Annotated in this window: 57 protein-coding genes (2 of these 57 cut by a window edge); 25 read left to right on the forward strand and 32 right to left on the reverse strand. The window is 67.2% G+C overall.

Annotation, left to right across the window (positions count from 1 at the left end; genetic code table 11):
* Both AC1DK4_RS09750 and AC1DK4_RS09755 read right to left on the reverse strand, forming a co-directional pair.
* Positions 1–19 carry the 5' portion of a cytochrome-c peroxidase gene (locus tag AC1DK4_RS09750; RefSeq protein WP_441649802.1) on the reverse strand. Its footprint begins 1,406 nt before the window's first position, so 19 of the gene's 1,425 nt are visible here — the first part of the coding sequence; its start codon is at positions 17–19; its stop codon lies beyond the left edge, outside the window.
* A gap of 62 nt (positions 20–81) precedes the next feature.
* Positions 82–1,623, reverse strand: a complete 1,542-nt coding sequence (locus tag AC1DK4_RS09755; protein WP_441613921.1) for a metallophosphoesterase — start codon at positions 1,621–1,623, stop codon at positions 82–84.
* A gap of 392 nt (positions 1,624–2,015) precedes the next feature.
* Here AC1DK4_RS09755 and AC1DK4_RS09760 point away from each other — a divergent pair, with 392 nt between their 5' ends.
* Positions 2,016–2,948: a fimbrial protein gene (locus AC1DK4_RS09760; RefSeq protein ID WP_441613922.1), complete on the forward strand. Its 933-nt coding sequence runs from the start codon at positions 2,016–2,018 to the stop codon at positions 2,946–2,948.
* Positions 2,949–2,984: 36 nt separating this feature from the next.
* On the opposite strand, the gene fliR is transcribed toward AC1DK4_RS09760, so the two are convergent.
* From fliR to AC1DK4_RS09800, 8 genes are all read right to left on the reverse strand, one after another.
* A complete protein-coding gene (gene fliR / locus AC1DK4_RS09765) occupies positions 2,985–3,770 on the reverse strand; it encodes a flagellar biosynthetic protein FliR (RefSeq protein ID WP_441613923.1) in 786 nt (261 codons plus the stop codon).
* A 37-nt stretch (positions 3,771–3,807) separates the two neighbouring features.
* Entirely contained in the window at positions 3,808–4,077 is a 270-nt protein-coding gene (fliQ, locus tag AC1DK4_RS09770) for a flagellar biosynthesis protein FliQ (RefSeq protein WP_477131498.1), read from the reverse strand.
* A 45-nt stretch (positions 4,078–4,122) separates the two neighbouring features.
* A complete protein-coding gene (gene fliP, locus AC1DK4_RS09775; protein WP_477131499.1) occupies positions 4,123–4,962 on the reverse strand; it encodes a flagellar type III secretion system pore protein FliP in 840 nt (279 codons plus the stop codon).
* A complete protein-coding gene (gene fliO / locus AC1DK4_RS09780) occupies positions 4,959–5,537 on the reverse strand; it encodes a flagellar biosynthetic protein FliO (RefSeq protein WP_441649803.1) in 579 nt (192 codons plus the stop codon). The genes fliP and fliO overlap by 4 nt, the downstream gene beginning before the upstream one ends.
* Positions 5,534–5,986: a flagellar motor switch protein FliN gene (fliN, locus tag AC1DK4_RS09785; RefSeq protein WP_441613926.1), complete on the reverse strand. Its 453-nt coding sequence runs from the start codon at positions 5,984–5,986 to the stop codon at positions 5,534–5,536. Before fliN ends, fliO begins: the two co-directional genes overlap by 4 nt.
* On the reverse strand, positions 5,979–6,983 hold the full coding sequence (gene fliM / locus AC1DK4_RS09790) for a flagellar motor switch protein FliM (protein WP_441613927.1): 1,005 nt from the start codon (positions 6,981–6,983) through the stop codon (positions 5,979–5,981). The genes fliN and fliM overlap by 8 nt, the downstream gene beginning before the upstream one ends.
* 149 nt (positions 6,984–7,132) lie before the next feature.
* A complete protein-coding gene (gene fliL / locus AC1DK4_RS09795) occupies positions 7,133–7,618 on the reverse strand; it encodes a flagellar basal body-associated protein FliL (RefSeq protein ID WP_441643205.1) in 486 nt (161 codons plus the stop codon).
* A 315-nt stretch (positions 7,619–7,933) separates the two neighbouring features.
* The gene (locus AC1DK4_RS09800) at positions 7,934–8,959 is read right to left on the reverse strand and encodes a GlxA family transcriptional regulator (protein WP_441649804.1); all 1,026 of its coding nucleotides are present in this window, start codon (positions 8,957–8,959) and stop codon (positions 7,934–7,936) included.
* Between the two features lie 256 nt (positions 8,960–9,215).
* On the opposite strand from AC1DK4_RS09800, the gene AC1DK4_RS09805 reads away from it, so the two are divergent.
* The 3 genes from AC1DK4_RS09805 (at position 9,216) to AC1DK4_RS09815 (ending at position 13,327) form a co-directional block, all read left to right on the forward strand.
* Positions 9,216–9,902, forward strand: a complete 687-nt coding sequence (locus tag AC1DK4_RS09805; protein WP_441649805.1) for a M24 family metallopeptidase — start codon at positions 9,216–9,218, stop codon at positions 9,900–9,902.
* A 240-nt stretch (positions 9,903–10,142) separates the two neighbouring features.
* Entirely contained in the window at positions 10,143–12,728 is a 2,586-nt protein-coding gene (gene acnB, locus AC1DK4_RS09810; protein WP_441613931.1) for a bifunctional aconitate hydratase 2/2-methylisocitrate dehydratase, read from the forward strand.
* 146 nt (positions 12,729–12,874) lie between these two features.
* The gene (locus AC1DK4_RS09815; protein WP_441649806.1) at positions 12,875–13,327 is read left to right on the forward strand and encodes a thioesterase family protein; all 453 of its coding nucleotides are present in this window, start codon (positions 12,875–12,877) and stop codon (positions 13,325–13,327) included.
* A gap of 36 nt (positions 13,328–13,363) precedes the next feature.
* On the opposite strand, the gene alkB is transcribed toward AC1DK4_RS09815, so the two are convergent.
* The 7 genes from alkB to fliF form a co-directional block, all read right to left on the reverse strand.
* Complete coding sequence (gene alkB, locus AC1DK4_RS09820) at positions 13,364–14,020, reverse strand: DNA oxidative demethylase AlkB (RefSeq protein WP_441649807.1); 657 nt, start codon at positions 14,018–14,020, stop codon at positions 13,364–13,366.
* Positions 14,021–14,174: 154 nt separating this feature from the next.
* Positions 14,175–15,695, reverse strand: coding sequence for a flagellar hook-length control protein FliK (locus tag AC1DK4_RS09825; RefSeq protein WP_477131500.1), 1,521 nt, complete (start codon positions 15,693–15,695; stop codon positions 14,175–14,177).
* Between the two features lie 20 nt (positions 15,696–15,715).
* Entirely contained in the window at positions 15,716–16,171 is a 456-nt protein-coding gene (gene fliJ, locus AC1DK4_RS09830) for a flagellar export protein FliJ (protein WP_441613935.1), read from the reverse strand.
* A complete protein-coding gene (gene fliI, locus AC1DK4_RS09835) occupies positions 16,164–17,627 on the reverse strand; it encodes a flagellar protein export ATPase FliI (RefSeq protein ID WP_441643206.1) in 1,464 nt (487 codons plus the stop codon). The genes fliJ and fliI overlap by 8 nt, the downstream gene beginning before the upstream one ends.
* Entirely contained in the window at positions 17,620–18,474 is an 855-nt protein-coding gene (gene fliH / locus AC1DK4_RS09840) for a flagellar assembly protein FliH (protein WP_441613937.1), read from the reverse strand. The genes fliI and fliH overlap by 8 nt, the downstream gene beginning before the upstream one ends.
* Positions 18,461–19,453, reverse strand: a complete 993-nt coding sequence (gene fliG / locus AC1DK4_RS09845; RefSeq protein WP_441613938.1) for a flagellar motor switch protein FliG — start codon at positions 19,451–19,453, stop codon at positions 18,461–18,463. Before fliG ends, fliH begins: the two co-directional genes overlap by 14 nt.
* On the reverse strand, positions 19,443–21,149 hold the full coding sequence (gene fliF, locus AC1DK4_RS09850) for a flagellar basal-body MS-ring/collar protein FliF (protein ID WP_441613939.1): 1,707 nt from the start codon (positions 21,147–21,149) through the stop codon (positions 19,443–19,445). Before fliF ends, fliG begins: the two co-directional genes overlap by 11 nt.
* Before the next feature lie 243 nt (positions 21,150–21,392).
* On the opposite strand from fliF, the gene fliE reads away from it, so the two are divergent.
* The 14 genes from fliE (at position 21,393) to AC1DK4_RS09920 (ending at position 34,937) form a co-directional block, all read left to right on the forward strand.
* The gene (gene fliE / locus AC1DK4_RS09855; RefSeq protein WP_477131501.1) at positions 21,393–21,692 is read left to right on the forward strand and encodes a flagellar hook-basal body complex protein FliE; all 300 of its coding nucleotides are present in this window, start codon (positions 21,393–21,395) and stop codon (positions 21,690–21,692) included.
* 157 nt (positions 21,693–21,849) lie between these two features.
* The gene (locus AC1DK4_RS09860; protein WP_441613941.1) at positions 21,850–24,096 is read left to right on the forward strand and encodes an O-linked N-acetylglucosamine transferase, SPINDLY family protein; all 2,247 of its coding nucleotides are present in this window, start codon (positions 21,850–21,852) and stop codon (positions 24,094–24,096) included.
* A complete protein-coding gene (gene rfbF, locus AC1DK4_RS09865) occupies positions 24,093–24,863 on the forward strand; it encodes a glucose-1-phosphate cytidylyltransferase (protein WP_441613942.1) in 771 nt (256 codons plus the stop codon). Before AC1DK4_RS09860 ends, rfbF begins: the two co-directional genes overlap by 4 nt.
* Positions 24,854–25,936 (forward strand): CDP-glucose 4,6-dehydratase, encoded by a 1,083-nt coding sequence (rfbG, locus tag AC1DK4_RS09870; RefSeq protein ID WP_441613943.1) that lies wholly within the window; start codon positions 24,854–24,856, stop codon positions 25,934–25,936. Before rfbF ends, rfbG begins: the two co-directional genes overlap by 10 nt.
* A complete protein-coding gene (locus tag AC1DK4_RS09875) occupies positions 25,933–26,484 on the forward strand; it encodes a dTDP-4-dehydrorhamnose 3,5-epimerase family protein (protein WP_441613944.1) in 552 nt (183 codons plus the stop codon). The genes rfbG and AC1DK4_RS09875 overlap by 4 nt, the downstream gene beginning before the upstream one ends.
* The gene (locus tag AC1DK4_RS09880; RefSeq protein WP_441613945.1) at positions 26,481–27,716 is read left to right on the forward strand and encodes a methyltransferase domain-containing protein; all 1,236 of its coding nucleotides are present in this window, start codon (positions 26,481–26,483) and stop codon (positions 27,714–27,716) included. The genes AC1DK4_RS09875 and AC1DK4_RS09880 overlap by 4 nt, the downstream gene beginning before the upstream one ends.
* Before the next feature lie 23 nt (positions 27,717–27,739).
* Positions 27,740–28,498 carry a WbqC family protein gene (locus AC1DK4_RS09885; RefSeq protein ID WP_441613946.1) on the forward strand — a complete coding sequence of 253 codons (759 nt, stop codon included), beginning with the start codon at positions 27,740–27,742 and terminating at the stop codon, positions 28,496–28,498.
* A 19-nt stretch (positions 28,499–28,517) separates the two neighbouring features.
* Positions 28,518–29,237, forward strand: a complete 720-nt coding sequence (locus AC1DK4_RS09890; protein WP_441613947.1) for a class I SAM-dependent methyltransferase — start codon at positions 28,518–28,520, stop codon at positions 29,235–29,237.
* Entirely contained in the window at positions 29,234–30,217 is a 984-nt protein-coding gene (locus AC1DK4_RS09895; RefSeq protein ID WP_441613948.1) for an ATP-grasp domain-containing protein, read from the forward strand. Before AC1DK4_RS09890 ends, AC1DK4_RS09895 begins: the two co-directional genes overlap by 4 nt.
* On the forward strand, positions 30,198–30,899 hold the full coding sequence (locus AC1DK4_RS09900; RefSeq protein WP_477131502.1) for a metallophosphoesterase family protein: 702 nt from the start codon (positions 30,198–30,200) through the stop codon (positions 30,897–30,899). The genes AC1DK4_RS09895 and AC1DK4_RS09900 overlap by 20 nt, the downstream gene beginning before the upstream one ends.
* Before the next feature lies 1 nt (position 30,900).
* Positions 30,901–31,713: a cephalosporin hydroxylase family protein gene (locus AC1DK4_RS09905; RefSeq protein ID WP_477131503.1), complete on the forward strand. Its 813-nt coding sequence runs from the start codon at positions 30,901–30,903 to the stop codon at positions 31,711–31,713.
* Positions 31,714–31,752: 39 nt separating this feature from the next.
* Entirely contained in the window at positions 31,753–32,595 is an 843-nt protein-coding gene (locus tag AC1DK4_RS09910; protein ID WP_441613951.1) for a phytanoyl-CoA dioxygenase family protein, read from the forward strand.
* An 83-nt stretch (positions 32,596–32,678) separates the two neighbouring features.
* Complete coding sequence (locus AC1DK4_RS09915; protein ID WP_441613952.1) at positions 32,679–33,758, forward strand: class I SAM-dependent methyltransferase; 1,080 nt, start codon at positions 32,679–32,681, stop codon at positions 33,756–33,758.
* A 48-nt stretch (positions 33,759–33,806) separates the two neighbouring features.
* Entirely contained in the window at positions 33,807–34,937 is a 1,131-nt protein-coding gene (locus AC1DK4_RS09920) for a DegT/DnrJ/EryC1/StrS family aminotransferase (RefSeq protein WP_441613953.1), read from the forward strand.
* A 45-nt stretch (positions 34,938–34,982) separates the two neighbouring features.
* Here AC1DK4_RS09920 and AC1DK4_RS09925 read toward each other — a convergent pair whose 3' ends face one another.
* The 8 genes from AC1DK4_RS09925 to AC1DK4_RS09960 form a co-directional block, all read right to left on the reverse strand.
* Positions 34,983–35,273, reverse strand: a complete 291-nt coding sequence (locus AC1DK4_RS09925) for an EscU/YscU/HrcU family type III secretion system export apparatus switch protein (protein ID WP_441613954.1) — start codon at positions 35,271–35,273, stop codon at positions 34,983–34,985.
* Entirely contained in the window at positions 35,270–36,598 is a 1,329-nt protein-coding gene (gene fliK / locus AC1DK4_RS09930; RefSeq protein ID WP_441613955.1) for a flagellar hook-length control protein FliK, read from the reverse strand. The genes AC1DK4_RS09925 and fliK overlap by 4 nt, the downstream gene beginning before the upstream one ends.
* 43 nt (positions 36,599–36,641) lie before the next feature.
* Positions 36,642–36,974, reverse strand: a complete 333-nt coding sequence (locus AC1DK4_RS09935; protein ID WP_441613956.1) for a flagellar protein FliT — start codon at positions 36,972–36,974, stop codon at positions 36,642–36,644.
* A 1-nt stretch (position 36,975) separates the two neighbouring features.
* Positions 36,976–37,410 carry a flagellar export chaperone FliS gene (gene fliS, locus AC1DK4_RS09940; protein ID WP_441613957.1) on the reverse strand — a complete coding sequence of 145 codons (435 nt, stop codon included), beginning with the start codon at positions 37,408–37,410 and terminating at the stop codon, positions 36,976–36,978.
* Positions 37,411–37,432: 22 nt separating this feature from the next.
* Positions 37,433–38,932, reverse strand: coding sequence for a flagellar filament capping protein FliD (gene fliD / locus AC1DK4_RS09945; protein WP_441613958.1), 1,500 nt, complete (start codon positions 38,930–38,932; stop codon positions 37,433–37,435).
* 62 nt (positions 38,933–38,994) lie between these two features.
* Positions 38,995–39,369 carry a flagellar protein FlaG gene (locus AC1DK4_RS09950; protein ID WP_441613959.1) on the reverse strand — a complete coding sequence of 125 codons (375 nt, stop codon included), beginning with the start codon at positions 39,367–39,369 and terminating at the stop codon, positions 38,995–38,997.
* A 117-nt stretch (positions 39,370–39,486) separates the two neighbouring features.
* Positions 39,487–41,211 (reverse strand): flagellin N-terminal helical domain-containing protein, encoded by a 1,725-nt coding sequence (locus AC1DK4_RS09955; RefSeq protein ID WP_441643209.1) that lies wholly within the window; start codon positions 41,209–41,211, stop codon positions 39,487–39,489.
* Positions 41,212–41,446: 235 nt separating this feature from the next.
* Positions 41,447–41,770, reverse strand: coding sequence for an RNA chaperone Hfq (locus AC1DK4_RS09960; RefSeq protein WP_441613961.1), 324 nt, complete (start codon positions 41,768–41,770; stop codon positions 41,447–41,449).
* A gap of 953 nt (positions 41,771–42,723) precedes the next feature.
* Between AC1DK4_RS09960 and AC1DK4_RS09965 the strand changes: the two genes are divergently transcribed.
* Positions 42,724–44,805 carry a methyl-accepting chemotaxis protein gene (locus tag AC1DK4_RS09965; protein ID WP_441613962.1) on the forward strand — a complete coding sequence of 694 codons (2,082 nt, stop codon included), beginning with the start codon at positions 42,724–42,726 and terminating at the stop codon, positions 44,803–44,805.
* A 368-nt stretch (positions 44,806–45,173) separates the two neighbouring features.
* Positions 45,174–46,658, forward strand: coding sequence for an MDR family MFS transporter (locus AC1DK4_RS09970; protein WP_441613963.1), 1,485 nt, complete (start codon positions 45,174–45,176; stop codon positions 46,656–46,658).
* Positions 46,659–46,682: 24 nt separating this feature from the next.
* Here AC1DK4_RS09970 and AC1DK4_RS09975 read toward each other — a convergent pair whose 3' ends face one another.
* Both AC1DK4_RS09975 and AC1DK4_RS09980 read right to left on the reverse strand, forming a co-directional pair.
* Positions 46,683–47,021: a DUF190 domain-containing protein gene (locus tag AC1DK4_RS09975; RefSeq protein WP_441613964.1), complete on the reverse strand. Its 339-nt coding sequence runs from the start codon at positions 47,019–47,021 to the stop codon at positions 46,683–46,685.
* Positions 47,022–47,327: 306 nt separating this feature from the next.
* On the reverse strand, positions 47,328–47,846 hold the full coding sequence (locus AC1DK4_RS09980; protein WP_441613965.1) for a MarR family winged helix-turn-helix transcriptional regulator: 519 nt from the start codon (positions 47,844–47,846) through the stop codon (positions 47,328–47,330).
* A 136-nt stretch (positions 47,847–47,982) separates the two neighbouring features.
* Between AC1DK4_RS09980 and badH the strand changes: the two genes are divergently transcribed.
* From badH to aliA, 4 genes are all read left to right on the forward strand, one after another.
* Positions 47,983–48,750, forward strand: coding sequence for a 2-hydroxycyclohexanecarboxyl-CoA dehydrogenase (gene badH, locus AC1DK4_RS09985; protein ID WP_441613966.1), 768 nt, complete (start codon positions 47,983–47,985; stop codon positions 48,748–48,750).
* 37 nt (positions 48,751–48,787) lie between these two features.
* Positions 48,788–49,570, forward strand: coding sequence for a 2-ketocyclohexanecarboxyl-CoA hydrolase (gene badI / locus AC1DK4_RS09990; RefSeq protein WP_441613967.1), 783 nt, complete (start codon positions 48,788–48,790; stop codon positions 49,568–49,570).
* A gap of 89 nt (positions 49,571–49,659) precedes the next feature.
* Positions 49,660–50,811, forward strand: a complete 1,152-nt coding sequence (gene aliB, locus AC1DK4_RS09995; protein WP_441613968.1) for a cyclohexanecarboxyl-CoA dehydrogenase — start codon at positions 49,660–49,662, stop codon at positions 50,809–50,811.
* A 48-nt stretch (positions 50,812–50,859) separates the two neighbouring features.
* Positions 50,860–52,479, forward strand: a complete 1,620-nt coding sequence (aliA, locus tag AC1DK4_RS10000) for a cyclohexanecarboxylate-CoA ligase (RefSeq protein WP_441613969.1) — start codon at positions 50,860–50,862, stop codon at positions 52,477–52,479.
* A 35-nt stretch (positions 52,480–52,514) separates the two neighbouring features.
* Here aliA and AC1DK4_RS10005 read toward each other — a convergent pair whose 3' ends face one another.
* The 5 genes from AC1DK4_RS10005 to AC1DK4_RS10025 all read right to left on the reverse strand — a co-directional run bounded on the left by AC1DK4_RS10005 (position 52,515) and on the right by AC1DK4_RS10025 (position 55,639).
* Positions 52,515–52,823, reverse strand: a complete 309-nt coding sequence (locus AC1DK4_RS10005) for a hypothetical protein (protein WP_441613970.1) — start codon at positions 52,821–52,823, stop codon at positions 52,515–52,517.
* A gap of 128 nt (positions 52,824–52,951) precedes the next feature.
* Positions 52,952–53,923 (reverse strand): LysR family transcriptional regulator, encoded by a 972-nt coding sequence (locus AC1DK4_RS10010; RefSeq protein ID WP_441613971.1) that lies wholly within the window; start codon positions 53,921–53,923, stop codon positions 52,952–52,954.
* A 43-nt stretch (positions 53,924–53,966) separates the two neighbouring features.
* Positions 53,967–54,392 (reverse strand): cupin domain-containing protein, encoded by a 426-nt coding sequence (locus tag AC1DK4_RS10015; protein ID WP_441613972.1) that lies wholly within the window; start codon positions 54,390–54,392, stop codon positions 53,967–53,969.
* A gap of 4 nt (positions 54,393–54,396) precedes the next feature.
* A complete protein-coding gene (locus tag AC1DK4_RS10020; protein ID WP_441613973.1) occupies positions 54,397–54,876 on the reverse strand; it encodes a carboxymuconolactone decarboxylase family protein in 480 nt (159 codons plus the stop codon).
* A 301-nt stretch (positions 54,877–55,177) separates the two neighbouring features.
* The gene (locus AC1DK4_RS10025) at positions 55,178–55,639 is read right to left on the reverse strand and encodes a carboxymuconolactone decarboxylase family protein (RefSeq protein ID WP_441613974.1); all 462 of its coding nucleotides are present in this window, start codon (positions 55,637–55,639) and stop codon (positions 55,178–55,180) included.
* 195 nt (positions 55,640–55,834) lie between these two features.
* Here AC1DK4_RS10025 and AC1DK4_RS10030 point away from each other — a divergent pair, with 195 nt between their 5' ends.
* Positions 55,835–55,863, forward strand: the 5' end (the start) of a protein-coding gene (locus tag AC1DK4_RS10030; protein WP_441613975.1) for a sigma factor-like helix-turn-helix DNA-binding protein. Its footprint extends 844 nt past the window's final position; only the first 29 of its 873 coding nucleotides appear in the window; it begins with the start codon at positions 55,835–55,837; its stop codon lies beyond the right edge, outside the window.

Raw genomic sequence — 55,863 nt, forward strand, 5'->3', positions numbered from 1 at the left:
GCGCCGCCGCCGGCGCCATGCGGAGGCTTGCCGCGCGCCACCCTGCGAGCCAGGCTGCGCAGGCAGCGGGGAACGCTGCCATCACGGCGTCAGGAAGCCCGTCTTGTCGCAGGCCAGCGTGGTGCCGGTCTGCGCGCAGGAGGCCATCAGCTTGCCGGCCACGCTGTAGGCCTTGAAGGTCCAGCCGGTGGCGGGCGCCGGGCTGCGCTCCATCATCAGGAAGCCGAAGGTGCTGTGATGGGTGATCTTGTCGATGACGGTGCCCGGCGCGGGCACGGCGCCCGGCGTCAGCGGGTCGGGCAGCGCCACGTCCAGGTTGTCGCCGCCGTTGCCGGATACGATGGTGGCCGGGTGGCTGGAGGCGAAGCTGATGGCCTGGAAGTCATGCACGTGGCCGTGCAGCGCGACCTGGATGCCCGGCGGGTAGTAGGCCTGGGCGTTCAGGTTGCTCATCACCGACTGCAGCGCCAGGTTGCCCGGCGCGGGCGCGCTGCCGGCCACCGGGGCGAAGCCCAGCACCGGATGATGGTTGGTGAACATGGTATTGACCATGCCCGGCTTGCCGGCCAGCCAGCCCACCGTCTGGAACTGCTTCTGGTAGGCAATGAACTGCGGGTCGTTGGTGGGCAGCGCGGCCTTGCCGGCCTTGGCCGAGTCGAACACGATGACCTGGGAGCCGGTGCCGAGCGCCACCGTGTAGGGCTCGGAATAGTTGGCGTTGCCGTCGTTGGCCGGATCGTTGCACGAGCGGGCGTCGGCGTACGGGCGCGGGTCGAGGAAGCGGAACCAGCCCTGGCCGGCGCGCGCGCACTCTTCATGATTGCCGCGCACCATCACCCACGGCGCCTTGGCCATCAGGGCGGCGGCGGGCTTGAACAGGTCGGCCTGCCAGGTGTCCCAGCCATAGCCCCACGGCGTGCCCTGGCAGCCGGCGATATCCGGCGGACATGCGTTTTCGCGGTAGTGGTAGTCGCCGATATGCAGCACCAGGTCCGGGTTCATGGCGGCAGCGGTGGCGGCGAGCGTGGCGAACGGCCAGGCGGCGGCGTCGCTGCAGGGCTGGTAGGCGTTGTCGGCTTTCTTCAGGCGGCAGCCGGTATCGGCCAGCACCAGCACGCGCTGGGGATTGGCCTTGGGCAGCGGCAGGGTCTGGCCGGCGACGCTGGCGGCAGCGGCGTTGGCCGGCAGGGTCGTTTCGCACACCGAGACGGGGAAATCCGAGGGCTTGGAATCGGCGGCGGCGCTGGCGGTGGTGCGCAGCGCCATGGTGCCGCTGCCTGCGCGCAGCGCCATGCGTTGCTGCACGCCGTCGACTGTCAGCAGCGGGCACAGGGTATTGGAGGGCAGCGCGCTGCCGGCGGCGGCGGCCGGCGCCACGTAGCCGGTGATCACGCGGGCGATGGCCTGGTTGCTGTCGCCGATCTCGACCCAGGCAGCCTGGATATTGGCGCTGGCGCTGGCGGCGTCGCCTGCCGGCGTGACCGGTGCGGCGGGGGTGGCCGGCGCGGGGGCTGCATCGTTGCCGTCGCTGCCGCAACCGTGCAGCACCGCGGCGGTGGCCAGCACGGCCAGGATGGCGCCCATGCCGAGGCGCACATGGTGATTTCTCTTGCAAGTGCCCATTGTTATCTCCCTGTTGGTGGCGAGCCGGACTATAGGGAGGGGATATTGCGCAGCGATGACGCTTCTATGTCAGCGGGGTGGGTCGGGGGCACGATCCGGGCCATCGGCGCGCCGACCTGGTCGGAGTACAGGCGGCATACCGGGGGGGCGAGCCGATCGGGATAGGGCCATCAAGCGGCGTATCCGGCCAGGATGCCGCCGCCCTGCGGGTCCTGAATCACATACCGGATCATGAGTGCGATGCCYCAATGAATTTGGTACTTGTCCCATATATTGCATCTGATTATTTCCCGATACTGGCGGCATTCATCGCTCGTGGAGAGGCACGAGCCAATTAACAGGGGATCCCGACAATGCAATTCGATAGGCGAGGGCACAGGCGGAGCGGCCCATTGGCGTACACGATCGTGGTTGCCTTTGCCGCCATGTTGCTGTCACCGGCGCACGCCCTGGCAGCACACACCGAGATGACGGCATTCGGATCGGACATGGCCCTTCCGGCCAGCTCGGGCGAGGGGACGGTGCTGGCACGTACCAGTTTCTCGCCGCAGCAGCTTTGCGGTGCGCCCACCTGTCCTTCTCCCGTGGCATCGATATGGGTCTGGGATGGTCAGAATATCCAGCCGGGCCCGGTTACCCGCACAGGTGTAGCGGGCGTTGGCGTCCGTTTCGTGGTCAACGGGTCTCCTCTGCTCAGCGGCATGCAATCCCCGCCGACGATTTCCCAGCCCGTGGAAGTGCAACTGGTACGCACCTCGGGCGCGATGGGTGCTGGCAGTCTTGCGGGAGGTGCCTCGACGTTCCTGAACCTCTGCGCTAGTGTCAACCCGGGCTTCGGTGATTCCTGCTATGACGCCTCGGGCGCCAACTATGCCAAGATCAGGCTCGGGGGCACCATCAAGCCCATCGCCCTCACTTGCCAGACGCCCAACCAGAGCGTCAGCCTGCCGCCGGCGCAGAGGGGAGGGCTGACGGGCGTCGGCAGTTCGACCGGCGAGATCGGTTTCACCGTGCGGCTGAATAACTGCCCGCCCGGCTACAACCGGATCGGCTATACGCTTGATCCGGTCGGCGGCATGGTCGCCAATGCCCCCGGCGCGCTGCCCGCGCGCCCGGGTTCCACCGCGAGCGGGATCAACATCAGGCTGACGGACGATGCCGGCACGCCGGTGACATTCGGGGCGTCGACGCCGGTGGGCGCTTACGACAAGACTACCGGGGGATCGTATTCGATCCCGATGAGGGCGGCCTATCTCCAGACCGGCGCTTCGGTCACGGTGGGCCGCATCATTGGTGCCGCCACCGTGCTGGTCAACTATCAATAGCTACGGCACCCCGGGAGCGCTGAACGAGGGCAAGCCTCACTGCCCCAGCTGCCCCAGCAGCGTGCCAACGGTGGCGAGGCTGTCCTCGACCAGCCGCGCCATATACGTACTCATCTGCGGCATCACCAGCGTCATCATCAGGAAGCCGCCGGCCAGCGTGACCGGGAAGCCGACCGCGAACACCGACAACTGCGGCGACGCGCGGTTGAGGATGCCCATCGCCAGGTTGAGCGTGAGCAGCGCGGCGATCAGCGGCAGCGCCAGCAGCAGCCCCGAGGAAAACACACTGGCGCCGGCCGCCGCCACCGCGGACCAGCCGGCTCCGGAGAGCGGCTGCGGCGAGATCGGCAGTGCGGCAAAGCTGTCGGCCACGGTGGCCAGCAGCATCAGGTGGCCGTCCATGGCCAGGAACATCAGCATGGCGACCACGTTGAGGAAGCGGGCCAGCACCATGGTCTGCCCACCGGAAGAGCGGTCGTAGAAGGACGCGAACGACAGGCCCATCTGCAGGCCGATGGTTTCGCCGGCGAACTGCACGGTGGCGAACGCGAGCCGCATGGTGAAGCCCACCGCCAGGCCGATCCCTACCTCATTGAGGATGATCAGGAAGCCTTCGAAGGAATACACCGGCGCCAGCGGCAGCTTGTCGATGGTGGGCGAGATCACCATTGCGATCAAGGCCGCCAGGCCAACCTTGGCACGACGCGGAATGGTGGATTCGCTGAACAGCGGCGCGGTGCCGATCAGTGCCAGCAGGCGGAACAGCGGCCACAGGAAGGCCGCGATCCAGGCATAAAGCTGGGCGGAGGTGACGGACAGCACGGCTGGCGGGCGCGAGGCGGGCGAGCGCGACGGCGCTTCAGTGCACCAGGGCGGGAATGCCCTGGAAGACTTCGCGCATGTAGTCGACGAAGGTATTGATCATCCACGGGCCGGCCAGCACCATGGTGGCGAACAGGGCCAGCAGCTTGGGGATGAAGGACAGCGTCATTTCGTTGATCTGCGTGGCGGCCTGGAACAGGCTCACCACCAGGCCAGCCACCAGTGCCACCAGCAGCAGCGGCGCCGACAGCATCAGGGTCATCTTCATCGCCTGGGTGGCGATGCTCRTTACGGTTTCCGGAGTCATGGCGAAGGCCTAGGTTGGGATGCGCGGGGGATGCGCGGCCCTTGGTCAGTTCAGGAAGCTCTGCGCCAGCGAGCCCAGCAGCAGTTGCCAGCCGTCCACCAGCACGAACAGCATCAGCTTRAASGGCAGCGAGATGGTGGCCGGCGGCACCATCATCATGCCCAKCGCCATCAGCACGCTGGCGACCACMAGGTCGATGATCAGGAAGGGGATAAAGACGGTAAAGCCGATCTGGAATGCGGTCTTGAGCTCGCTGGTGACGAAGGCCGGCACCAGGATGCGCATCTGCACGTCTTCCGGGCCCTGCATCTCGGGGGCCTTGGCCATCTGCGCGAACAGCGCCAGGTCCTTCTCGCGGGTCTGCTTGAGCATGAAGGTCTTGAGCGGCGCGGAGGCCTTCTCGGCGGCGGCCTCCAGGCTGATCTTGTTCTCGGACAGCGGCTTGTAGGCGTCGGTGTAGATGCGGTCGAACACCGGCGACATGACAAAGAAGGTCAGGAACAGCGACAGCCCCACCAGCACCTGGTTGGGCGGCGAGCTGGCCGTGCCCAGCGCGTTGCGCAGCAGGCCCAGCACGATCACGATGCGGGTGAAGCCCGTCATCATCAGCATGGCCGCCGGCAGGAATGACAGCGAGGTCAGCAGCACCAGCGTCTGCACCGACAGCGACCAGGTCTGGCTGCCGCCGGGGCCGGCCTTGCTGGTCAGCCCGGGCAGGGCCTGGGCTTGCGCGATGGCGGGCAGCAGCACCAGCGCCAGGCAGGCGCAGGCCAGCACGGCCGCGAAGGCGAGCCGCGACGGCTGGCCGGCGCAGGCGCGCAAGGCAAGAAGCTGGCGCTGCAGGTGGCGCTGGAGGGCGCGCGAGGCGCCGGGCAGGAAATTCATGACTTCAGGTTGTGTTGCATGGCGCGCAGCAGCTTCTGTCCGAAGCTGCCGGTGCCCGCCGGATTGACCGGGTTTGCCGGAGGCTGCATGCCGCCGCCCGGATTCTGGTCCGGCTTGTGCGCGGCTTGCGCTGGCAAGGTATGGAGCGTACGGATCTCGCCGGCGCTGACGCCGAGCACCAGGCAGGTATCGCCCACCTCCACCATCACCAGGCGCTGGCGCGGGCCGAGCATGGTGCTGCCGACGACCTTCATCGCGCCGGCCTGGCCATGGCGGACCAGCCCGGCGCGGCGCGCCAGCCAGGCCAGCAGGAGGATCAGGGCGACGATGGCGAACAGGCCGAGGCCGGCCTGGGCCAGGCTTGCCGCCCCGCCGGGGCCGACGTGGCCGGGGGCGGTGCTGGTGGCACCGATGGCACCGGTGGCACCGGTGGCATTACCGGCAACCTTGGCGAGCGTGCCGGCGAGAGGACTGCCGGCGGCCACGCTGGCTTGCGCCGCTGCCGGCGCGGCTTGCGCCAGCGCCAGGCCGGCGACGAGCCCGGCGGTGGCCATCCGGCGCAGGCTGGGGTTCATCTGTTGAGCTTCCGGATACGTTCGGACGGCGTGATGATGTCGGTCAGGCGGATGCCGAATTTGTCGTTCACCACCACCACTTCGCCCTGGGCGATCAGGTAGCCGTTGACCAGCACGTCCATCGGCTCGCCGGCCAGGCCGTCGAGTTCCACCACCGAGCCCTGCGCGAGCTGCAGCAGGGTCTTGATGGGCACCTTGGTGCGGCCAAGTTCCACCGTGAGCTGCACCGGGATATCGAGGATCATCTCGATATCATTGTGAAAACCGCTCGGCGTATCCTTCTCCAGCGGCTGGAAGACCTTGGATGCGGCCGGGGTGGCGGTGGCGGCTGCGACCGCCGGGGCCGGCGCGGCAGCGGCGGCGATATCCTCGGCGCTGGTCTGCTCCGCCAGGGCACTGGCCCAGTCGTCCATCGGGTCGGCCGGCTTGTCCTCTTTGCCGTCAGTCATGGTCGGTATCCTTGGAATCGCTTTCTTGGTGATTGATCATGCGTTCTACCCGCAGCGCGTACTGGCCGTTCATGGTGCCGAAGCCGCACTGCATCACGGGCACGCCATCGACCTTGCCGAAGACCTGCTCGGGCAGCTCGATGGGAAGTACATCGCCGGCGCGCAGCGACAGCACTTCGGCCACGGTGCTCTCCAGGTGGGCGAATTCCGCCACCAGGTCGACCTCGGCCGAGCGGATCTGCTGCGACAGCTGGGAGACCCAGCGCTTGTCCACTTCGACCTCGTCCTGCAGCGGGTTCATCAGCAGGTCGCGCACCGGCTCGATCATCGAGTACGGGAAGCAGACATGAAGCTGGCCGCCGACGGCGCCCAGTTCGATATGGAAGGCCGTGGTCACCACCACCTCGTTGAGCATGGCGATGTTGGCGAACTTGGTGTGCATCTCCGAGCGGACGTATTCCAGCTCGATCGGGTGCACGGCATTCCAGGCGTTGCTGTAGCTGTTGAGCGCAAGGTCCAGCAGGCGCCGGATGATGCGCTGCTCGGTCTGGGTGAAATCGCGCCCTTCCACGCGGGTGTGGAAGCGGCCGTCGCCGCCGAACAGGTTGTCGACCACCAGGAACACCAGGTTGGGGTCGATCACGAACAGTGCCGTGCCGCGCAGCGGCTTCATGTGCACCAGGTTCAGGTTGGTCGGCACCGGCAGGTTGCGCACGAAGTCGCCGTACTTCTCGATGCGGATCGAGCCGACCGAGATGTCGGCGCCGCGGCGGATGAAGTTGAACAGCGCAGTGCGCAACTGGCGGGCGAAACGCTCGTTGATGATCTCGAGCGTGTGCAGCCGGCCCCGCACGATGCGTTCCTGCGTGGCCAGGTTGTACGGGCGCACGCCGTCCTCGGCGACCGGCGCGGCGACTTCGGGCACGTCGGTCTCGCCCGACACGCCTTTCAGTAATTCGTCTACCTCGTCCTGCGAGAGGAACTTGTCGTAGGCCATCTAGTGTCCTGCCCCGTGAATGCCGTGATGAATGAAAGCGACCATGTGCCGATCAGCCGGCGCGCTGGCGTAGGCGCGCATGCTGAAGTACGGGCAAGGCAGGCAGGGACGGATTCATGTCGGATTTGCTGGTGGGGCAGGGCTAGCGCTTACTGCACCACGAAGGATGTGAATAGGACGTCCACGACCTGCTGTGCCGGCAGGCTGGGCGCGAACGGCTGGTTGATGACGCGCAGGATTTCCTGCGCCAGGAGGCGCTTGCCCTCCACCGTCGCCAGCTCGGGCGGCTGCTTGGCCGACAGCAGCAGCAGGATGCGGCTGCGGACTTCCGGCAGGTACTCGGTGATACGCGCCTGGTCCTTCGCGTCCGCCACCTTCAGCGACAAGCCGGTATGCAGGAAGCGGTCGCCGTCCTCGCTCTTCAGGTTGACGGTAAACGGCTCGAGCGGCACGAAGATCGGCGGCGGCACCACCGGCGCGGCGGGTGCCGGCGGCTGGCGGTTGCTCAGGATGTTGCCCAGGAAGAAGCCCCCGGCACCCAGCGCCGCGACGATCACGACGCCGAGAACCAGCAGCAGTCGCCCGCGCTTGCTCTTGTTGCCGTCAGCCTGGGAAGAAGTGAGCGTATTCGCCATGAGATGCCTGTATCGGAATGCCTTGCCATTCTTGGGCGAAGGCAGGGCAAGCAAAGGGCCGAAAAAAAGGGTGAAACCCGCTCAGCTTGGCCATTTGAGCCGAACGGGTGCGTCATCCGAGCGATGCGGATGGTCTTACTGGGGGTTAACGAATGGCGTGCACGGAACTTGAGCCGGAGTTTGAGGAAAACCCGCGCCCCGGGCTGCCGGGCGGGCAGCGGCATGGGGCGCGTGGCGGCCCGCGCACGCGTCCATGGGAAGACTGCCGTGAGGCGCACCTGGCGCGGGTCCGTGCGGCGCCCGCGTGCACAAAGGCTAACTGCTTGATTCCATTGGTTCTTGTGCTTCCCCGGGGCGGCTGAAACTGTGCCGGTATTGTTGCGGCGAGACCCCCAGCCGGCGACGGAACACCGCGCGCATATGATGCGGATCGCGAAACCCGCATTCGTAACATACGGCCTTCAGCGGTACCGTGCCGCGCTCCAGCATCACGCGCGCGGCATCCAGGCGCGCACTTTCCACGAACTCGGCTGGCGTGATTTTTGCGTCGCGTGCAAATATGCGGGAGAAGTTGCGGCTGCTCATCCTGGCCACCGCCGCCAGCTTTTCGAGGGTGAGATCCTCGGTGAGGTGAGCCAACACATACTGCTGAACCTGTGCCACAGGCGACGTCGGCTCCACGAACGGGGTGAGGTAGGGGCTGAACTGGGACTGGCCGCCGGCGCGCCGCACGAACACCACCAGCCGCTTGGCCACATTGAGCGCGACCTCCTCGCCATGGTCCTGGGCCAGCAGGAAGAGCGACAGGTCGATGCCCGCGGTGACGCCGGCCGAGGTGTAGAGGTTGCCATCCTGCGCGTAGATACGGTCCGCTTCCACCTGGGCGCCAGGGCAGCGCGCGGCCAGGGCGGCCACGTCGTTCCAGTGGGTGGTCACGGTGCGCCCGTCGAGCAGGCCCGCGCCGGCCAGCAGGAAGGCGCCGTTGCAGATCGAGCCGAAGCGCCTCGCGCGCTGGCTGGCCTGGCGCAGCCAGGTGTACAGCGCCGCCGGGAACGCCTTGGTCGGGAGCACCGGGCCGCCCGCCGCGAGCAGCAGGTCCCACGCGGGACCACCGGCACCACTGGCATCCGCGGCACCCGCTGCGTCCGTGAAGGTCCGGTGCGGCTGCAGCAGCATGCCGTTGGAGCAGGCAAGGGGGCCGGGCTCGGTGCCGATGATTTCGAGCTGGTAGTGGTCTTCGGGCAGCAGGAAGCGGTTTGCCTCGGCAAACACGTCGAGCGGGCCGCTCACGTCCAGCGCTTGCGCGCCAGGAAAAACGAGGATGGCGACGGATCGGTGCATGGGGCGGGTCGAAGGCGGCAGGATGGGGTAAGTATCCACGGGAGATGGCGCCATGTTATCCGAGCGCCGCCGCCTCGGGCGACGCTTTTGCCCCGCCGGGCGGGCGCTGGCACGAAAGCACCGCCGATTGGCGCCACGGCGCCGCGCGGCGCGGTTCAATCCGGGCCGGCGGCTCTCCATACTGCTTCGTGTCGGCGCGGCACCAGGCAGGCGCCATCAATCCGAAACCGACCCCGACCCCATCCGGAGAGACCCCATGACAATGACCGATGCCACCGCCGCCGAACGAGTCGGCCCCGCCTTTTCCGTTAACGGCATGCTGCTGGCCCGCGACAAGACGCGCCAGGCCATCCGCGATATCGCGGCCCGCGTGGCGCCCGGCATGGTCGAGGAAGACGCGGTGGCGATGGCCCGCTCGGTGCTGCTCGACGCCGGCCTGGCGCTGAGCTGGCATCCCACCCGCGTGCGCTTCGGCAGCAACACCACCAAGCCGATGAAGCTGGCCTCTGCGCCCGGCGTGGTGCTGCAGGAGAACGACATCTTCTTCATCGATATCGCGCCGCGCGTGGATGCCTGGGAAGGCGACGGCGGCGCCAGCTTCACCGTGGGCCACCATGCCGAATATGCCCGCTGCGCGCACGACGCCGAGGCGCTGTTCCACGACGTGCGCGCGGTCTGGTCCAAGCAGCATCTGACCGGCCACGCGCTCTACGACTACGCCGAGCGGGCCGCGCGCAAGATGGGCTGGGAGCTGAACTTCGACCTGCCGGGGCACCGGGTCTCGGATTTCCCGCACGCCACGATCTACACCGGTTCGCTGGCCGACCTGGAGAGCTGCCCCTCGGCCATGCGCTGGATCCTCGAAATCCACCTGCGCGATCCGCAGCGCCGCTTCGGCGCCTTCTTCGAGGACATGCTGCTGGGCGACGCGTACTACGGCTGAGCGGCCTCGGCCGGGCCAGCGCATGCCGTGGCCCGGCTTGGCGGGCGGGCATTGCCCGAGCAAATTGGTCAAGGATTTATGTTGTGATTTTGCGATGCGGGGTAAAGCTATCCCATTGTTTTATATGGGATTCGCAAAATTCACTCTTATATAAGATATAAGACATTTGACCGCAGAGGCACTTCACCTTACAATCGCGGCACAACTGGTCTTTACAACCCTATTACCCCGCAGGAACCCATGCTTGATAACTATCGCGCCCATGTTGCCGAACGCGCCGCGCTTGGCATTCCCCCTCTGCCGCTGACCGCGAAGCAAACTGCGGAGCTGATCGAACTGCTGAAGAACCCGCCCGCCGGCGAAGAGCAGGTGCTGGTCGAGCTGATCACCAACCGCGTGCCGGCCGGCGTGGACGATGCCGCCAAGGTCAAGGCCTCGTACCTGGCCGCCGTGGCGCTGGGCACGGAAGCCTGCCCGCTGATCTCCCGTGCCAAGGCAGCCGAGCTGCTGGGCACCATGCTCGGCGGCTACAACATCTCCCCGCTGATCGAACTGCTGGACGACGCCGAGATCGGCACCGTTGCCGCCGCAGCGCTCAAGAAGACGCTGCTGATGTTCGACGCCTTCCACGACGTCAAGGAAAARGCCGACAAGGGCAACGCCAACGCCAAGTCCGTGCTGCAAAGCTGGGCCGACGCCGAATGGTTCACCAGCCGTCCCGAAGTCCCGCAAAGCCTGACCGTGACCGTGTTCAAGGTCACCGGCGAAACCAATACCGACGATCTCTCGCCGGCCCCGGACGCCACCACCCGCCCGGACATCCCGCTGCACGCGCTGGCCATGCTGAAGAACGCGCGCCCGGGCATCACCCCGGAAGAAGACGGCAAGCGCGGCCCGGTCAAGTTCATCGAATCGCTGAAGGACAAGGGCAACCTGGTCGCCTACGTCGGCGACGTGGTCGGCACCGGTTCCTCGCGCAAGTCGGCCACCAATTCGGTGCTGTGGTTCACCGGCGAAGACATCCCCTTCGTGCCAAACAAGCGCTTCGGTGGCGTGTGCCTGGGCAGCAAGATCGCCCCGATCTTCTACAACACCATGGAAGACGCCGGCGCGCTGCCGATCGAGCTGGACGTGTCGCAGATGGAAATGGGCGATGTGGTCGAGCTGCGCCCCTATGAAGGCCGCGCCCTGAAGAACGGCCAGGTCATCGCTGAATTCCAGGTCAAGTCCGACGTGCTGTTCGACGAAGTGCGCGCCGGCGGCCGCATTCCCCTGATCGTCGGCCGCGGCCTGACCGCCAAGGCCCGCGAAGCGCTCGGCCTGGCCCCGTCCACGCTGTTCCGCCTGCCGCAGAACCCGGCCGATACGGGCCGCGGTTTCACGCTGGCCCAGAAGATGGTCGGCCGCGCCTGCGGCCTGCCCGAAGGCGAGGGCGTGCGCCCGGGTACCTACTGCGAACCGAAGATGACCTCGGTGGGCTCGCAGGACACCACCGGCCCGATGACCCGCGACGAGCTGAAGGACCTGGCCTGCCTGGGCTTCTCGGCCGACCTGGTGATGCAGTCGTTCTGCCACACCGCCGCGTATCCGAAGCCGGTCGACGTCAAGACCCACCACACGCTGCCGAAGTTCATCAGCACCCGCGGCGGCATCTCGCTGCGCCCCGGCGACGGCGTCATCCACTCGTGGCTGAACCGCATGCTGCTGCCCGATACCGTGGGCACCGGCGGCGACTCGCACACCCGCTTCCCGATCGGCATCAGCTTCCCCGCCGGCTCGGGCCTGGTGGCCTTCGCCGCCGCCACCGGCGTGATGCCGCTGGACATGCCTGAATCCGTGCTGGTGCGCTTCAAGGGCAAGATGCAGCCTGGCGTGACCCTGCGCGACCTGGTCAACGCCATCCCGCTGTACGCCATCAAGTCGGGCGAGCTGACCGTGGCCAAGCAAGGCAAGAAGAACATCTTCTCGGGCCGCATCCTGGAAATCGAAGGCCTGCCCGACCTGAAGGTCGAGCAAGCGTTCGAACTGTCCGATGCCTCGGCAGAGCGTTCGGCCGCCGGTTGCACGGTGCACCTGAACAAGGAACCGATCATCGAATACATCAACAGCAACATCACGCTGCTGAAGTGGATGATCGCCGAAGGCTACGCCGACGCACGCAGCCTGCAGCGCCGCATCAAGGCCATGGAAGCCTGGCTGGCCGACCCGCAGCTGCTGCAGCCGGACGCCGATGCCGAATACGCTTCGGTCATCGAGATCGACCTGGCGGACATCCACGAACCCATCCTGGCCTGCCCGAACGACCCGGACGACGTCAAGACCCTGTCCGACGTGGCCGGCGCCAAGATCGACGAAGTCTTCATCGGTTCGTGCATGACCAACATCGGCCACTTCCGCGCGGCTTCCAAGCTGCTCGAAGGCAAGCGCGACATCCCGGTCAAGCTGTGGGTTGCCCCGCCGACCAAGATGGACGCCAAGCAACTGACCGAGGAAGGCCACTACGGCGTGTTCGGCACCGCCGGTGCCCGCACCGAAATGCCGGGCTGCTCGCTGTGCATGGGCAACCAGGCACAAGTGCGCGAAGGCGCCACGGTGATGTCGACCAGCACGCGTAACTTCCCCAACCGCCTGGGCAAGAACACCAACGTGTACCTCGGCTCCGCCGAACTGGCCGCCATCTGCTCGCGCCTGGGCCGCATCCCGACCAAGGAAGAGTACATGGCCGACATGGGCGTGCTGAACGCCAATGGCGACAAGATCTACAAGTACATGAACTTCGACCAGATCGAAGACTTCAAGGAAGTGGCGGACACGGTGTCGATGTAAGTCGCGCCGCGCTGCACGCGCAGTACTTTCGGAAAGGCCCCTTGCGGGGCCTTTCTTTTTGCTTCACGCCTTGCCGTCTTCCGTCTTCCGTCTTCCGCCTTCCGTCTTCCGCCTTCCGTCTTCCGCCTTACCGCTCCCATCGCATCATGGCCCGTCTCAAGCTCGACTTCCCCGAAGACCAGTACTACTACTCCACCCACCTCACGGTGCGCGTGACCGACATCAACTCGGCCAACCACCTCGGCAACGATTCGATGATCTCGATGATCTCCGAGGCAAGGGCGCGCTTTCTGTTCGACCTGCGCACCGGCGACGACGCCGAGGCCGACCAGGTCGGCATCATCGTCACCGACCTCGCCACCACTTACCGCAACGAAGCCCATGCGCGCGACCAGCTGCTGTTCGAAGTGGGCGTGATGGACTTCAACCGCTACGGCGGCGATATCACCTTCCGCATCACGCGGCCGCAGGACGGTGCCCTGGTCGCCATGGCCAAGTCCGGCTTTGTCTTCTTCAGCTACGAGCGCAAGGAAGTGATGCCGATGCCGGAATCGTTCGCGCGCAAGTTTCCGAAGGTCAACTGGGTGGATCGCGGCTGAGTGGCCCGCATGGCGCGGCCGATGCGGCGGCGCAGCCTAGCGCGTCTTGCGGAAGGTCAGGTTGATGCGCTCGTGTCCGGTCAGCGCGTGATCGCCGTCGGCCAGCGGTGCGATGCCGTGGAATGCCAGCCGCGACGGTCCGCCCCATACCACCACGTCGCCATGGGCCAGGCGCACGCGCTGCGGACGCTGGGTGCGCAGCGCGCCGCCGAACAGGAAGATCGCCGGCAGGCCGAGCGAAACCGAGACGATCGGCGCGCGCAGGTCGAGTTCGTCGCGGTCCTGGTGCAGTGAAAGCCGCGTGCCGGGGGCATAGCGGTTGAGCAGGCAGGCATCCGGCCTGAAATCGGCATAGCCCGCATCGTCGGCCGCCGCGCGTGCGAGCGAGAGGAGGGCTTCGGGCATGGGCGGCCACGGCTTGCCGCTGAGCGGATCCGCCGGCTCATAGCGGTAGCCGGTGACGTCGGATACCCAGCCGAGCTGACCGCAATTGGTCATGGCCACCGACATGCGCAGGCCGCCCGGGGTGATCAGGTGGCGCCACGGCGCCTGCGCGGCGATGTCCCGCACGGCGCCAAGCAGGGTCTGCTCATGCGCGCGGGCAAAGCCGCGCAGGATCGTCGCGCCGGGCGCGAGCGGCTCGGCGTGGGGCGGGTCTTCCTGCGGGAGGGAGTCGAAAAGGTCGAAGGTCATGACGTTGCGGGAAGCAGGCGATGGACGCCTGTGCGGCGAGCCTGTTCTCAAACGACATGGTATGCGCGATTGCAGCCGGCCGTCGCCGACGTTGCCGGCGTTGCCACCGGCTGGCAAGCGCGGCAGCGCGTTTGCCAGCCGTGCGCGCCCGGGGTCAGGCGAACGTATCGACTTCGCCGCGGGCGAGCGTACGCGCGGGGGCAGCCACGGTGCTGCCTGCGCCGGCCGGGGCGGCCGTGTTGCCCGCCAGCGCGCCAAAGCTGGCTTGCTGGCCGCCCGACTGGCGCTGTTGCTGCGGCTGGCCATTGCCGGGCTGGCCGGCAAAGCTGTCGGCGCCGACCGACGCCTGGCCAAGCTGGATGCCGCTGTCGGCCATGGCGGTACGCAGGTGCGGCAGGGCCGCTTCCACCGCCGCGCGCACGGCGGCGTGCGGGGAGACGAACTGCGCCTGTGCCTGGTCGTTGACCACGTTGAGCACGACCTTCAGCGGGCCGAGATCGGGCGGATTGAGCTGCAGCTCGGCGGTGTGGTTGCCTTGTGTCGACAGGCGCACCATCTGCTGGCTGAGCGCCTGCGGCCACTGGCCGTCGCCCACCGGCGGGGCGACCGGCAGCGAGGTGGCTGGCGAAAGGCCGCTGCTGGTTGGCGCCGGACCGGCGGCCATGGTGCTGGCGGCCATCGCCGCCGTGGCAGCGTTGCCGGACGGGGCCGCGTCGGTGCCGGACGGCTCGGCGGCGCGCATGGCCGCGGCGAACTGGGCTGCACCGGTGGTGGTGGCAGTGGTTGCGGTCGCGGTGGCGGAAGGGCTGGTGGGCGGCAGCGCCCTGGCATCCTTGGCGTCGCCAGCTTGCACCAGCGCCTTGTAAGGCTCGCCGCCGGTGCCCTGCTGGCCGGTGGACTGGCCACCGTTGCTGCCTTGCTGGCCGGACATGGCTACCTTGAGGCTGTTTGCCAGGTCGGGGCCGGTCTTGCCGGCGTCGGCCGCGGTGGTGGTGGCCGGCTTGTCGGTGACCTGGGCGCCGGCCGCGTTCTGCGGCACGGCCTGCAGCGCGGCGCGCTGCGAGGCGATGGTGGCGAGCGTATCGGCCGCGGTCGAGGCGGCCGGCGCCGCCGGGCCGGTCGCGCCGGTGGCGGACGCGGYGGCTGCGAGCGCCGGATCCTTCAGGTCCGGCATGCCGGACTGGCTGCCGAGGGCGGCGGCGGCCGCGCCGGACAAGGCGCTGCCGCTTGCCGGCTGCAGCGCGGGCTGGGCCGGTTGCGCCGGCAGCAGCGCCGCCAGCGCGGCGGCGGCGGCCTGCGCTGCCGGGTTCACGGCAAGTGCGTCGCCCTGTTCGCTGTCCTTGTCGGCATCCTTGTCGCTGTCCTTGTCGCCATCCTTGCCTTGYGGGCGTGCCGGCTTGGCGGCAACGCTGTTTCCTTGCGTGCCTTGCGTACCGTTGCCGGCGGCCGCGTTGTTCTGCGTTGCGCTGTCTTGCGCCGGCGCGTTGCCGTTGCTGCCGGCCTTGCTGCCGTTGTCGGCCTTGCCGGCATTGCTGGCGCTGTTGTTGCGGCTGTCGTCGCGGGCGCGCGCCAGCGCGTCGCCGAATCCCTGCGACGAGGCGTCCGTGCCGCTGCTGCTGCGCGAGGCGGCCGCGCTGCTGGCGGCGTTGCTGACAATCTGGCTGATATCGATCATGGTCGGTGCGTTCTGGCGGCTTAGCGGTGGCGGCCCGCGACTTGCAGGCGGGCGGCGCGCGCGGCGTATTCGTCGGTGTCGCGCTGCTCGCGGCGCGAGATGGCTTGCTGCTCGCGCGTCTGGGCGCGGGTGATCAGGGTGTCGAAGGAGTTCTGGCGACGCTTTTGCTGCTGCCAGTTGGCGCGCCCGGCCAGCAGCTGGGCCTCCGCGCGCGCCAGCGATTCGGTCTGCTGGCGGATGGCGGTGTCGAGGGATGCCAGGAACTGCGCGAAGTCCTGCCAGCGCGTGGAGGTCATGCCGTCCTGCGCGATGGCCTGCATGCGCTCGCGGTATTCCTGCCGGTACTGGGTGAGCGCGGCCAGCTGCTGCTCGGCCTGGTTGCGCAGGCCCTGCAGCCGGCCCAGCTCGCGCGCGGCGGCATCCGTATCGTTCTGGGCCAGGTCGGCCAAGGTATTCAATGCAGATGGCTTAGCCATGTTGACTCCGTTCGAAGAGACTATGCAACTGGCCGATCGAGGCGTCATAGCCGGCGCGCTCGTGGATGTCCTGCTGGAGGAAGGCTTCCATCTGCGGATGCAGGTGGATGGCCAGGTCCAGTTCCGGGTCGTTGCCCGGCACATAGGCACCCACGCTGATCAGGTCGCGATTGCGCTGGTAGCGCGACATCAACTGCTTGAAGCGCCGCACCGAGCCGAACTGCGACGGCTCGATCAGCGCGGTCATGGCCCGGCTGATCGACGCTTCCACGTCGATGGCCGGATAGTGGCCCGATTCCGCCAGGCTGCGCGACAGCACGATATGGCCGTCGAGAATCGCGCGCGCGGAATCGGCAATGGGATCCTGCTGGTCGTCGCCTTCGGTCAGCACGGTGTAGAAGGCGGTGATGGAGCCGCCGCCATCGGGGCCGTTGCCGGTGCGCTCCACCAGCGTGGGCAGCTTGGCGAACACCGAGGGCGGATAGCCCTTGGTGGCGGGCGGCTCGCCGATGGCCAGGGCGATCTCGCGCTGGGCCATGGCGTAGCGCGTGAGCGAGTCCATGATCAGCAGCACGTGGCGGCCCTGGTCACGGAAATACTCGGCCAGGCGCGTGGCATAGGCGGCGCCCTGCATGCGCAGCAGCGGCGAGGTATCGGCCGGGGCCGCCACCACCACCGAGCGCCTGCGGCCGTCTTCGCCCAGGATGTTCTCGATGAAGTCCTTCACTTCGCGGCCGCGCTCGCCGATCAGGCCGACCACGATGACCTCGGCGCTGGTGTAGCGCGCCATCATGCCCAGCAGCACGCTCTTGCCCACGCCCGAACCGGCGAACAGGCCCATGCGCTGGCCGCGGCCCACCGTGAGCATGCCGTTGATGGCGCGCACGCCGACGTCCAGCACGGTCTCGATGGGGGCGCGTTCGAGCGGGTTGATCTGCGCGCCGCCCAGGGTGACCTCGGTGGCGGCGGTGATGGGGCCGAGCCCGTCCAGCGGTCGGCCGGCAGCGTCGAGCACGCGGCCAAGCAGGCCTTCGCCCACCGGCAGGCGCTTGGACCCCGGCTCGCGCGGGGTGGCGTCGCCGCTGGGGCGCGGCGTGGGTTCGAGCGGATACACGCGCGCGCCGGGCACCAGGCCCACCACGTCGGATTGCGGCATCAGGTAGAGGCGGTCGGCGCCGAAGCCGACCACTTCCGCCTCGGCCATGCGCGGACCGGACGCCTTGCCGCCGGGCGACTGGCCCCCGGGCAGCTCGATCAGGCAATCGCTGCCCACCGGCATGCGCAGGCCGACGGCTTCCAGCACCAGGCCGGCCGCGCGCGTCAGGCGCCCGCAACTGCGCTTGCTGTCGATCTCGGCAATGCCGGCCGAGGCGGTGTTCAGCGCATCGCGCCAGCGCTGGCCATGCAGGCCCGGCACGGTGGGCGCGGCATCGGGCTTGGCAGCGTTGTCAGGCATGGGGCGGCTCCCACGGATCATCGCGGCCGAGCGCCTTGACCACGCGGCTCCAGCGCGTGGACAGCGTGGCGTCGAGCTCGCCGCTGGCGGCGCTCGCCACGCAGCCGCCACGGGCCACCGCGGGGTCGGCGCGCACGCTCCAGCCGGCGGCTTGGAGCTCGCCCGCCAGGTGGGTTTCCACCAGCGTCACGTCTTCGGCGTTGAGCAGCAGGCAGGGCGAGCCGGACAAGGCCGGCTCGGCGGCGAGCAGTTCGCGCACCGCCGGCAGCAGCACGCCGGGGTCGGCAACCACGGTCTGTTGCACGAGCCGGCGCGCCACATCCAGCGCCAGCGAGATCAGGGTCTGCGCCACTTCCTCGTCGACGCGGCCGAGCGCGTGGCTGAAGGTGGCGGCCAGCTCCTGCAGGCGGCCAGCCTCGGCGCGCGCGCCTTCCAGCCCGCGGGCATAGCCTTCACGGTGTCCGTCGCCATAGCCCTGGGTCTGGCCCTGGGTATAGCCCTGGGCGTAGCCTTCCTTGCGCGCGCCGTCGCGCATGGCTTCCAGCGCGGCGAAGTCGATGGGGGGCGGGGCGGGTTCCATCGGCATGAACTCGGCCGGTTCGGGCTCGGCCTTGCGCGGATCGAGCGAGACCATCTGCCAGCGCTGCCAGCCGCTCTTCTGCGGGGCGCGGCCGCCCGGCGGGGCAAAGCTCTCGAACTCGTCCTGCCGCGGGGCAGGACGGCTGCCCGCACGGCGGCCGTCGCCGCCATCGCCGCCGGCGCCACGCCGGTCGCCGCGGGTATTCGTGTAGGCCGGGTCCGCGGCAAAGCCGCGGAACTGGCCAAGGGCACGTTCAGACGTAGGCATCGTCGCCACCACCGATTACAACTTCTCCGGCTTCGGCCAGGCGGCGCACCACCTGGAGGATGTTCTTCTGCTCGGCCTCGACCTGCGAGACCCGTACCGGGCCCAGCGCATCGAGGTCTTCGCGCAGCATTTCGCCGGCGCGGGTAGACATGTTGCGGATGAACTTGTCGCGCAGTTCCGCCGGCGCGCCCTTGAGCGCGACGATAAGCGATTCGGTGGCCACTTCCTTGAGCACGCGCTGGATGCCGCGGTCGTCCACTTCGAGCAGGTTCTCGAACAGGAACATCTCGTCGATGATCTTCTGCGCGAGGTCGCTGTCGTGCAGGCGCACGCCCTCGATCACCGCTTCTTCGTGGGCCGTGCTCATCAGGTTGATGATCTCGGCCGCCGTGCGCACGCCGCCCATGCGGCTGCGCTTGAGGCTCTGGCCTGCCAGCAGCTTGGTCAGCACGTCGGTGAGCTCCTGCAGCGCACCCGGCTGTACGCCGCCGAAGGTGGCAATACGCAGGATCACGTCGTTGCGCAGGCGCTCGGTGAACATGCCGATGATCTCGGACGACTTCTGGCGGTCCAGGTGGATCAGGATGGTGGCGATGATCTGCGGGTGTTCGTCGCGGATCAGCTCGGCCACCGAAGTGGAATCCATCCAGTTCAGCGAGTCGATGCCACTGCCCGGGTCGCGCGACTCGAGGATGTCCTCGATCACGGACAGCGCGCGCTCCTCGCCCAGCGCCTTGTTCAGCACGCTGCGGATGAACGCGCTCGAATCGACGTTGAGCGCCAGGTACTGCTCGGTCTCCCCGCGGAACTCGGCCAGCACTTCGGCCATCTGCTCGCGGGTGACAGAGCTGAGCGTGGCCATGGCCTGGCCCAGGCTCTGTACTTCGCGCGGACCGAGGTGCTTGAATACTTCGGCTGCGGCATCTTCACCGAGCGACATCATCAGGATGGCGCTCTTCTGCAATCCTTCATCGGTCATCGCTAGACATCCAGTTCTTGATCACACTGGCAACCAGGCGCGGGTCGCGTTGCGCGGCGTCGCGCACCAGGGCGAGATCGCTTTCGTATTTGGCGGCGAGCCGCAGGACTTCCGGATTGGCCGGCTCTTCGGGCGGCAGCAGTACGGCCTGCTCCTCGTTCTTGTCTTGCGGCGGCGGCAGCGGCGGCGCGGTGTACTTGCGCAGCACCGGGCGTGCGATCTTGAACCACACGAACAGGGCCAGCAGGGCCAGCATCAGGTAGCCGGCGGCGGTCTTGGCCAGTGCGATCATGTCAGGCTGCTTCCACAGCGGCAGTTCGGGCTTGATCTCGGTGTCGGACGTGAACGGGCTGTTGACCACGTTGAGCGAGTCGCCGCGGTCTGCCGAGAAGCCCATGGCTTCCTTGGTCAGGTTCTCGATCTGCGCCAGCTGCGTGGCGGGCAGGGCCTCGGTCACCATCTTGCCGTTGGCGCCGGCCTTCTGGCGGTAGTTGACCACCACCGCCACCGACAGGCGCTTGACGCCGCCCGGCGCCTGCTGCACATGGCGCACGGTGCGGTCGAGCTCGTAGTTGGTGGTGCTGTCGCGGCGGCTGCTGCTCGGGCCGGACTGGGCGGTCGTGGTGGCGCCGGACTGCGCCGTTTGCGCGGCCTGGCCTTGCTGGCCGGGCTGCTGGCCAGGCTGGTTGGGCTGGCCGGGGCGCGGCGGCTGGGCCGTGGCGATGGGCGCGGTGGCCGGGGCGGGCGGCTGGTTGGACAGCGCGCCAGGCACGCCGCCGACGGGCGCCGCGCCTTGCTGGTTCGATTCGCTCGACTGCTGGCTGCGGATAGCCGCGTGGGTCGGGTCCTGGTTGGGCTTGAACGATTCGTCGGTGTGCTCGACGATGGAGAAGTCCACGTCGGCGGTGACCTGGGCCTTCACATTGTCCTGGCCGACGATCGGCGCCAGGATGGCTTCCACGCGCTGCGCGTAGTTGCGCTCCAGCGCCTGCACGTACTTGATCTGGCTGGCGTCGAGCATGCGCTCGTTGGTGCCGTTGCCGGACAGCAGGTTGCCGTGCTGGTCGACGATGGAAATGGACTTGGGGGTCAGTTCCGGCACGCTGGAGGAGACCAGGTAGCTGATGGCGGCAACCTGGCCGTCGTCGATGGCGCGGCCCGGGTAGAGCTGCAGCACCACCGAGGCGGTCGGCTTCTGGCGTTCGCGCACGAACAGCGTGGGCTTGGGGATGGCCAGGTGCACGCGCGCCGTCTGCACCGCCGCGATCGATTCGATCGAGCGCGCCAGCTCGCCTTCCAGGCCACGCTGGTAGTTGACCTGCTCGGCAAACTGGCTGATGCCGAACTTCTGCGTGTCCATCAGCTCCATGCCGGTGGTGCCGCTCTTGGGCAAGCCCTGGGAGGCCAGTCGTAGGCGGGTTTCGTGGACCTTTTCGGCAGGCACCATGACCGCACCGCCGCCTTCGGCGAACTTGTACGGCACATTCATTTGCTGCAGGGAGGCGATGACGGAACCGCCATCGCGCTCGGACAGATTGCTGTAGAGCACCTTGTAGTCCGGCGCCCGCGACCACAGCACGCCCACCGCGATGGCGGCGGCGAGCGCCGCGCCGCCCAGCATGAGGGGCAGGCGCGGATTGGTCTTGATGCGCTCGAACAGCTCGGATTTGCCCGACAGGGCTGTCACGGCGTTCATGCGCGCGCCCCCGTCACGGCCAGGATCGGCTGGGCCGGATGGCGGGCGCCGCTCTGGCTGCCCTGTCCACCCCGGCCAGCCTGGGCATTCCCGGCTGCGGCATGGCTAAGATCACGCTGCTGACAAAACACGCGTACTCCCCGCGATAGTTGATGAAGGTCGGGGCCGGGAGCGGGGCGCGGCAAGGCAGCGGCACCCCAGCTCCGGCACGGTACAGATCATCGGCCAAGGCCCCTCGACGGCATGCTGCAGCAACTGCGCGGGCTGGCCCAGAGCGCCACCGGCACGGAAAGCCCGGCCACCTCGGCCGCCGCCGCGCCCGGCAGCTTCGCCGGCGAACTGCAACGCTCGCTGGCGCGCGTGAGCGCCGTGCAGGAGCACGCCTACGGCCAGGCAGAATCGTTCGAACTGGGCAAGCCCGGCGTTGCGCTCAACGACGTGATGATCGACATGCAGAAGGCCAATGTGTCGTTCCAGACCGCGGTGCAGGTACGCAACCGGCTGGCGGCGGCTTACCAGGAAATGATGAACATGGCCGTCTGAGGGCCGCCGGCGTTTCCATCCGGTGGGGTCCGCAGTCGACGGGACCCACGACACGGACGCCGGGAACGTCGGGACAGGACGACTACTGCTAGCCGGTTTCCGCTGGCCATGCGCCGTGCCCAAGGTGTGCGCAGGTCGCGATTTTCAAGTCGATGCGATGAACAATTCCCCTACTGCTTCCAAGGGCGGCTCGAGAGCTGCCAGCCATGTTGCCCAGACCCGCGCCAGTTGCTTGGCCGGACGCTATCGCGACGCGCAGCGCCATGCGGACAAGGCCCTGAAGCACCCGGACACGGCTGACCAGGACGCCTATTTCTGGGCAGCCAGTGCCTATATGGGCGCGCAGAACTGGCAGCGGGGCCGCGAGCTGGTCGGCGCCGGGCTGGAGAAATTCCCTGACTCGGCGTTGCTGCTGTCGCTGCAGGGGGGTGTCCTGGCGGAAGACGGCGAATATGACCAGGCCAACGCCATGCTGCGCCGGTGCGTCGAAATCGACCCGCGGCTCGCCATCGGCTGGATCCGGCTCAGCTCGGTGCTCTTCCTGCAGCACCAGTACGTCGCCAGCCGCGACGCCGCGCTCAAGGCGCTGGAACTGGAGCCGGAGGATATCTTTGCGCTGACCACCTATGCCAGCGCCATGAAGGAAATGGGCTACGTACGGGAAGCCGTGGAAGCGCTCGGGAAGATCTCCGAGCTGTATCCCGATACCCCGGTGCACCGTCCCAACCTGCTGTTCACGATGCTCTTCGACGAGAAGAGCACGCCGCAGACCCTGCGCGCCGAGGCGGAGACCTACGCAGGCATGCTGGCCCGCAAGCGCCATGGCAGGAAGCGGCAGGGCCGCCCGCCGGCCTCCGGCCGCATCCGCGTGGGGCTGATCTCCAACGACCTCTACGCGCATGCTTGCGCCTACTTCATCATCCCGTTCCTGACCAACCTGGATCATGAGCGCTTCGAAGTGTCGGTGTTCTCCCTGAACGGGCGCAAGGACAACGTCACCACCAAGATCCGGCTCTATGCGGATCATTTCGTCGACCTGGCGGGCAAGTCGGAAAGCGAGATCGTGTCGACGCTCGACGCGGCGGGCATGGATGTCCTGTTCGACCTGGGCGGCTACACCACCAATTCCCCGCTGGTCTACCTGGCATACAGCCTGGCGCCGGTCCAGGTCACCTGGATGGGCTATCCGAGCACCACGGGCATGGCCCAGGTCCAGTACCGCATCAGCGACTGGATAGGCGATCCCGCAGGCAACGAGGGCAACTATACCGAGCAACTCCTGCGCGCGCCCGTGATCGCCAGCGTGTACTACCCGCTGGTGGCGACGCCGCTGCGGGTGTACGAGCAGCACATGGCAGTGCAGGAAACCCCCGCGCTCAAGAACGGATTCGTCACCTTTGGCTGCTGTATCAACCTCGCCAAGGTCAGCCAACGCACGCTTCGCCTGTGGAGCGCGGTGCTGGCCAGGTGCCCGGACAGCAAGCTGCTGCTGGAGTGCAGCGGGCTGGAGAAGGAGGAGGTCAGGCATCCGCTGCTGCATCGCATGGAGGCGGCCGGCATCGCCGCCGAGCGCGTCATCTGCGTGCCGCGCTCGGGCCTGAATCAGTACCGCCTGTACAACCAGATCGATGTCGTGCTCGATACGGCGCCCATGACGGGCGGCGCGAATACCTGCGACGCCTTGTGGATGGGCGTACCCGTGGTCACGCTGGCCGGCACGGCCTTCCACGAGCGTATTTCGGCGTCCTGCGTTCACGCGATCGGGCTGGACGGGCTGAGCTGCGGGACCGAGGAAGAATATGTCGAGGTTGCCGCCAGCCTGGCGAGCGATCCCGCCGGGCTGAACGCCCTGCGCCTGTCGATGCGGGCGAGGTTCGAGCAAAGCCCGCTGTTCGACGCGCCTGCCTTCACGCGCTGGCTGGAGGCGGAAATGACCGGGCTGGTCGGGCAATACCGGGAAGTGCCGCCGGCCGGCGCGGGCCTGGAGGAGGGGGTCTTCTTCGATGGCCAGTGGCACCCGATGGAGGAGATCGTCCTGGCGGTGGTCTCGCTGCTGCAGGAGCGGAACTACCTGGACCTGAACAGCCTGCTGGAGAACATCTCGGCCAAATGGAGCCGGCACTGGCTGGTGGCCTTTGCGCTGGCGGAGATGGCGCATGAGAGCGGCAACAAGGAGTGGTCACTCGACCTGCTGATCGAGAGCGCCGCCCTGAGGAAATTCTCCCTGCCGCTGTATCGCCTGCTCAGCCAGCGCCTGGACGAGTGCGGACGCGACAAGTCCGTCCTGGACCAGTTCCTGCAGCAATCGTTCGGCCTGGATCTGGCCTACCTGGACCGGCAACCCGTGCCGTCGATCGCCGAGATCGCCGGTGTCAAGGTCCTGCGCGAGGACGCCACGGCATGAAAGCGGTGATCCTGGCTGGTGGGCTTGGCACGCGGATCTCGGAGGAGTCGCACCTGCGTCCGAAGCCCATGATCGAGATCGGCGGCAAGCCGATCCTGTGGCACATCATGAAGACCTACTCCCACTACGGGATCAACGACTTCGTGATCTGCCTGGGCTACAAGGGCTACATCATCAAGGAGTACTTCGCCAACTATTTCCTCCACATGTCGGATGTCACCTTCGACATGAAGCATAACCAGATGGAGGTGCACCAGCGCCATGTCGAGCCATGGCGCGTCACCCTGGTGGATACCGGCGAAAGCACGCTGACCGGCGGGCGCATGAAGCGCGTGCGCGACTATGTGGGCAAGGAGCCCTTCTGCTTCACCTATGGCGATGGCGTGTCCGATATCGACATCGGCGCGCTCGTCGACTTCCACTACCGCCACGGCAAGCCGGCGACGGTGACCGCGATCCAGCCGCCGGGCCGCTACGGCGCGCTCAACCTCAACGGCGACATGGTCGAGAGCTTCCAGGAAAAGCCCGCGGGTGACGGCTCGTGGATCAACGGCGGCTATTTCGTGCTCGACCCTTCGGTGATCGACCGCATCGAGGACGACCGCACGAGCTGGGAGGCCGAGCCGCTGATGCAGATGGCCACCGACGGCGCACTGGCCGCCTACATGCACCGGGGCTTCTGGCAGGCGATGGACACGCTGCGCGACAAGACCTATCTGGAAGACCTGTGGGGTCGGGGTAATCCGCCCTGGAAAGTATGGAAATAGCGCAATTTGGCCACCTCTACCAGGGGCGCCGCGTTCTGCTGACGGGCCACACCGGCTTCAAGGGCAGCTGGCTGGCGCAGTGGCTGACCGGGCTCGGCGCGGAGCTGACCTGCTATGCCCTGCCGCCCCAGGCGGGGCATAGCCACTGGGACCTGCTGCAAGTCTCCGCCGCGGATGTCCGCGGCGATATCCGCGACATGGCGGCGCTGGATTCCGCGTTCGCCGCCTGCCGTCCGGAGATCGTCTTTCACCTTGCCGCCCAGCCGCTGGTGCGGCGCTCCTACAGCGATCCGCTCGAGACCTGGTCCACCAACGTGATGGGCACGGCCAACGTGCTCGAAGCATGCCGCCGCCACGCGGGCGTGCGGGCGGTCGTCCTCGTCACCACCGACAAGGTCTACGCAAACCGCGAGTGGGAGTGGGGCTATCGCGAGAACGACCCGCTCGGCGGCCACGATCCCTATGCGGCGTCGAAGGCCGCGACCGAGCTCCTGGCGGCAAGCTATCGCCAGTCCTTCCTCGGCGCCACGGACACGCTGCTGGCAACCGCGCGCGCCGGCAACGTGATCGGTGGCGGCGACTGGTCCGCGGACCGGTTGATCCCCGACCTGGTGCGTGCGCTGGCGCAGGGCAATCCGCTCGAGATCCGCTCGCCCCGGTCCACCCGTCCCTGGCAGCACGTGCTGGATTGCCTGTCCGGCTACCTGCTGCTGGGGCAGCGCTTGCTGGAGGGCGATGCGGCTTGCGCCGCCGCCTGGAACTTCGGCCCGGCGGCGGAGGGTAACTGTTGCGTCGAATCCGTGCTCGGCCGCCTCAAGGCGCACTGGCCGGAGCTGGCGTGGCGCGTGGCAAGCCAGCCGCAGCCCCATGAGTCGGGGCTGCTCGCGCTGGATTGGTCGAAGGCGCGCGCCCGGCTTGGCTGGACCCCGGTCTGGCAGCTGGACGAGGCGCTGGGCGCCACCGCCGCCTGGTACCGCCAGTTCCAGGCCCGTGGCACGGCAGCGACCCGTTCGCAGCTTGCCGCCTATGTCGAACAGGCGGCCTGCGCCGGACTCGTCTGGGCCGCCGCATGAAAACCGAACCGACAAACATCGAGGGTGTCCGCCTGGTGCGGACCGAGCCGTTCGCCGACCACCGGGGCGCCTTCGCCCGGATGTTCTGCGCGGATGCGCTGGCGGAAGTCATCGGCGCGCGCCAGGTGCTGCAGATCAACCATTCCCGCACGCGCCAGGCAGGCGCGGTGCGCGGCCTGCACTTCCAGCTCGGCGCGCACGCGGAAATGAAGCTGGTGCGCTGCCTGCGGGGGCGGGTCTGGGATGTCGCGCTCGATCTCCGGGCCGGATCTCCCACGTTCCTGCAGTGGCAGGCGTTCGAGCTGAGTGCCGGGAACGCGCTCATGGTGGCGATTCCGGAAGGCTGCGCGCATGGATTCCAGGCACTGGAAGCCGACAGCGAACTGCTCTATCTGCATACCGCGCTCTACACGCCGCAGGCCGAGGGCGGCGTGCGGCACGACGATCCGAGGCTGGGCATCAGGTGGCCGCTGCCGGTCACCGATGTGTCCGCGCGCGATGCGTCTCACCCTCTTCTGAATGCCGGATTCCCGGGGATTTACCCATGAACTGCCGTCACTGCACAACACCGCTCGAGCATGTCTTCCTGGACCTGGGCTTCGCCCCGCCGTCGAATGCCTACCTGGAGGTAGCCGACCTGGCCGCGCCGGAGGTGCATTTCCCGCTCAAGCTCTACGTCTGCAGCCACTGCTGGCTGGTGCAGACGGAGGACTATGCCCGCGAGGACGAGCTGTTCCGCGCCGACTACGCCTACTTCTCGTCGACCTCGAAGACCTGGCTGGAACACGCGGCACGCTATGCCGGCGAGATCACCGCGGACCTGGCGCTCGGTGCGCACAGCCATGTCATCGAAGTGGCGTCCAACGACGGCTACCTGCTGAAGAACTTCGTCGCCGCCGGCATTCCCTGCCTGGGCATCGAGCCGACCGCGGGCACGGCGCAGGCCGCCGAGCGGATCGGCGTGCCCACCTTGCGCGAGTTCTTCGGCGAAGCGCTGGCGCGCCGCCTGGCCGAGGCCGGAAAGCAAGCCGACCTGATCGCGGCCAACAATGTATTCGCCCACGTTCCGGACATCAACGATTTCACCCGGGGCCTCAAAGTGGCGCTCAAGCCCGGCGGCACCATCACGCTCGAGTTCCCGCACCTGCTGCGGCTGATCGAGCAGACCCAGTTCGACACCGTCTATCACGAGCATTTCTCCTACCTCTCGCTCCACACGGTCAGGCAGATCCTCGCCGCCGCGCAGCTGCGCATCATCGACGTACGCGAACTCCCCACCCATGGCGGCAGCCTGCGCGTCTACGCCTGCCACGCCGACGACGGCCGCGCCGAGCAGCCGGCGGTTGGCGCGCTGCTGGGCAAGGAGCAGGACTTCGGCTTGCGTGCGCTGGCCACGTACCAGGGCTTCCAGGACCGCGTCGACCGGCTCAAGGATGCGCTTACCGTGTTCCTGATCGAGCAAAAGCGCGCCGGCAAGCGCCTGGCCGCCTACGGCGCGGCAGCCAAGGGCAATACGCTGCTGAACTACGCGGGCATCCGGCCAGACCTGCTGCCCTACGTATGCGATGCCGCGCCGTCCAAACAGGGCAAGCATCTGCCCGGCAGCCACGTACCGGTGATGCACCCGGACCACTTGCGCGAAGACTGTCCGGATGTGGTCCTGATCCTGCCCTGGAACATCGCGGACGAAGTGGTCCGGCAGCACGGCTATATCGCCGAATGGGGCGGAACGTTCGCGGTCGCGGTCCCCGAAATCCGCTATATCCCTGCCGCGGCATGACGGCGCAGGACCCGATCCCAGACATGACAGATTCCCTCCATGGCACCCGCCTGGTGATATCGCAGCCCATGTACTTCCCGTGGGTGGGCATGCTCGAGCAGGTGCGGCTGGCCGATACCTTTGTCTTCTACGACGACGTGCAGTTCTCGCGCGGAGGATTCGGCAACCGTGTGCAGGTCAAGACGGCGCAGGGCATGCGCTGGATGACCGTGCCGTTGCGCGGGCTCCGCCTGGGCCAGCGCATCGACGCGGTGGAGGTCGACGACGGCACCGGCTGGCGCGCACAGCATCGGGAGCTGCTGCGGCAGGCTTACCGCGATGCGCCGCACGTGCAGGACATGCTGGCCCTGGTGGACGAAGTCCTGGCCTTGCCCACCACGTCGCTTTCCGAGCTGACCCAGGCTTCCATGCTGGCGCTCGCGGACTATTTCGGCGTGGCCGGCGGCAAGCCGTTCGCCCGCTCGTCGGCGCTCGGCATCCCCGGCGAGAAGAGCCAGCGCGTGCTGGATGTGTGCAAGCGGATGGAGGCAGGTCGCTACATCACCGGCCACGGCGCGCGCAACTATCTCGACCACGAACTGTTCGAGCGCAATGCGGTGACCGTCGAATACATGGACTACGCCATGCACCCGTACCCGCAGCGCCACGGTGCCTTCACCCCCTACGTCTCGGGCCTGGACCTGGTCGCCAACTGCGGCCGCGCCGGGGCGAGCCAGATCTGCTCCGGAACGATCGCCTGGCGCGACATGATGCAGCGCCAGGCGTGCGCGCCGGCCCACTGAACCCCAAGACTGAAGAGTCATGAACCATCTTGACGCAGTAGCTACCGAGTATCTGCCGAACTCCGCGACGGAGCTCGAGAACGACCTGGTACTGAACTGGTATCCCGGCCGCATCATCGAGCGGTTCGGACATTGCGAGGCATTGCTCGAACTCGGCCTGGGCCACGGCTTCACCGCGTCCGCGTTCGACCAGCGGTGCGACCGGCATGTCATCGTGGAAGGCTCGCCGCTCGTCATCGAGCTGTTCGGCAAGCGTCATCCGGAGCTGGCCCACACGGTGGTGCTGGATTACTTCGAGACCTTCGAGACCGAACAGCGTTTCGACGTGATCGTCATGGGCTTCATCCTCGAGCACGTCGACGATCCCGGCCTGCTGCTGGCGCGCTATCGCCGTTTCCTCAAGCCCGGCGGCAAGGTCTATGTGGCCGTGCCCAACGCCAAGTCGATGAACCGGCGGCTGGGTCTCGAGCTCGGGCTGATCGACGATATCTACAGCCTGAACGCCAACGACATCGCTCTCGGGCACCAGCGCCAGTACTGCCGCGACACCCTGCGCGCCGTGCTGAACGAGCATGGCTACGCCATCACGCATGAGGAAGGCATCTACCTGAAGCCGCTGCCGCTGAGCGTGCTCAAGACACTGCCGGACATGCGCGCGAACATGCAGGCCATGCTCAAGGTCGGCGTCGGGTTTCCCGACCTGTGCGTGGCCTTGCTGGTGGAAGCGCAGCTGCAATGACCGTGACCGTCATCGTAACCGGCGTCGGCGCCATCATCGGACAGGGTGTGGTGAAGAGCCTGCGCGCCTGTGGCCGGCCGGTGCGCATCGTCGGCGTCGACCGCAACGCCGGATCGATGGGCAGCTACCTGTGCGATGCCTTCCGCGCCAAGCCGCCGTGCGAGGAGTCCGATCCCGCCTATCTCGATTTCTGGCGCGATCTCGTGCAGCGGGAAGGGGCGCAGCTGATCCTGCCGGCGCTCGAGGTCGATGTGTCCCTGATGGACCGGGAGCGCGCCTTCTTCGACAGCCTCGGCGTGGTGCTCGGGCTGAACCAGGCTGCGCTGGTCAGGCTCAGTGCGGACAAGTGGCGCTGCGGCCAGGCCATCGAGGCGCTTGGCCTGCCTTCGATTCCCAGCCGCATCGACGGCAGCTGGGAGGAGCTGGTCGGTGCGCTGGGCCCGGCGCCCCTGTTGATGAAGCCACGCGACGGCAACGGCTCGCGTGGCATCGTGCGGCTGCATGACGAACCGGACTATGACTACTGGCGCCGCAAGCAGGGCGACAGCGCCATGGTCCAGCGCATCGTCGGCACGGACGACGCCGAATACACGGTCGGGTTGTTCGGCTTCGGCGACGGCGGCATGGTGCCGCCCATCGTCTTCAGGCGCAGGTTGTCGGCGGCCGGCAGCACGGGCTATGTGGAGACGGTGCGCGACGCCGACATCGAGTCCGCCACGCAGGTCCTGACCCGGCATTTCCGCCCGCTCGGCCCCACCAATTACCAGTTCCGCAAGGAGGGCAGCGTGCCCTACCTGCTCGAGATCAATCCGCGCTTCTCCAGCAGCACTTCGCTGCGGACCGCGTTCGGCTACAACGAGGCGGGCATGGCGCTCGATTTCTTCCTGCAGGGCAGCAGGCCATCGGCGCCGCTGCTCAGGCATGGGCGGGCGTGGCGATATTCGGAGGACTTCGTTGCCTATGATCGCGATTCTCTCTGATATCCACGGCAACCTGCCGGCGCTGCATGCGGTGGTCGACGCTGCCCGCGCGCTCGGCTGCCAGCGCTTTATCTCGCTCGGGGACGTGGTCGGCTATTACGCGCAGCCGGGCGAATGCATTGACCTGCTGCGCCAGCTCGATGCCATCAATGTCATGGGCAATCACGACCAGTACATGGTCGCCGCGCTGGACTGCCCCCGTTCGCGCACGGTGGCGCAGATCATGGCATACCAGCGCACCGTGGTGAGCGTGGAGCAGGTCGCGTGGCTGGCGCGCTCGGTGTCCATCCATACGGAAGCACTGAACTATTTTGTCCACGGCGGCTGGAACGATCCGCTCGACGAGTWTCTGTACCGCGTGGACGCGCACACCGTGCCGCCACAGGCGCGCAATCTCTTCTCGGGCCATACGCATGTGCAGACGCTGGCGGTGTTCGGCGAGAAGACGTACTGCAACCCCGGATCGGTGGGGCAGCCCCGCGACGGCGATCCGCGCGCGGCATTCGCGGTGCTGGACGGGTACGAGATTGCCTTGCACCGCGTTGACTACGACATCGCACAGACGGTTGCGGCAATGGAGCGGGCGGGCTTTCCCCGCCACTACGCCGAATGCCTGTACATGGGCGCCCAGATCGGCGGGCGCATCGACAAGGTATTGGTTGAAAAAGACAATGGAGAGTGAAATGAATCCGATTGAGCAGTTCAAGCAGGAGGTGCAGGGGAACATCCGCCGGCTCGGCAGCGAAGCCAGCCTGCGCGGTGCGTCGCTGGACTGGATGTGCGCCGTGGCGGTGGGCAACTACGCCTACAACTTCACCTGGCTGGGCCGGCCCATCATCCAGTATCCGCAGGATATGGCGGCGATGCAGGAACTGATCTGGAGCGTGCGGCCGGACCTGGTGATCGAGGCCGGCATTGCCCACGGTGGCTCCCTGATACTCAGTGCGTCGATGCTTGCGATGCTGGACTACTGCGATGCGGTGGAGGCCGGCACCAGCTTCGATCCGCGGGCTTCGCGCCGCCGCGTGYTGGGCCTCGATATCGATATCCGCGCGCACAACCGCGCGGCCATCGAAAAGCACCCGATGGCCCACAAGATCGACATGCTGCAGGGCTCGAGCATCGATCCCGCCATTGTCGCCGAGGTGCATCGCCGTGCGGCCGGCTATGAGCGCGTGCTGGTCATTCTCGATTCGAACCATACGCACGACCACGTACTGGCCGAACTGGAAGCCTATGYGCCGCTGACGGCGAAGGGCAGCTATTGCATCGTCTTCGATACCCTGGTGGAAGACCAGCCGGAACACCTCTCGCCCGCGCGTCCGTGGGGCAAGGGCAACAATCCGAAGACCGCGGTCTGGGCCTACCTGGAGCGCCTGCGCAGCGAGACCGTCCTGGGCGCCGACGGCGAACCGCTGAAGTTCGAAATCGACCGGCAGGTCGAAGACAAGCTCCAGATCACGGTGGCGCCGGATGGCTACCTGCGGCGCGTGTAAGCCTGGGGCCGCGGCGAGCGATTGAGACAGGGGCAGACAATGGACTTCGTTCCGACAGATGAGCTGCGCGCGCGCTTTGCGCGCGACGGCATGCTGGTGATACCCGGCTTCTTCGATATCGAGCGGGAGATCCGTCCGATCCAGCGGGCCATCTACGACATTATCGGCCTGGTGGCGGCCCGGCACGGCATTGCGCTGGTGCGCGAGCCCTTCTCGGCGGAGCAGTTCGATGCCGGCTATGCCCAGCTGACAGGCGTGAGCCGCGCCTTCGGCGGCGAGGTCTACGACCAGGTCAAGCAGATCCCGGCGTTCCTGCGGCTGATCTCGTCCGAGAAGGGCGAGGCCCTTTTCAAGTTCCTGCGGGGAACCGATGTGGCGGGCATCGGCACGGCCAGCTATGGCATTCGCATCGATAGTCCGCAGGAAGAGCAGTTCCGCAGCCATTGGCACCAGGAGTTCATCTTCCAGCCGCAGAGTGTCGATGGCATCGTGATGTGGAGCCCGCTGCGCGCGGTGACCAGGGAGATGGGCCCGGTGGAAGTATGCCGCGGCTCGCATCGCGACGGGATCCGCAAGTGCAGCAAGACCGGGGTCGGGGCCGCCAAGTCGGGTGCCTACAAGATCGGCATGGTCGACGACGAGAAAGTGGTTGCCGCCTATGAGCGCTGCGCGCCGCTGACCCGGCCGGGCGACCTGATCGTGCTGGATTTCCTGGTGATCCACCAGTCCGGATACAACGTTTCGGACCGGCCGCGCTGGTCGGTCCAGTCGCGCTTCTTCAATTTCCGCGACCCCTATGGCGCGCGCCTGGGCTGGAAGGCCTCCGTCACCGCGGGGACCGAGGTCGAGGCGCTGTTTGCCGAATATTTTGCCGAGGAATAGCAGTGGCCTGTCAATGCAACGTTTGCGCGAATGCGCTTCCCGCCCCGGTCTACGAGTCGGACGGCGATAGTTCGATCACGACCATGAACACCGTGGTGCCTGGCCGCACCCAGGTCTATCTCTGCCCGCATTGCGGTCATCTGCAGACCAGCGAGCTGCCGGACCTTGCGCATTACTACGCCAATGTGTACGAGATCAACCTCGCAGCGGAAGACGACGACCAGCTCTACAAGATGGTCGACGGACGCCCGCTCTACCGGGCCGACCACCAGGCCGCGGTGCTGCAGTCGAAGCTCGATCTGTTCCCGGGCTGCCGGGTGCTCGACTACGGCTGCGCCAAGGCGCCGACCCTGAGGAAGGTCGTGCAGGGGAACCAGGGCATCGCGCCGTTCCTGTTCGATGTCACCGACAAGTATGTATCGCACTGGGCGCGGTTCCCGGGCCAGCCTGGCTGGGCCACCCACGAGGTGGACCCGGCCTGGGCGGGCAGCATGGACGTGGTCCTGTCCTTCTATGCGCTGGAGCATATCTCCCGGCTCGGGCAGGCGCTGGCCAATATCAAGGCTTTGCTCAAGCCGGGCGGGCACTTCTACTTCATCGTGCCGAACGTGCTGGAGAACGTGGCCGACTTCGTCGTGGCCGACCATGTGAACCACTTCACGGCCGAATCGTTGCACTACATGCTGAGCGCGCAGGGCTTCGACCGCGTGGAAGTCGATGCCGGCGTGCACGATGCCGCGTTCGTGGTGACGGCAAGGCTCGGCGCGGGGGCCGCCTGCGCGGTCCGGCAACCGGATGCCGCCGCGCTGGCGGGGCTGGAGGCTTTCGCGCGCGACACCGCGCAATACTGGCACGGCGTCGTGACAAGGCTGAAGGCCTTCGAGCGGGCACACGCATCGGCGCCCAGCGCGATCTACGGTGCCGGCTTCTATGGGAACTTCATCGCCTCGGCCCTGGATTCGATGGAGCGCGTGGAGTATTTCGTGGACCAGAATGCGCACCTGCAAGGCCGCCTTTGCCAGGCGCGCGAGATCGTCTCGCCGGGGGCACTGCCGGGGCATATCGGCCGCGTCTACGTTGGCATGAATCCGCGCACGGCGCGCGCCGCGATTGCCGCGATCCCCGAATGGCACCAGAAACAGGCGGACTACTTCTTTCTCTGAAAGGCTGCTGTCGCGGTCGAACCGGCTTCCCTGGGAACCCCGATCATCATGAAACGCATATTCGTCTCCGGCCCGTCGATCACCGACAGGGAAATCTCCTATGTCACCGATGCGGTCACCAATGCCTGGTACGCCGACGCCAATCGCTACAACGACCGGTTCGAGCGGGCTTTCGCCGACTACCACGGGGTCCGGCATGCGGTGTCGCTGCCATCGTGCACCTCGGCGATCCATCTCTCGCTGCTGGCGCTGGGCGTCGGGCCCGGCGATGAAGTCATCGTGCCGGACTGCACCTGGATCGCCAGTGCGGCGCCCGTCAGCTACGTAGGCGCGACGCCCGTGTTCGCGGACATCGACCCGTCGAGCTGGTGCCTGAGCGCCGCGTCGTTCGAGGCCTGCATCACGCCGCGCACCAAGGCCGTGATCCCCGTCGACCTGTACGGCAACATGCCCGACTACGATGCGCTGTGCGCCATTGCCAGCCGGCACGGCGTGGCGGTCATCGAGGACGCCGCCGAGTCCGCGGGTTCGCGCTATCGCGGGCGGGCCGCCGGCACGCTCGGCCTGACCGGGACCTTCAGCTTCCATGGCTCGAAGACGCTGACCACCGGCGAAGGCGGCATGCTGATCACCGACGACGACAGCGTCTATCGCCGTGTCATGGTATTGCGCGATCATGGCCGGCAACCGGGCGACACCATGTTCGAGAATCGCGAAGTCGGCTACAAGTACAAGATGAGCAGCATGCAGGCCGCGCTCGGGCTGGCGCAGATCGAGCGTATCGAAGAACTGGTGGCGCGCAAGCGGCAGATTTTCGAGTGGTACCGTGAAGAGTTCTCGCGGTGCCCGGAGATCCTGCTCAACAGCGAGGCACCGGACGTGCGCAATACCTACTGGATGGTGACGGTGCTGCTGCCGGAGCGCATTGGCGGCAAGGTCCCGGCGATCCGCCGGCTGGCGGAGTGCGGCATCGACAGCCGGCCGTTCTTCAATCCCCTGAGCAGCCTGGCGGCCTATGCCGCCACGCCAGGCGCGGCCGCCGCGCGCGCAGCCAACCTGGCCTGCTACCGGATCGCGCCGCATGCACTGAATCTGCCGTCGGGACTTGGCCTGGACCGCGATGACGTGGCGCGCGTCGGCGCCGAGGTGCGGGCCATGCTGGGCGCGGGGCACGACTGAGCATACGCGCGGGCGCGCTCCGCGGCCGCCCGCGCGGCCGGCTTTTCAGCCGGCGCTTTCGCCAGATGTGCTTTCCAGGCGATAGAGCCAGGCAAGCAGCTCCGCCACGGCGACATAGAGCTGGGGCGGGATGTGCGAATCGAGGTCGACCTGCATCAGCAGGCTCACCAGCGCGGGCGAGTCATGCACGTAGACACCCGCCTCCTGCGCACGCGCAATGATCGATTCCGCGGTCACGCCGTAGCCCTTGGCCACCACGCGCGGCGCGGCATCGTCGTTGTCGTAGCGCAGCGCGATCGCGGCGCCGCGCGGGGTGGGTTGATGTGCGTCGTTCATCTGCCTGTTCCTGGCGTGGCCGGCTCGCCGGTGTCGACATCCAGGCGCATCAGCACGATGCCGGAGGCCGCCAGGTTGCCTGACAGTGCCGACCTGTCGGCGTTCATGCGCGAAGCGACGCTTCCGTCAGCGGTGACGATGCGCGCGTCCAGGCCGGTGCTGTTCAAGGTCAGGCGCGCTTCCACCGTTCCCATGTGAGGCAAGTTCAATACCAGTCGTGTGCTCCAGGCGGCCGCGGCGGTGCCGGCACTGCCGTCGTCCGCATGCTCGCGGCGGATTTCCCAGTCCATGGGCGTGCCGGGCCAGGCTTCGCCGGCCCAGCGCAACTGCTGGCCGGCAAGCAGTTCGAGTTGCTGCCGGACCACGCCTTCCGCGCCGGGGTGCAGGACCGTTGCCGGGCCGCTGCTGCGGGCGGCTGCGTGGTCGTCGATGCTGGCCGTGGCCAGCAGGGTGCCGAGGCGCGTTTCCCGATGGCGGGGTGCGTCGGCGCCCTTGGCCGTTGCTTCATAGGCTTGCGCAGCCTGGCTCGCCAGCGCGGCGGCACGGCCCGGATGCGCGGGCTGCTGGAGCGTGGCCGGCGTAGCGTTCGTCTGGGCGGCGGTCTCGGTTGCGGCACCGCCACGCGGGGAGGGAGCGGGGCCGCGCGCGTCGGCCTGCGTCGCTTGTCCGTCTTCCGCAAGGAGCTGCAGGGGGCTGTCCGCCTCGGCCATCGCGCCCCCGGGAGTCAGGGGGGCAGGTGCTCCGGCCGTAGCCGCCGGCGCGGGGAGCAGGAGAAGCGGCGCAGGCGGCGCGCCTGCCTTGTCCGGTGCCGGGGCAGGGCCCTGGGCGGTGCCGGCCCCGGCGCCAGGGGCGCGCAGCATCGCTTGTGGCTCTTTGCGCAGCAGTTCCAGCGGCCGGGCGCCGCTCACCCATTCGGCAAGATGGCTCTCATAGAACAGTCCGCTGCGTCCGATCGCGTCCGCCAGGGCGGCGCGCAGGGCGGGTGCGCCGGCGGCCGTGGGCGGCGATGGCAGCAGGGAAGCGGCTGAACGCTGGGGTTGAACATCGACGCGCTCCAGCAAATCCAGGATGACGCGTGCCGCGGAGCTCAATATTTCGCGGGTGGAACCGCTTTGCGCGGGCTGGCCCGCCTGCGCGGCGGAGGGCAAGGGCAAGACCGTGCGCCCTTGCACGGCGGAGCCGGTGGACGTCTGCGGGTTGCCCTCCGGCAAGGGCGCCGTCGGGAGAAGTGCCGACAGCTTCGATACCGACAGCGCGGTGCGCAGGCTTTGCGGGTTCAGGTCGCGCAGCAGGGATGCGTCCGACGAGACAGGAATGCCAGTCATTGCAGGCCGCTAGGTGATATCGGTGCCGGGAGGTCCGGCCAGGTCAGCCGGCAACGCCATAGGCATGGCCGAGGCTCTGCTGCCGCCTGGCGCTGGCGATCATTCCTCCGAAGCGCGTCAGCTCGGGCATCAGCAGATCGCGGATGGCCGCATCGTAGGCAAGGATGCGCTCCAGGCGGTGGAAGCGGCTGGAACGTTCATGTTCGGGGAACGAGGCTTCGTCCTTGAGCTGGCGCAGGCGGTCGACCTGGGCCATATACACCTTCTGCAGGTCGCTCAGCGCATCCCAGTGGTTGGCCCGGGCCGTCTCGAGCATCTGTTCGGCAAGCAGTTCGAGCTCTTCGTAGCAGCTCAGAACGGGGCTAGGTCTATGCATGTCAGGTCCCTGCCGAAGCGAGTTGGTGAGATTCACCGGGTACCGGCGAGGCCGCGTCTTCGATCTGCGCCCAGGCCGATGCCAGGTTCTCGAGCAAGTGATCGACTTCGTTCAGCAGTGTTTCATCGTTGCGCAGGTTGGCCAGCATCAGCCGGCGCGACATGTAGTCGTAAAGCGCCTCCAGGTCGCCGGCGATCCCGCCGCCGGCATTGTGGTCGAGCGCGGCCCGCAAGCCGTTGTCGATGATGCTGATGGCGTGCGAGATTGCCTTGCCCTTCTCGGCGACGGCACGGGCTTCCATGTGGAACTTGGCGCGGGCGATGGCGCCGCGCGCGCCGTCGTAGAGCATGACGATCAGCTTGTGGGGGCTGGCGCTCATGGCGCCGGTCTGGATCCCGACCTGGGCATAGGCGTTGACGGCATTTCGGGCGAACATGATCGACTCCTGGGCGGGCTTACTACTTGTTCGAGGTGTTGTTCATCGCGTTGAACTGCTGCGTCAGATAGCTGCTGGTGTTGTTCATCTGCGCCATGATCGTGTCGAGCTGCGTGAACTGCGCCTTGTAGTTCGCAATGGTCGCGTCCACCAGGTCCGACTTCGACGTGTACTGGTCGCTCAGGTCCTTCAGCGTCTGGTTGACGTCGTTGGTGGCCGAGGTCAGCGCGCCGTTGGTGCCGGTCAGCGAGGTGACCAGCGCATTGATCTGGTTGCCGTAGCCGCTCTTGCCGTCGGTATTGCCGAACAGGCCGGCGACACCAGCCGCATTCGAGTTCAGTGCGTTGGTCAGCGTGACATTGTCGAGCTGGATGGAGCCATCGGTCTGGAACGATATGCCGGCTTGCGAGAGCGTGTTGATCGCGTTGGCGCCGCTGCCGCTGCCTTGCGGCATGTTCAGGATGCCGCGGATCTGCGACTGGATGATGCGCAGCGTACCGTCGCCGGTCAGCGGCGAGCCGGTCTTGGTGCTGGGATCATAGGCGGTCAGGCTCGCGGCGACGCTCTGGAGATTGTTGTAGGCGGAAACGAAAGACTGCACGCCGGTCTGGATCGTCTTGGTGTCGCGCTGGATGGCGACGCTGGTGTTGCCCGTCTGGGTCAGTGCCAGCGTGACGCCCGGCAGGGCGTCGGTCACGTTGTTGCTGGCGCTCTGGATGGCAATGTTGTTGACGGTCAGCTGCGCGTTCTGGGCGACGATGCTTTGCTGCATGCGTTGTCCGCCGGAGCCGTTGTTCACGTCATAGCTGACCAGGCCGGCCAGCGATGTGCCGCTGCCGGCTTCGTTGTTGACCTTGATGCGCATGCTGCTGGCCGCGCCCGTGTCCTTGGCCGTCAGGACCAGGCGATACGGCGTGCCCGAGCCGTCGTTGACGATACTGGCGGTGACCCCGGTGTTGGCCTTGTTGATGGCGTCGCTCACGCCTTGCAGCGTATTGTTGGTGCTGTCGATCTTGATGTCGATCCCGCTCGAGCCCGCCGTGGCGGCGAACGTGGCGTTGCTGTAGCGGCCGTAGGTGGGGCTGGCGGCATTGTTGTCCAGGCTGCCACCGGCGGCATCGGTGATGGTGCCGAAGTCGATGTGAATGGTGCCGGTCGTGAGCGCCGCGGTCTGGGAAGCCTGGCCGGCGGCGACCAGCGACTGGGCCTGAGCCAGCGCCGAGACGTTGACGGCGTAGGTGCCGGAAGTCGCCTTGCTGCCTCCCGTCGCGGTGAGGACACCGGTGTTGCTGGAGGTCGCGGTCGTCCCGTTGAAGAAGCTCGGGTCGGCCAGTTGCTTGGCAGCGGCCTGGAACGCGCCCAGCACGCTCTGCAGCGTGCCGTAGGCCGAAAGCTTGGTCTGGGAACTGGCTTGCTGCGCCTTGATCGCGTTCAGCGGAGCCTGCTCGGCGGTGGTGAGCTGGTCCAGCAGCGAGCTGAGATCCAGGCCTGAGCCTACGCCGAGGTTCGAAATGCTTGTCATGACTGCTTCTCCAGGTATAGCTTGATTGGGTCGGGTCCGGTCTTGTGCTGTCTTGCGCGGTCTTACGCGGTCTGATGCACGAACAGACCCTGCAATTGCTGCATGGCGTTCGCGATCTTGATGACTTCCTCGGTCGGGATCTGGCGGATCACCTCGCCGCTGGTCTTGTCCACCACCTTCGTGATGATGCGGTGCGAATCGCTATCGATCTCGAACTCTACGCTGACCGATGCCATGCGCAGGACCTGGGTCAGCCGCTTGACGGCTGCATCCAGTCCGCCCGGTTGTTCCTGCGGCGTGCTCGCCGGCGAATCCTCGCTGCCGGCAGTGGCGGCAATGCCGGCCTCTGCGCGCATCGTTTCCCCGCCCGACGCCATGCTGGCCGGCATGGCGGGAATGGCGGGGATGCCGGACGGGATCGGGAAGGATTCGGCCATGTCGGTTCGGAAGTCGGAGGTTGGAATGCTTTCCCAGGGCCGCGGCCCTGGGGAAACACTCGAGGCCCGTTATGCCAAAGCCGGCACGAATGCCGGCTTCAGCGAAGCAGTTACGAATTAACGCAGCAGCGACAGCACGCCTTGGGTCGACTGGTTAGCCTGCGCCAGCACCGAGGTACCAGCTTGTTGCAGGATGTTCGCGCGGGTCATGTTCGACACTTCCGTTGCGTAGTCCGCATCTTGAATGCGCGAGCGCGACGACGACAGGTTCGTCACGGTCGTGCCCAGGTTCGAGATGACGGAGTCCAGGCGGTTCTGTACTGCACCCAGCGAGCTGCGCAGGTTGTCGACGGTCTGCAGCGCCTTGTCCAGCACGGCCAGCGGATCGGTCGTGCCCGAACCCGACGACGAGGTCGTGCTCGTGGTGAATGCGTTGGTCGCTGCGTCGATGTAGGCGGCGCCGCCGATCTTCGCGTTGATGTCCGGATCCGTTGCGGCGGCCGGGCTGGCGCTGTTGTCTGCCACGGTGACGGCACCGGTGGTGGTGTCGACAGCGTAGTTGGTGGTGAAGCTGGCCGTCGTGGTCAGGTTGCCCTTTGCATCAACGTAGCTCGAGGTCGCGCCGTTGGCGCCGTCTGCCTTGCCGGTAGCGCCGTCAAGCTTGATCGTGGACGTCAGGCCGCTGGTCTTGCCCAGGGTGACGGTGGTCGCGTTGCCCGAGCCGCCTGCCAGCACTGCAGCTGCCACGTCGTTCTTGCTGGCTGCTGCGTTGTTGGTGACATTGCCACCAGCAGCGGAGGTGTAGGTGGTGCCGTTGACTTGCACGCTTGCGACACCAGCGGCAGCCGAGCCGGCGTTGGTGAACACGCCACCCAGCGTTGCTTGCGACAGGCCGCCAGTGTTGTTGGTGGTGAGGTTGCCGGCGCCGTCGTCGTACAGGGTGGTGACGCCGTCAGCGGCGGTCAGCTTGCCTGCGCTGTCGACCTTGAACTGGACCGATGCGCCGCTGGCGTTGGTGTACGTGCCGGCTGCCTGGCCGAATGCCGGCAGGTTGGAGCTCGACAGCGAGGCTGCCGAAGCAGCGGTGGTCACCTTGTACGAGAAGTTGCCGGTGCTCGAGTTGTAGGTGTAGGTGTTGCCGCCAGCCACAGCAACCGTGTCGCCGTCTTGCAGCTTGGCCAGGACCTGGTCGGTCGAGGCGAAGGTGTTCTTGGTCGTGACTTGGTACAGGCTCGAGCTGATCTTCGTGGCGGTACCGGCGGTCACTGCGTTGCTCAGGTCGGTAACCGTAGCAGCCTTGTTCGGGGTGCTGGTCACGCTGAAGCTGTCCAGGCCCAGGGTCTTCGAGCTGATTTCCGACAGGTTGACCGAGATGGTCTGGCCGTCGTTCGCGCCAACCTGGATGTTCAGGGCCTTTGCCGACGAGGACAGGACCTTGACGCCGTTGAAGTCGGTTTGTTGCGAAGTACGGTCGATTTCAGCCAGGCGCTGCGTAATTTCATCCTGGATCGACTTCAGGTCGGAGGCGGAGTTCGAACCGTTGGCGGCCTGAACGGCCAGCGTGCGGATACGTTGCAGGTTGTTGTTGACTTCGGTCAGCGCGCCTTCCGTCGTTTGCGCCATCGAGATACCGTCGTTGGCATTGCGCTGCGCTACGGTCAGGCCGTTGATGTTGGCGGTGAAGCGGTTGGCGATGGCCTGGCCGGCGGCATCGTCCTTGGCGCTGTTGATGCGCAGACCCGACGACAGGCGCTGAATCGCGGTGTTCAGTTGCGATTGCGAAGCGTTGAGGTTGTTCTGAGTCATCAGAGACAACGAATTGGTATTGATGATCGACGACATGGTACGACTCCTAGTTGCAGTGATTTACACAGTCCGGCGGCTGCCGTGTAACGTTGGCTGACTGCGTTGCAGTGCGTGTAGTGCCTCCGTTGCTAGGGTTATCGACCAGCGTCGGAAAAGGTTTAGTGTGATCTTGCGGTCGTGCCCTGAAGTTTCTTTGCGCGCTCCGGCTGGCGCGGCGGGGCGCGTGGCCGGGGCCCTGGCGGCGCCACGCCTGGTCATCCTCGCCATATCTCTAGCGCCGCTTGCGCGTGCGGGGCGTATACAGGCTGACGAACTCCGGCGAGCTTTCCGCGCCCGGCACGCTGGCCATGGCTTCCGGTGCGTGGGCGGGCGTAATGACCGCGATGGCGTGCTTGTAGACGACCTGGGGCACCGGATCGTCCGGCGATTCGGCCAGCAGCACCATATAGTTGTCGGCGGCGACGATCACGCCATGCAGGCGGATGCCGCTGGACAGGTGCACGATGACCGGCTTGCGGCTCGCACGGTGGGTGGACAGTTGCTGGTGCTGCAGCTTCCGGCTAGGGCGGTCCACCCTGGTTTCCTTCTTGTTCACAACTTCTCCGGAAGAGCCCGCGCGGGTTCTGGCGGCTGGCAGGGATTCGATAACCAGGCGTGGGCAACTGAGGTATGACGCACTGCTGAGCGCGGGCTGCGGCCCGGCCTGGGCGGAACTGGGGATGAAACATCCGCTCTCGATGCTGGCCGGGGGGCGGGGTGCATGGATCGCGGCCAGCCGCGGTATGTGCGCGGGAGGGGGGTCCAATACCGCCTCGCAATCGGTGGCGAGCGGCGCCGCCAGAAGAGAAGGGGAATACTTCAGGGGCGAGAGTAACAAAATTTTACAAATATGGACGGTTGGGGGGCGCGCCTAGCCTAGAGGTTTACCTCTAAAAAACCGATTGCATCACAATAGGTGAATATATGTCCATGTTCACTTGTGGGGCAAATCCCAACGCCGGCCAGGCCCGCAACCCCTGTGCAGCATGGGGTTGCTGGCGATGACACGGCCCTGGCCTGCTTGCTGAAGCATCCGGTGCCACCCATGCGCCACAAGGAGTGGCAGAGCAGGCACTTTTTCCTATCCGAGATATCCCTGATAGAAATTGGATTTACACCTCATGTAAGCAGGTTTATATTCGCTACTGAACCTTTCGGTTCCTAGCAGTCCTGGAAAGCCTACGAGCACCCCGCGCGTGGGCTTCTTTTTTTGTGCGCCCACTTTTCTTGTCTGGCATGCCGCCGGGCACGAGGCCCGATGGCAGCACATCGAAGTGCCTGCCGCCATTAGACGACAGGACGCACGCTGCCAATTCCCTGAATTGCCGGTCTTTCTCCCCCTATATCTCCGCGTATCTTCGCGTTTTTCGCTTTCTTCGCGCAAAACGCGCAAATGTACTCAAGCTTGTCTGGTCCCCTGCCGTTAAGCCCGCGATGCGGCGTCGATCCGGAAGCCTGTCTGGAGCGAGTGCGCCGCGCGCGATGAAAAAGCAAAAAGGAGCCGGGAAGATGCGTTGGTTGCGAAACTTTGGCATTGGGGCGCGCCTGACGGTGGCGTTTTCGGTGGTGACGCTGACGTTGGTGGCGGTGGCTGTCGTGGGCGTGGTGTCCCTGCGCACCATGAACGAATCGATGCACGTGACGGTGGAAGGGCGGCTGTTCAAGGTCATGGATATCGAGCGCGTCAAACAGGACGCGCTATGGATCGGTATCCTCGTGCGCGACGCCACCTTGAACGAGGACCCGGTCGCGGTGCGGCGCAACGCGGAGAAGATCGGCGCGCTGCGCCAGGATATGGGTTCCACGCTGGACGAACTCGGCAAATGGCTCGCCAAGTCCGCCAGGCCGGAGATCCGGGAAACCTACCGCCGCCTGACCGAAGCGCGCGAGGCGTATAACGGCCAGCTCGACATGGTGCTGCGCCAGCTGCAGGGCGGCGAATTCGACGGCGCGCGCAGCGCGCTGGTGGCGACGCTGCCGGCGGCCCAGGCGCCCTATTTCGACAAGCTCACTGAACTTGCCGAGGGCGGGCGCAAGGTGGCGATCGTCGCCGTGGACGAATCGGAAGCCAGCTACGAGATGGCGCGTGACGTGCTGGTCGGGCTGGCTGCCGCCGCGGTGGCGCTGGCCATCGCGCTCGGTATCGGCATCACGCGTTCGATCACGGGGCCGGCGCGCCAGGCGCTCGAAGCCGCCCAGGCGCTGGCGCAGGGCAACCTGACCTACAGCATCAAGGCGCACAGCAATGACGAGATGGGCCGCATGCTGGGGGCGCTCGAACGCGCCTTCGGTCAACTGGCGGCGCTGGTCCACGGCATCCAGGGCGCTTCGCGCTCGATCGACGGCGCGACACGCGAAATCGCCAGCGGCAACACCGACCTGTCCCAGCGCACGGAGGAGCAGGCGGCTTCCCTGGAGCAGACCGCCGCATCGATGGAGCAGCTGACCTCCACGGTCAGGCAGAACGCCGCCAATGCGCGCCATGCCAACGAACTGGCGGTGAGCGCTTCCGGCGTGGCCACCGAAGGCGGGCGCGCGGTGCGCGGCGTGGTGGAAACCATGCAGAGCATCTCGCAATCGTCGGGCAAGGTGGCCGAGATCGTCGGCGTGATCGAGGGCATTGCCTTCCAGACCAATATCCTGGCGCTCAACGCGGCGGTGGAAGCGGCCCGCGCCGGCGAGCAGGGCCGTGGCTTCAGCGTGGTGGCTGCCGAGGTGCGCAGCCTGGCGCAGCGTTCCGCGTCGGCAGCCAAGGAGATCGGCCAGCTGATCAACGGCTCGGTGGGGCAGGTGGCCCATGGCGCCAGGCAGGTGGAAGATGCGGGCCGCACCATGGACGATATCGTCGGCGCGGTCAAGCGCGTGACCGACATCATGGGCGAGATCGCCGCGGCGAGCGAGGAACAGTCTTCCGGCATCGAACAGGTCAACCGCGCCGTCAGCCAGATGGAGAGCGTGACGCAGCAGAATGCCGCCCTGGTGGAGCAGGCCGCCGCTGCCGCCGAGAGCCTGCAGCAGCAGGCCGCCGGCCTGGTGGGTGAAGTGTCGCGCTTCAAGGTCTCGCCGGAGGACACCAGCGTGGCGCGGCAGGCACCGGCCCGCGCCGGGACGCCGGCTGCCATGCCGGTTATGTCGGTTGCGCCGGTTGCGCCGGTGCGGTCGGCCGCACCTGTTGCGCGCGCCGCGGCGCCAGCCGCCAGGCACCAGCCGGCCGCGCGTGCTGGCGGGGCCAAGAGCCATGCGCCGGCGCGTCTTGCCGCTGTTCCCGCGGCGCGCGACGCCGGGGATTCCGCCGAACGCCATCACGCCGCGCCGGCCCGGGCGGTCGCCCGCGTGACCGCGCCGGCGGCTGCCAAGCTTGCCGCCGCCCCGCGTGCCGCTGCCGAGCGCGTGACGCGCGAGCCGGTGCTGCCGAGCAAGGCCCGCGCCCCGGTAGTGCGCCAGGGCCGCGAGCCGGTGCTGTCGGCCAAGTCGCTGCCGGTGACCCGCCAATCCAGGCCCGCCGCGGCCGCTCCGGTGGCGCGCCGCGTACCGCGTGCCGCCGCAGCCGGCAACCTGGCGGTGGCCAACGGCGACTGGGAATCCTTCTAAGGCCGTGCCCCGCAGGGCGGGGCACGATGCGGGCGGGAAAGACGCGGTGCAGGGCGGGAGGCTTCGGCCTACAATAACGCCCTTGTATCCCAAAACAGACATGAGCGGGGCCGCCTGGTGCCGTCTGCTGCCGTCGGGGGCCCGCGCCCGCGCCGGTGGCGCCGGCCCTGCACTCGATGTCCTTTCCCGCGTTCCTCTCCCCCCGCCCGCCCATGACCGCCGTCTCCCCGCCGTCGTTCCCGCCGTCTCCGCCTCCACTGTTGCCTGCCCTGCAAGCGGCATCGGCCTCCTCCCCGCAAGGCGCGGCAAACGGCGGCCAGCGCGACGGCCGCGCATCCGGTCCGCCCGCGGTGCCGCCGGTGCCCGTCATGCAGGTCATCTTCGGGCTGATGCTGGCGATCCTGCTGGGTGCGCTGGAGCAGTCGATCGTGGCCGTGGTGCTGCCGGAGATCGCGCTGCAGCTCAACGGCTTCGAGGTGATGGCGTGGGTGGTGTCCGCCTATCTGGTGGCGTCCACCGTGGTGACGCCGATCTACGGCAAGCTCTCCGACCTGCTCGGGCGCCGTTCGGTGCTGTCCTTCGCCATCGTGCTGTTCCTGCTGGCCTCGATCGCCTGCGCGCTGGCGCAGACCATGCCCCAGCTGATCATCGCGCGCATCCTGCAGGGACTCGGCGGCGGCGGGCTGATCTCGGTGTCCCAGGCGACCATTGCCGACGTGGTGCCGCTGCGCGACCGCGGCCGCTACCAGGGCTATGTGAGCGGCGTATGGGCCGTGGCCAGCATGGCCGGGCCGGTGATCGGCGGCTACCTGGCGCATTTCCTGTCGTGGCGCTGGATTTTCTGGATCAACCTGCCGCTGGCACTGATCGCGCTGGTGGTGGTGCGCCGCGCGCTCAAGCACCTGCCGGTGGGCGGGCGCCGCCACCGCATCGATTATGTCGGCGCGCTGCTGTTCGGCGGCGGCCTGACCGGCGTGCTGGTGTTCCTCACCCGCCTGGGGCAGGGCCAGTCGGCGCTGGCGCCGCAGACGCTGGGCCTGCTGCTGGCCGGCCTGGTCGCGCTGGTGCTGTTCGTGTGGCAGGAAAAGCGGGTGGCCGACCCGATGATCCCGCTGGCCATGCTGCGCGTGCCCACGGTGGCGATTTGCTGCATCACGCTGTTCCTGTGCTTCTTCCAGCTCATCGCGATGTCGGTGCTGCTGCCGCTGCGCTTCCAGGTGGTGGGCGGCGCGCAGGCCGACACCGCGGCGCTGCGGCTGGTGCCGCTGACCCTGGCCATCCCGTTCGGCGCCTTTATCTCCGGGCGGCTGATGACCCGGAGCGGGCGCTACAAGCCGCTCCAGCTGGCCGGCTCGCTGATCGCGCCGCTGGCCATCCTGGCGCTGGCCTTCGTCGATCCGCACGCGGTGGTGCTGACCGCCCTGGTGATGATCGCGCTCGGCCTGTCGATCGGGCTGCAACTGCCCAGCGGGCTGGTGGCGACCCAGAACGCGGTGCCCGCGCAGCAGGTCGGCGTGGCCACCGCGCTGACGGCGTTCTCGCGCATGCTGGGCGGCGCGGTGGGCGTGGCGGTGCTGACCACGGTGCTGATCGGGCTGCTGCGCCATGGCGGCATGGGCGTGTCGGACCTGAAGGGCGGCGAGGACATCCTGACGAGCATGTTCCACCGCGCCATGGTGGGCGGCGACGCGGCCGACGCCGGTGCCGTGCGGGCCGCCGCCGAGACGGCGTTCCGCATTCTCTTCGTGCTCAGCGCGGCGGTGTCGCTGGTGGCGCCGTTCCTGGTGATGCGCCTGCCGGAAGCGACGCTGCGCGGCAGCAAGACGACGACCGTCGCGGCCAGCATGGACTGACGTGGCGGGCAGGAGCCGGCAGCTTCACGGGCTGTCGGCCCCCGTCGCGCCTTTGCCGAGAAAGCCGAACTCGACCGGCGTCTTGGCATAGAACACCTGCACGTCTTCCTCCGCCAGCCGCGCGAACAGGCGCTCCACTTCCTCGCCGGTGGCGATGACGGTGATTTCTTCCGGCCGGTCGGCCAGTTCCAGGAAATGCCAGCTATGAAAGCGGCGGTCGTGGCCGATGCCTTCGGCCGCCACCAGGTGCGTGGCGCCGCGGATGCGCAGCTCGCGCAGGACCTGCAGCAGCCAGTGCGACAACTGCTTGCCGTGATGCCGGCGGTTTTCGATGGTGAAGAGTGTCAGCTGGAAGCCTTGCACGATAGCCCCCCTTGCGGGCCCCGCGGCGGCAGGCCCATGGCGCGACCGCGGCACGGATGCCTGGCGCCGGGCTGGGCGCCTGCCTGAAGTCTAGGCCAGCCGTGGGCCGGTCTCAGGTGTTCCTTCTGGCACACCTTGATGAATTTCTGGGGTAACCCTGGTCTCGTCAATACGTGAGACTGGCAGACTGGCCATAGACAAATTCGCGCTGGAAGGCGGCAGACGCCAATCGTTTCTGTATTGAGAACGCGGGGAATATCGCCGCCCATACCGCGCCCGCCACCGCGCCTTCGCATGATCGCGCCTTCAATCCTGCGTGTCCTGCGCGGCGGTCCCTTCGTCATCCAGCGCTTTCATGTTCTCCAGCAGCTTGAGCAAGTAGTGCAGCGTGTGGGTGATATCCCCTGTCGAGAAATCGGTCAGCGCCCGCGCGTAGTAGTCGCGGATCTTGGGCTGGGCCAGGCGTAGCCACACGTCGCGTCCGCTCTCGGTCATGGTGACCAGCCGCGAACGCCGGTCGCGTCCGTCGGGAGCCATGCTCAGGTGCCCGTCGCGCTCCATGCGGCTCACCAGGCCCGACAGGTTCTGCCGGCTCACCATCAGGTAGCGGGCGAGGTCGCCCACGCTCATTCCCGCGGCCGCCTGCGGTCGCGACAGCGCGCCGAGCACCGCCCACTGCTGCGTGGTGAGGCCCTCCGCCTCTACGGCTCTCGATCCCGTTTTATGCAACATATTTGCACATTGGTACAGGCGGAAGAACAACCTGTTCGCCATCTCCGTGCGTGCGGATGGCCCAAGTTCATCGTCAAATTCGGGGTTAACCATGGCTATTTCCTGATGAGGCGGGCTTGCATTGTTCCAGATGTCCTCCTAATATACGTCAACATATTTACCTATTTAAACGGTGCCGCGCGGCGCTTCAGCCGCACGATAGCACCCGGGACCCTGAAAGGAGAACATTGTGCAAAGACTTGAAGGCAAGACGGTCATCGTGACCGGCGGCGGCGGCGGCATCGGCGGGGCAAGCTGCCGGCGCTTCGCTCGCGAGGGCGCCGCGGTGGCGGTGCTGGACCTCAACCCCGAAGCGGCAGACCGGGTGGCGCAGCAGATCCGCGCCGAAGGCGGCCGCGCGGAGGCGTTTCGCTGCGACATCACGGATCGCGCCAGCGTGGACGCCGCGGTAGCCGCGGTCGTCGACAAGTTCGGTCCGGTCGACGTGCTGGTGAACAACGCCGGCTGGGATGTGTTCAAGCCGTTCACCAAGACCGAGCCGGCGCAATGGGACCGCCTGATCGCCATCAACCTGACCGGGGCGCTGCACATGCACCACGCCGTGCTGCCCGGCATGGTGGAGCGCAGGCGCGGGCGCATCGTCAATATCGCCTCCGACGCGGCGCGCGTGGGCTCGTCCGGCGAGGCGGTCTACGCCGCGTGCAAGGGCGGGCTGGTGTCCTTCTCCAAGACCATCGCACGCGAGCACGCGCGCCACGGCATCACCGTCAACGTGGTGTGCCCGGGGCCGACCGACACCGCGCTGTTCGAGGACTACAAGCAGGGCGCGGGCAACCCGGAAAAGCTGATCGAGGCGTTCACGCGTTCGATCCCGCTGGGCCGCATCGGCCAGCCGGACGACCTGCCCGGCGCCATCGTGTTCTTTGCCAGCGACGACGCTGCCTTTGTCACCGGGCAGGTGCTCAGCGTGTCGGGCGGCCTGACCATGAACGGCTGAGCCCGCACTCGCCAACGAAACCCTGGAGACAAGCACCATGAACTACGAAGACATCCTGTATGAAGTGCGCAACGGCGCGGCGTGGATCACCATCAACCGCCCCGAGAAGATGAATGCCTTCCGCGGGCGCACCTGCGACGAGCTGATCCACGCCATCAACCGCGCCGGCTACGACCGTGCCATCGGTGCCATCGTGCTCGCGGGCGCCGGCGAGAAGGCCTTCTGCACCGGCGGCGACCAGTCCGCCCACGAAGGCCAGTACGACGGCCGCGGCACCATCGGCCTGCCGATGGAAGAACTGCACAACGCCATCCGCGACGTGCCCAAGCCAGTCATCGCGCGCGTGCAGGGCTATGCCATCGGCGGCGGCAATGTGCTGTGCACCATCTGCGATCTCACCATCGCCTCGGACAAGGCCGTGTTCGGGCAGGTGGGGCCGAAGGTGGGCTCGGTCGATCCCGGCTACGGCACGGCGTTCCTGGCGCGCGTGGTGGGCGAGAAGAAGGCGCGCGAGATCTGGTACCTGTGCCGGCGCTACCCGGCCGCCGAGGCGCTGGCCATGGGCCTGGTCAACGCAGTCGTGCCGCACGGGCAGCTCGATGCCGAAGTGCAGAAATGGTGCGACGAGATCATGGAGAAGAGCCCCACGGCGCTGGCCATCGCCAAGCGCAGCTTCAACATGGACACTGCCCAGCAGAGTGGCATCGCCGGCATGGGCATGTATGCGCTCAAGCTCTACTACGACACGGAAGAATCGCGCGAAGGCGTGACGGCCTTCCAGGAAAAGCGCAAGCCGGACTTCCGCAGGTACGCGAAGTAAGCCGCGCGCCTCCACGGTACGCGCTGCACGCCCGCACGGCCCGGCCGGCGGGCGCGCGTCAATACAACATTCCGCAGGCCGCAGACATCATGAACCCCTATCTCGACGAAGACCTGGCCGCACTGGCCGACCATGCCCGGCGCTTTGCCACCGACCGCATCGCGCCCGGATTTCTGGAGCGCGACCGGACCCGCGTGCTGGACCGCGCGCTGATGCGCGACATGGGCCAGATGGGCTTCATCGCGCCCGAACTGCCCGAACAGTACGGCGGGCAGGGCCTCGGCTGCCTGGCGGCCGGCGTGATCCACGAAGCGGTGGCGCGCGCGGACCTCAGCATTTCCTACATCAACCTGCTGGCCTCGCTGAACGGGCAGATCCTGGCCCAGCATGCCGCGCCGGAGATCGCACGCCCCTGGCTGCAGCGCCTGACCCGGGGCGAAGCGCTGTTCGCCATTGCGCTGACCGAGCCGCGCGGCGGCTCCGACGCGGCCAGCCTGCGCCTGCGCATGGAGCGCGATGGCGACCACTACGTCCTCAATGGCGAAAAGACCTCCATCTCCGCCGCCGACCAGGCCGACGCCGCCGTCGTGTTCGCGCGCTCCGGCACGGTAGAGGCCGGCGCGCGCGGCGTCTCGGCGCTGCTGGTGCCGATGGACCTGCCGGGCATCACCACCAGCCGCTTCGATTGCCATGGCCAGCGCGCCATCGGCCGCGGCTCGATCTTCTTCGAGAACGTGCGCGTCCCGGTCAGTCACCTGCTCGGCAAGGAGGGCCAGGGCTTCGTGCAGGTGATGCAGGGCTTCGATTTCTCGCGTGCGCTGATCGGCCTGCAGGTGCTGGCGGTGGCCAAGGCGAGCCTCGACGAAACCTGGGAATACGTGGCGCAGCGCGAGGCGTTCGGCAAGCCGCTGTCGGCGTTCCAGGGCGTGTCGCATCCGCTGGCGGATTTCGAGACGCAGGTGACGGCCGCGCGCCTGCTGTGCCTGCAGACGCTGTGGATGAAGGACCGCGAACTGCCGCATACGGCCGAAGCCGCGATGTGCAAGTGGTGGGCGCCCAAGCTCGCCTACGACGTGGTGCACCAGTGCCTGCTGTCGTTCGGCCACGGCGGCTACGACCGCGGCCCGATGGAGCAGCGCCTGCGCGACGTGCTCGGTTTCCAGATCGGCGACGGCACCGCGCAGATCATGAAGACCATCATCGCCCGCACGCGCGCGGGCCGGGACGCGGTGCCGGCCTGACCTGCGCTTGCGCCATCCATGACAACGACAGCAACGAGGAGACACGCCATGGCATTCGACGCCATCCTGCTGCCACCGCGCCGCGCCGCCAGCATCGCGCAGGGCTTGTGGCCGGACCGCACCATCAATGATGCGCTGGACGATTGCGTGTCCCGCTGGCCGGACAAGACTGCGCTGAGCGCGGTGCGCGCGGAAACCGGCGCCACCGTGCGGCTGAGCTACCGCGAGCTTGCCGGCCGCGCGGACCGGATCGCCGCCGGGCTGGCCCGGCTCGGCGTGGGGCGGGACGATGTGGTGTCTTGCCAGCTGCCGAACTGGTGGGAGTTCACCGCGCTGTACCTGGCGTGCTCGCGGCTGGGCGCGGTGCTCAATCCGCTCATGCCGATCCTGCGCGAGCGCGAGCTGTCGTTCATGCTTCGGCACGCCGCCAGCAAGGTGGTGGTGGTGCCCAGGCGCTTCCGCGGGTTTGACCATGAGGGCATGCTCGAAGGCCTGCGCGCGTCGCTGCCGGACCTGCAGCACCTGCTGGTGATCGGCGGCGCCGGCGCCAATGCCTTCGAAGCCCTGCTGCAGGCGGGCGACGATGCGCCTGCGCCGCCAGTGCATCATCGCCCCGGGCCCGATGACATCACTCAACTGATCTACACCTCCGGCACCACCGGCGAGCCCAAGGGCGTGCTGCACTCGGCCAATACGCTGATGGCCAATATCGTGCCCTACGCGCAACGCATGCGCCTGGGCAGCGGCGACGTGATCCTGATGGCCTCGCCCATGGCGCACCAGACCGGCTTCATGTACGGGCTGATGATGCCGCTCATGCTCGGCGCCAGTGTGGTGCTGCTCGATACCTGGGAGCCGCGCAGGGCGCTGGAGCTGATCCGCGGGGAAGGCGTGAGCTTTACCATGGCGTCCACGCCGTTCCTCTCCGACCTGGCCAGGGCCGTAGCCGATACGGGCCTGGCGATCCCGACGTTGCGCACCTTCCTGTGCGCCGGCGCGCCGATTCCCGGCGCCCTGGTCGAGCAGGCGCGCGCAGCGCTCGGGGCCAAGGTGGTGTCGGCGTGGGGCATGACGGAGATGGGCGCGGTCACCACCACGCGCCTGGACGATGACGACGAGCGTGCCGTCAACACCGACGGCTGCCCGCTGCCCGGGGTGGCGGTGCGCGTGGTGGACGCAGCCGGTACGGAGCAGCCCGCCGGCGCAACCGGCAGGCTGCTGGTGCGCTCGTGCTCGAACTTCGGCGGCTACCTGCGGCGCCCGCACCTGAACGACACCGACGCCGACGGCTGGTTCGATACCGGTGACCTGGCCCGGATCGATGCGCACGGCTTCATCCGCATCGACGGGCGCAGCAAGGACGTGATCATCCGCGGTGGCGAGAACATTCCCGTGGTGGAGGTCGAGGCATTGCTGTACCGCCATCCCGCCGTTTCGCAAGTGGCCATCGTGGCCTACCCGGACGAGCGGCTGGGCGAGCGCGCCTGCGCATTCGTGGTGACGCGGCCGGGCTGCGCGTTCGACATGGCCGCCATGGCCGCCTATCTCAAGGCGCACAAGCTGACCCAGCAGTATGTGCCGGAGCGGCTGGTGGTGCGGGAGGCGCTGCCGTGCACGCCGGCCGGGAAAATCCAGAAGTTCCGCTTGCGCGAGGAGTTGCGCGGCTGAGGGCCGGCGGCCGGCAATTGGCTGTCGGCTGTCGGCTATTGGCTCTCGGCAACGGGAGCGGTTTGCCGCGAATCGCGCGGGTCGGCCGCCGGTTGCATCGGCGGCCGGCAAGCCAGCGGCTTCAGAAGCGCGTACGCAGTCCGCACGGCAACGTCGAATGATTTGTCGAGCGCAATCTTGCACCCGTTCACGCTGATCTGCCAGGCGTCCTGGCGCGTGAGCCGGCACGAGATGCTGCGGTCCTCCATGCTGTCGGAGAACCACCTCCACAACCGTGCATCATCCCGCTGGGCTGCTTCCGCAGCACGAAGCCTCGTCATCTCGAGGCGGTCATCTAAAGGCATGCTATCCACATAGTTTCGGGCGGCGCGGGCGCGGCCTTTGCAGGGCGTGCCGGCGTTCCTTGGCAGGCGCGGCGACCCGGCCGGAGCAGGCGCGCACCGCAACACACCCTGTTGTCTCCGGGACACCATCAGGCAAGCGGGATCCGGAGATCGAGCAGCCGCGTCTGCTCCGCGATGTAGTCGACGAACACCCGGACCCGCGCCGGGAGATGCTTGCGGCTGAGATAGCACACGTAGTGGCCGCTGTCGTCGGGTGCATGGCCGGCAAGGCAGTGCACGAGCTGTTCCGTGCGAAGCAGCTCGCGGATCTGGTAGGCCGCCAGCTGCGCAATGCCCTGGCCGCGGAGCACCGCCTGCAGCACCAGGTCCGCATCGTTGAATGTCAGCCGCGAAGGCGGCAGCAGCGTGATGCCAGCGCCGTCGGCCTTGAACTCCCAGCTCCGCACGCGGCCGCCCGCGGTCCGCAGGTTGATGCAAGGATGGCGGGCAATGTCGTCGATGGAGTCCGGCAACCCGTGCATGCGTGCATATGCCGGCGAGGCGCAGACCAGCATCTGCATCGGAATCAGCTGCCGGGCAATCACCTGGCTGTCTTCCATTCTGCCGTCGCGAAATGCGACGTCGATGCGGTCCGCCGCGAAATCGGCGGGGCGGTCGTCGAGCTGAACGTCCAGCGAGATTTCCGGGTACCTGGCGTGGAATCCGCAGAGCAGGGGCGCCACAATCTTGCGTCCGAACCCTGTCGTTGCCCGCACGCGCAGATGACCGCGCGGGGGGCCGTTGCGCAGCTCGCGCATGTCCCCGAGTGCCTGCGCGATGCGCTCGATGGCCGGACGGCAGTTGTCGTAGAACAGCTTCCCTTCGCGCGTCAGCGAGGTACAGCGCGTCGTGCGCACGAACAGCCGCGCGTCGAGTTGCGTCTCAAGCTTCTGCACGTTGCGGCTGACCGCGGAACGGCCGATCCCGAGGCGGACGCCAGCCTTGGCGAAGCTGCCTTCGCTGACGACGGCAATAAAGGCGATCACACCGGCGTAACTCGTTGCGAAACTGGTGGCGAGCGCATCGCCGGGCAAGTCCGGGGCGATAAAAGAAATATCCATGCCCGCAAGACGTTGGATACCGCCCGCGTGTGACAGGCGCCGGCTATTTTTCCGGGACCAGCACCGGTGCGTCCTTGTCCTTGATCAGCAGCACGACGAACTTGGCCGGCTTTGTGTTGCTGGCGTTCCTTCCCACCGTGTGCACGTCGTCCGGGCCTTCATGCCAGGTCTGGCCCGGCGTCAGGGTGACTTCCTTGCCACCCTTGACGGCCATGATGATCTTGCCCTCCAGCACATAGATGAAGGCATGCGCGTTGTGCCGGTGTACGGGATCCTTGCTGCCGGGCGGATAGACCACGGTGATCATCAGCGCCTCCTTGCCGGGGAATTCGGGCAAAGGCTGCGTAAGCACGGGCGTGACGATGGCGTCGTGTGCGTCGTGTGCGTCCTGTGCGGCGTTGGCGGACTGCACGCCCGCGAGCGAGGACAGCAGGAACAGCGCAGCCGTGAATCGCTTGGTGAACTTCATGGCATCACTCCAGGTTGGCCTTGTCCAGACCATACTCCTTGTCGGCCGAGCCAGGGGAGGTACGGAAGGCCACGTTGGCGCGGTTCCAGGCGTTGATCGCCATCACCAGGAACGTCAGGTCGGAAAGCTCCTTCTCCGAGAACTGCGTGAGCACGCGCTCGTAGAGCTCGTCCGGCACCCCATGCTCGGGAATCTTGGTCAGCACTTCCGTCCATGCGAGTGCCGCGCGTTCGCGCGGCGCGAACAACGTCGATTCGCGCCAGATGGCGAGGTGGTGCAGGCGCAGTTCGCGTTCGCCGTGAATGCGCGCTTGCTTGATATGCATGTCGACACAGAAGGCGCAGCCGTTGATCTGCGATGCGCGGATCTCGACCAGGTGGCGGATGTTCGGCTCGATCTTCGAGTCATTCAGCAGCATGCTGACTCCGATAAGCTTCTTGAGGAGCTCGGGGGATTGCTGCATGTAGTTCAGGCGTTGCGTCATGATGTTTTCCTGGCGAACTTGAAGATACGGCCCCGGAGGGCCAGGGCGCCGGCCATATCCGCCGGACACGACGAATCCTAGGTGTCGAAGCCGTGCTGCGCTAGATACGCCGCGGGGATCACATTGTTTCCCGTTCGGCACCAATCGCTTGCGTCCGACCATGCCCTGCGCATGGCGCGCGCGATTGCCGCGACAGCCGGCACCGGACAGGACGCGAGGCGGGCCGATTGGTGCGTGCACGGAAACGCGCCGCGCATGCGCGCAGGGCACCGTGCCAGGGTGGCGTGGACCTGCGGGTCGATCAGAAGCCAGGCGCCGGCACTTCCGGAATCTGGTTGCGCAGGCTCAGGTTCATGACGTTCCAGCCACGGATCGCCGCGATGGTGTACAGCAGTTCGGCAATCTCGGTCTCGCTGAATTGCTCGCGCAGCTCCGGGTAGACCGCATCCGTGTCGTCGCGATGCGGCAGTGCGTTGACGGCTTCCGCCCAGGCCAGCGCGGCGCGCTCGCGGGCGTTGAAGAACGGTGCTTCGCGCCAGCCGGCCACGGCATTGAGATGGCGCGGATCAAGTCCTTGCTTGACCAGGTCGCGCCAGTGCATGTCGATGCACATGCCGCAACCATTGATCTGGGATACGCGCAACTGCACCAGTTCCACCAGGCGGGGCCCGAGCGAGCTCTGCTTGACGGAGCCGGAGAGATTGATCATCGCCTTCAGGTTCGCCGGCGCCAGATTGAAGAAGTCCATACGTGCTGCAGTCATGATATTTACCTTTCGTCTTGTTTGGCAGGAGCCCTCTGCGCCTTGCTTATCCGTAAGACGGCGGGCAGGACACGCTTGTGACAGTCATGGCGAAAACTTCGCTGCATCGCGCCGGCAGGTCCGGTGTCCGCCCGGTGTCACAGGGCAACGCGCTGGCGCGTCTAAGGTGAATGTTCCTCATATGGCCCCTGGCTTATGGATATCGCAGAGACCTTCGCCGCGCT

The sequence above is a fragment of the Cupriavidus sp. 05N38 genome, assembly GCF_056397345.1.

Bases quoted from the DNA above. Each gene is read 5' to 3' on its own strand.
- AC1DK4_RS09755 (WP_441613921.1), bottom strand. From the start codon at position 1,623: ATGGGCACTTGCAAGAGAAATCACCATGTGCGCCTCGGCATGGGCGCC.
- fliO (WP_441649803.1), bottom strand. From the start codon at position 5,537: ATGAACCCCAGCCTGCGCCGGATGGCCACCGCCGGGCTCGTCGCCGGC.
- fliN (WP_441613926.1), bottom strand. From the start codon at position 5,986: ATGACTGACGGCAAAGAGGACAAGCCGGCCGACCCGATGGACGACTGG.
- fliM (WP_441613927.1), bottom strand. From the start codon at position 6,983: ATGGCCTACGACAAGTTCCTCTCGCAGGACGAGGTAGACGAATTACTG.
- fliL (WP_441643205.1), bottom strand. From the start codon at position 7,618: ATGGCGAATACGCTCACTTCTTCCCAGGCTGACGGCAACAAGAGCAAG.
- AC1DK4_RS09800 (WP_441649804.1), bottom strand. From the start codon at position 8,959: ATGCACCGATCCGTCGCCATCCTCGTTTTTCCTGGCGCGCAAGCGCTG.
- AC1DK4_RS09805 (WP_441649805.1), top strand. From the start codon at position 9,216: ATGACAATGACCGATGCCACCGCCGCCGAACGAGTCGGCCCCGCCTTT.
- AC1DK4_RS09815 (WP_441649806.1), top strand. From the start codon at position 12,875: ATGGCCCGTCTCAAGCTCGACTTCCCCGAAGACCAGTACTACTACTCC.
- alkB (WP_441649807.1), bottom strand. From the start codon at position 14,020: ATGACCTTCGACCTTTTCGACTCCCTCCCGCAGGAAGACCCGCCCCAC.
- fliJ (WP_441613935.1), bottom strand. From the start codon at position 16,171: ATGGCTAAGCCATCTGCATTGAATACCTTGGCCGACCTGGCCCAGAAC.
- fliI (WP_441643206.1), bottom strand. From the start codon at position 17,627: ATGCCTGACAACGCTGCCAAGCCCGATGCCGCGCCCACCGTGCCGGGC.
- fliH (WP_441613937.1), bottom strand. From the start codon at position 18,474: ATGCCTACGTCTGAACGTGCCCTTGGCCAGTTCCGCGGCTTTGCCGCG.
- fliG (WP_441613938.1), bottom strand. From the start codon at position 19,453: ATGACCGATGAAGGATTGCAGAAGAGCGCCATCCTGATGATGTCGCTC.
- fliF (WP_441613939.1), bottom strand. From the start codon at position 21,149: ATGAACGCCGTGACAGCCCTGTCGGGCAAATCCGAGCTGTTCGAGCGC.
- fliE (WP_477131501.1), top strand. From the start codon at position 21,393: ATGCTGCAGCAACTGCGCGGGCTGGCCCAGAGCGCCACCGGCACGGAA.
- AC1DK4_RS09860 (WP_441613941.1), top strand. From the start codon at position 21,850: ATGAACAATTCCCCTACTGCTTCCAAGGGCGGCTCGAGAGCTGCCAGC.
- rfbF (WP_441613942.1), top strand. From the start codon at position 24,093: ATGAAAGCGGTGATCCTGGCTGGTGGGCTTGGCACGCGGATCTCGGAG.
- rfbG (WP_441613943.1), top strand. From the start codon at position 24,854: ATGGAAATAGCGCAATTTGGCCACCTCTACCAGGGGCGCCGCGTTCTG.
- AC1DK4_RS09875 (WP_441613944.1), top strand. From the start codon at position 25,933: ATGAAAACCGAACCGACAAACATCGAGGGTGTCCGCCTGGTGCGGACC.
- AC1DK4_RS09880 (WP_441613945.1), top strand. From the start codon at position 26,481: ATGAACTGCCGTCACTGCACAACACCGCTCGAGCATGTCTTCCTGGAC.
- AC1DK4_RS09885 (WP_441613946.1), top strand. From the start codon at position 27,740: ATGACAGATTCCCTCCATGGCACCCGCCTGGTGATATCGCAGCCCATG.
- AC1DK4_RS09890 (WP_441613947.1), top strand. From the start codon at position 28,518: ATGAACCATCTTGACGCAGTAGCTACCGAGTATCTGCCGAACTCCGCG.
- AC1DK4_RS09895 (WP_441613948.1), top strand. From the start codon at position 29,234: ATGACCGTGACCGTCATCGTAACCGGCGTCGGCGCCATCATCGGACAG.
- AC1DK4_RS09910 (WP_441613951.1), top strand. From the start codon at position 31,753: ATGGACTTCGTTCCGACAGATGAGCTGCGCGCGCGCTTTGCGCGCGAC.
- AC1DK4_RS09915 (WP_441613952.1), top strand. From the start codon at position 32,679: ATGAACACCGTGGTGCCTGGCCGCACCCAGGTCTATCTCTGCCCGCAT.
- AC1DK4_RS09920 (WP_441613953.1), top strand. From the start codon at position 33,807: ATGAAACGCATATTCGTCTCCGGCCCGTCGATCACCGACAGGGAAATC.
- AC1DK4_RS09925 (WP_441613954.1), bottom strand. From the start codon at position 35,273: ATGAACGACGCACATCAACCCACCCCGCGCGGCGCCGCGATCGCGCTG.
- fliK (WP_441613955.1), bottom strand. From the start codon at position 36,598: ATGACTGGCATTCCTGTCTCGTCGGACGCATCCCTGCTGCGCGACCTG.
- AC1DK4_RS09935 (WP_441613956.1), bottom strand. From the start codon at position 36,974: ATGCATAGACCTAGCCCCGTTCTGAGCTGCTACGAAGAGCTCGAACTG.
- fliS (WP_441613957.1), bottom strand. From the start codon at position 37,410: ATGTTCGCCCGAAATGCCGTCAACGCCTATGCCCAGGTCGGGATCCAG.
- fliD (WP_441613958.1), bottom strand. From the start codon at position 38,932: ATGACAAGCATTTCGAACCTCGGCGTAGGCTCAGGCCTGGATCTCAGC.
- AC1DK4_RS09950 (WP_441613959.1), bottom strand. From the start codon at position 39,369: ATGGCCGAATCCTTCCCGATCCCGTCCGGCATCCCCGCCATTCCCGCC.
- AC1DK4_RS09955 (WP_441643209.1), bottom strand. From the start codon at position 41,211: ATGTCGTCGATCATCAATACCAATTCGTTGTCTCTGATGACTCAGAAC.
- AC1DK4_RS09965 (WP_441613962.1), top strand. From the start codon at position 42,724: ATGCGTTGGTTGCGAAACTTTGGCATTGGGGCGCGCCTGACGGTGGCG.
- AC1DK4_RS09970 (WP_441613963.1), top strand. From the start codon at position 45,174: ATGCAGGTCATCTTCGGGCTGATGCTGGCGATCCTGCTGGGTGCGCTG.
- AC1DK4_RS09980 (WP_441613965.1), bottom strand. From the start codon at position 47,846: ATGGTTAACCCCGAATTTGACGATGAACTTGGGCCATCCGCACGCACG.
- badI (WP_441613967.1), top strand. From the start codon at position 48,788: ATGAACTACGAAGACATCCTGTATGAAGTGCGCAACGGCGCGGCGTGG.
- aliB (WP_441613968.1), top strand. From the start codon at position 49,660: ATGAACCCCTATCTCGACGAAGACCTGGCCGCACTGGCCGACCATGCC.
- aliA (WP_441613969.1), top strand. From the start codon at position 50,860: ATGGCATTCGACGCCATCCTGCTGCCACCGCGCCGCGCCGCCAGCATC.
- AC1DK4_RS10005 (WP_441613970.1), bottom strand. From the start codon at position 52,823: ATGCCTTTAGATGACCGCCTCGAGATGACGAGGCTTCGTGCTGCGGAA.
- AC1DK4_RS10010 (WP_441613971.1), bottom strand. From the start codon at position 53,923: ATGGATATTTCTTTTATCGCCCCGGACTTGCCCGGCGATGCGCTCGCC.
- AC1DK4_RS10015 (WP_441613972.1), bottom strand. From the start codon at position 54,392: ATGAAGTTCACCAAGCGATTCACGGCTGCGCTGTTCCTGCTGTCCTCG.
- AC1DK4_RS10020 (WP_441613973.1), bottom strand. From the start codon at position 54,876: ATGACGCAACGCCTGAACTACATGCAGCAATCCCCCGAGCTCCTCAAG.
- AC1DK4_RS10025 (WP_441613974.1), bottom strand. From the start codon at position 55,639: ATGACTGCAGCACGTATGGACTTCTTCAATCTGGCGCCGGCGAACCTG.